The organism is Peptoniphilus vaginalis, from assembly GCF_900176605.1.
Classification (GTDB): domain Bacteria; phylum Bacillota; class Clostridia; order Tissierellales; family Peptoniphilaceae; genus Peptoniphilus_A; species Peptoniphilus_A vaginalis.
Genome location: NZ_FXLP01000005.1, coordinates 57,672 through 115,342, shown reverse-complemented (window position 1 = coordinate 115,342; position 57,671 = coordinate 57,672). Strand labels below are relative to the sequence as shown.

Annotated in this window: 61 protein-coding genes and 1 pseudogene (2 of these 62 cut by a window edge); 14 read left to right on the top strand and 48 right to left on the bottom strand. The window is 33.0% G+C overall.

Annotation, left to right across the window (positions count from 1 at the left end; genetic code table 11):
* The 10 genes from CAN42_RS05365 to CAN42_RS05325 all read right to left on the bottom strand — a co-directional run.
* Positions 1-357 carry the beginning of a recombinase family protein gene (locus tag CAN42_RS05365; protein WP_085875844.1) on the bottom strand. 1,134 nt of this gene lie to the left of the window's left edge, so 357 of the gene's 1,491 nt are visible here — the first part of the coding sequence; it begins with the start codon at positions 355-357; the stop codon falls past the left edge of the window.
* 43 nt (positions 358-400) lie between these two features.
* Positions 401-565: an SHOCT domain-containing protein gene (locus tag CAN42_RS09005; protein WP_167627561.1), complete on the bottom strand. Its 165-nt coding sequence runs from the start codon at positions 563-565 to the stop codon at positions 401-403.
* Positions 555-947 carry a sigma factor-like helix-turn-helix DNA-binding protein gene (locus tag CAN42_RS05360; protein ID WP_085875843.1) on the bottom strand — a complete coding sequence of 131 codons (393 nt, stop codon included), beginning with the start codon at positions 945-947 and terminating at the stop codon, positions 555-557. The genes CAN42_RS09005 and CAN42_RS05360 overlap by 11 nt, the downstream gene beginning before the upstream one ends.
* Positions 948-1,085: 138 nt before the next feature.
* Entirely contained in the window at positions 1,086-1,724 is a 639-nt protein-coding gene (locus tag CAN42_RS05355; protein WP_085875842.1) for a hypothetical protein, read from the bottom strand.
* A gap of 50 nt (positions 1,725-1,774) precedes the next feature.
* Positions 1,775-2,584, bottom strand: coding sequence for an N-acetylmuramoyl-L-alanine amidase (locus tag CAN42_RS05350; protein WP_085875841.1), 810 nt, complete (start codon positions 2,582-2,584; stop codon positions 1,775-1,777).
* Positions 2,585-2,986 (bottom strand): phage holin family protein, encoded by a 402-nt coding sequence (locus CAN42_RS05345; RefSeq protein ID WP_019125117.1) that lies wholly within the window; start codon positions 2,984-2,986, stop codon positions 2,585-2,587.
* 1 nt (position 2,987) lies between these two features.
* A complete protein-coding gene (locus CAN42_RS05340) occupies positions 2,988-4,370 on the bottom strand; it encodes a hypothetical protein (protein WP_085875840.1) in 1,383 nt (460 codons plus the stop codon).
* Positions 4,363-6,246 carry a hypothetical protein gene (locus CAN42_RS05335; protein ID WP_085875839.1) on the bottom strand — a complete coding sequence of 628 codons (1,884 nt, stop codon included), beginning with the start codon at positions 6,244-6,246 and terminating at the stop codon, positions 4,363-4,365. Before CAN42_RS05335 ends, CAN42_RS05340 begins: the two co-directional genes overlap by 8 nt.
* Complete coding sequence (locus CAN42_RS05330) at positions 6,246-6,608, bottom strand: hypothetical protein (protein WP_085875838.1); 363 nt, start codon at positions 6,606-6,608, stop codon at positions 6,246-6,248. Before CAN42_RS05330 ends, CAN42_RS05335 begins: the two co-directional genes overlap by 1 nt.
* A gap of 101 nt (positions 6,609-6,709) precedes the next feature.
* Positions 6,710-9,775 carry a phage tail tape measure protein gene (locus CAN42_RS05325; RefSeq protein ID WP_085875837.1) on the bottom strand — a complete coding sequence of 1,022 codons (3,066 nt, stop codon included), beginning with the start codon at positions 9,773-9,775 and terminating at the stop codon, positions 6,710-6,712.
* A gap of 89 nt (positions 9,776-9,864) precedes the next feature.
* Between CAN42_RS05325 and CAN42_RS05320 the strand changes: the two genes are divergently transcribed.
* Positions 9,865-10,188, top strand: coding sequence for a type II toxin-antitoxin system Phd/YefM family antitoxin (locus CAN42_RS05320; RefSeq protein ID WP_019131811.1), 324 nt, complete (start codon positions 9,865-9,867; stop codon positions 10,186-10,188).
* Positions 10,189-10,282: 94 nt separating this feature from the next.
* A complete protein-coding gene (locus tag CAN42_RS05315; RefSeq protein WP_019131813.1) occupies positions 10,283-10,513 on the top strand; it encodes a hypothetical protein in 231 nt (76 codons plus the stop codon).
* Here the strand turns inward: CAN42_RS05315 and CAN42_RS09000 are convergent.
* The 18 genes from CAN42_RS09000 to CAN42_RS05225 all read right to left on the bottom strand — a co-directional run bounded on the left by CAN42_RS09000 (position 10,510) and on the right by CAN42_RS05225 (position 22,192).
* The gene (locus CAN42_RS09000) at positions 10,510-10,674 is read right to left on the bottom strand and encodes a hypothetical protein (RefSeq protein WP_004816339.1); all 165 of its coding nucleotides are present in this window, start codon (positions 10,672-10,674) and stop codon (positions 10,510-10,512) included. The genes CAN42_RS05315 and CAN42_RS09000 overlap by 4 nt on opposite strands.
* A 17-nt stretch (positions 10,675-10,691) precedes the next feature.
* Positions 10,692-11,048, bottom strand: coding sequence for a hypothetical protein (locus tag CAN42_RS05310; RefSeq protein ID WP_019117844.1), 357 nt, complete (start codon positions 11,046-11,048; stop codon positions 10,692-10,694).
* Between the two features lie 2 nt (positions 11,049-11,050).
* Entirely contained in the window at positions 11,051-11,647 is a 597-nt protein-coding gene (locus CAN42_RS05305; protein WP_019131814.1) for a major tail protein, read from the bottom strand.
* A gap of 161 nt (positions 11,648-11,808) precedes the next feature.
* Entirely contained in the window at positions 11,809-12,135 is a 327-nt protein-coding gene (locus CAN42_RS05295; RefSeq protein ID WP_019131816.1) for a hypothetical protein, read from the bottom strand.
* Positions 12,128-12,508, bottom strand: a complete 381-nt coding sequence (locus CAN42_RS05290; protein ID WP_019131817.1) for an HK97 gp10 family phage protein — start codon at positions 12,506-12,508, stop codon at positions 12,128-12,130. The genes CAN42_RS05295 and CAN42_RS05290 overlap by 8 nt, the downstream gene beginning before the upstream one ends.
* Positions 12,505-12,837 carry a phage head closure protein gene (locus CAN42_RS05285; RefSeq protein ID WP_019131818.1) on the bottom strand — a complete coding sequence of 111 codons (333 nt, stop codon included), beginning with the start codon at positions 12,835-12,837 and terminating at the stop codon, positions 12,505-12,507. Before CAN42_RS05285 ends, CAN42_RS05290 begins: the two co-directional genes overlap by 4 nt.
* On the bottom strand, positions 12,837-13,109 hold the full coding sequence (locus CAN42_RS05280; RefSeq protein WP_019131819.1) for a head-tail connector protein: 273 nt from the start codon (positions 13,107-13,109) through the stop codon (positions 12,837-12,839). Before CAN42_RS05280 ends, CAN42_RS05285 begins: the two co-directional genes overlap by 1 nt.
* Positions 13,110-13,119: 10 nt before the next feature.
* Positions 13,120-14,310, bottom strand: a complete 1,191-nt coding sequence (locus tag CAN42_RS05275) for a phage major capsid protein (RefSeq protein WP_085875836.1) — start codon at positions 14,308-14,310, stop codon at positions 13,120-13,122.
* Positions 14,311-14,314: 4 nt separating this feature from the next.
* Positions 14,315-15,037: a head maturation protease, ClpP-related gene (locus tag CAN42_RS05270; RefSeq protein WP_425330836.1), complete on the bottom strand. Its 723-nt coding sequence runs from the start codon at positions 15,035-15,037 to the stop codon at positions 14,315-14,317.
* Positions 14,988-16,289, bottom strand: coding sequence for a phage portal protein (locus CAN42_RS05265; protein ID WP_085875835.1), 1,302 nt, complete (start codon positions 16,287-16,289; stop codon positions 14,988-14,990). Before CAN42_RS05265 ends, CAN42_RS05270 begins: the two co-directional genes overlap by 50 nt.
* A 42-nt stretch (positions 16,290-16,331) precedes the next feature.
* Entirely contained in the window at positions 16,332-16,751 is a 420-nt protein-coding gene (locus CAN42_RS05260; RefSeq protein ID WP_002834879.1) for a nuclear transport factor 2 family protein, read from the bottom strand.
* Positions 16,752-16,795: 44 nt separating this feature from the next.
* A complete protein-coding gene (locus CAN42_RS05255) occupies positions 16,796-18,385 on the bottom strand; it encodes a terminase large subunit (RefSeq protein WP_085875834.1) in 1,590 nt (529 codons plus the stop codon).
* A 98-nt stretch (positions 18,386-18,483) separates the two neighbouring features.
* Positions 18,484-18,771, bottom strand: a complete 288-nt coding sequence (locus tag CAN42_RS05250; protein ID WP_034440587.1) for a hypothetical protein — start codon at positions 18,769-18,771, stop codon at positions 18,484-18,486.
* A 93-nt stretch (positions 18,772-18,864) separates the two neighbouring features.
* Positions 18,865-19,233 (bottom strand): DUF7698 family protein, encoded by a 369-nt coding sequence (locus CAN42_RS05245; RefSeq protein WP_034440586.1) that lies wholly within the window; start codon positions 19,231-19,233, stop codon positions 18,865-18,867.
* Between the two features lie 71 nt (positions 19,234-19,304).
* Positions 19,305-19,520: a DUF4314 domain-containing protein gene (locus tag CAN42_RS05240; RefSeq protein ID WP_085875833.1), complete on the bottom strand. Its 216-nt coding sequence runs from the start codon at positions 19,518-19,520 to the stop codon at positions 19,305-19,307.
* A gap of 43 nt (positions 19,521-19,563) precedes the next feature.
* Positions 19,564-20,799, bottom strand: coding sequence for a site-specific DNA-methyltransferase (locus CAN42_RS05235; RefSeq protein WP_060802109.1), 1,236 nt, complete (start codon positions 20,797-20,799; stop codon positions 19,564-19,566).
* Positions 20,796-21,578, bottom strand: a complete 783-nt coding sequence (locus CAN42_RS05230; RefSeq protein ID WP_085875832.1) for an S-adenosylmethionine synthetase N-terminal domain-containing protein — start codon at positions 21,576-21,578, stop codon at positions 20,796-20,798. Before CAN42_RS05230 ends, CAN42_RS05235 begins: the two co-directional genes overlap by 4 nt.
* A gap of 5 nt (positions 21,579-21,583) precedes the next feature.
* A complete protein-coding gene (locus tag CAN42_RS05225) occupies positions 21,584-22,192 on the bottom strand; it encodes a P27 family phage terminase small subunit (RefSeq protein ID WP_060802392.1) in 609 nt (202 codons plus the stop codon).
* Positions 22,193-22,314: 122 nt separating this feature from the next.
* Between CAN42_RS05225 and CAN42_RS05220 the strand changes: the two genes are divergently transcribed.
* The gene (locus tag CAN42_RS05220) at positions 22,315-23,196 is read left to right on the top strand and encodes an Abi family protein (RefSeq protein ID WP_085875831.1); all 882 of its coding nucleotides are present in this window, start codon (positions 22,315-22,317) and stop codon (positions 23,194-23,196) included.
* Between the two features lie 94 nt (positions 23,197-23,290).
* Here CAN42_RS05220 and CAN42_RS05215 read toward each other — a convergent pair whose 3' ends face one another.
* The 6 genes from CAN42_RS05215 to CAN42_RS05190 form a co-directional block, all read right to left on the bottom strand.
* On the bottom strand, positions 23,291-23,650 hold the full coding sequence (locus CAN42_RS05215; RefSeq protein ID WP_085875830.1) for an HNH endonuclease: 360 nt from the start codon (positions 23,648-23,650) through the stop codon (positions 23,291-23,293).
* A gap of 99 nt (positions 23,651-23,749) precedes the next feature.
* Entirely contained in the window at positions 23,750-24,178 is a 429-nt protein-coding gene (locus CAN42_RS05210) for a DUF1492 domain-containing protein (RefSeq protein ID WP_085875829.1), read from the bottom strand.
* Positions 24,175-25,560, bottom strand: coding sequence for a DEAD/DEAH box helicase (locus tag CAN42_RS05205; protein WP_085875828.1), 1,386 nt, complete (start codon positions 25,558-25,560; stop codon positions 24,175-24,177). Before CAN42_RS05205 ends, CAN42_RS05210 begins: the two co-directional genes overlap by 4 nt.
* Positions 25,541-25,822, bottom strand: coding sequence for a VRR-NUC domain-containing protein (locus CAN42_RS05200; RefSeq protein WP_085875827.1), 282 nt, complete (start codon positions 25,820-25,822; stop codon positions 25,541-25,543). Before CAN42_RS05200 ends, CAN42_RS05205 begins: the two co-directional genes overlap by 20 nt.
* A gap of 323 nt (positions 25,823-26,145) precedes the next feature.
* Complete coding sequence (locus CAN42_RS05195; protein ID WP_085875826.1) at positions 26,146-28,413, bottom strand: phage/plasmid primase, P4 family; 2,268 nt, start codon at positions 28,411-28,413, stop codon at positions 26,146-26,148.
* A gap of 1 nt (position 28,414) precedes the next feature.
* Positions 28,415-28,621: a hypothetical protein gene (locus CAN42_RS05190; RefSeq protein WP_085875825.1), complete on the bottom strand. Its 207-nt coding sequence runs from the start codon at positions 28,619-28,621 to the stop codon at positions 28,415-28,417.
* 332 nt (positions 28,622-28,953) lie between these two features.
* Here CAN42_RS05190 and CAN42_RS08995 point away from each other — a divergent pair, with 332 nt between their 5' ends.
* From CAN42_RS08995 to CAN42_RS05165, 5 genes are all read left to right on the top strand, one after another.
* Positions 28,954-29,118 (top strand): hypothetical protein, encoded by a 165-nt coding sequence (locus CAN42_RS08995; RefSeq protein WP_167627560.1) that lies wholly within the window; start codon positions 28,954-28,956, stop codon positions 29,116-29,118.
* A complete protein-coding gene (locus CAN42_RS05185; protein ID WP_085875824.1) occupies positions 29,090-29,419 on the top strand; it encodes a hypothetical protein in 330 nt (109 codons plus the stop codon). Before CAN42_RS08995 ends, CAN42_RS05185 begins: the two co-directional genes overlap by 29 nt.
* A complete protein-coding gene (locus CAN42_RS05180; RefSeq protein ID WP_085875823.1) occupies positions 29,412-30,539 on the top strand; it encodes a DUF2800 domain-containing protein in 1,128 nt (375 codons plus the stop codon). Before CAN42_RS05185 ends, CAN42_RS05180 begins: the two co-directional genes overlap by 8 nt.
* A complete protein-coding gene (locus CAN42_RS05175) occupies positions 30,536-31,093 on the top strand; it encodes a DUF2815 family protein (RefSeq protein ID WP_085875822.1) in 558 nt (185 codons plus the stop codon). The genes CAN42_RS05180 and CAN42_RS05175 overlap by 4 nt, the downstream gene beginning before the upstream one ends.
* Before the next feature lie 529 nt (positions 31,094-31,622).
* The gene (locus CAN42_RS05165; RefSeq protein WP_245149850.1) at positions 31,623-33,494 is read left to right on the top strand and encodes a DNA polymerase; all 1,872 of its coding nucleotides are present in this window, start codon (positions 31,623-31,625) and stop codon (positions 33,492-33,494) included.
* A 40-nt stretch (positions 33,495-33,534) separates the two neighbouring features.
* On the opposite strand, the gene CAN42_RS05160 is transcribed toward CAN42_RS05165, so the two are convergent.
* A complete protein-coding gene (locus CAN42_RS05160) occupies positions 33,535-34,125 on the bottom strand; it encodes a hypothetical protein (RefSeq protein ID WP_085875819.1) in 591 nt (196 codons plus the stop codon).
* Between the two features lie 525 nt (positions 34,126-34,650).
* Between CAN42_RS05160 and CAN42_RS05155 the strand changes: the two genes are divergently transcribed.
* Positions 34,651-35,490 carry a hypothetical protein gene (locus tag CAN42_RS05155; RefSeq protein WP_085875818.1) on the top strand — a complete coding sequence of 280 codons (840 nt, stop codon included), beginning with the start codon at positions 34,651-34,653 and terminating at the stop codon, positions 35,488-35,490.
* Positions 35,491-35,508: 18 nt separating this feature from the next.
* Entirely contained in the window at positions 35,509-38,268 is a 2,760-nt protein-coding gene (locus tag CAN42_RS05150; RefSeq protein WP_085875817.1) for an ATP-dependent DNA helicase, read from the top strand.
* Between the two features lie 540 nt (positions 38,269-38,808).
* Here CAN42_RS05150 and CAN42_RS05145 read toward each other — a convergent pair.
* From CAN42_RS05145 to CAN42_RS05115, 8 genes and pseudogenes are all read right to left on the bottom strand, one after another.
* A complete protein-coding gene (locus CAN42_RS05145; RefSeq protein ID WP_085875816.1) occupies positions 38,809-40,383 on the bottom strand; it encodes an ATP-binding cassette domain-containing protein in 1,575 nt (524 codons plus the stop codon).
* Between the two features lie 14 nt (positions 40,384-40,397).
* Positions 40,398-42,344, bottom strand: a complete 1,947-nt coding sequence (locus CAN42_RS05140) for an ABC transporter permease family protein (RefSeq protein WP_085875815.1) — start codon at positions 42,342-42,344, stop codon at positions 40,398-40,400.
* The gene (locus CAN42_RS05135) at positions 42,341-43,072 is read right to left on the bottom strand and encodes an ABC transporter ATP-binding protein (protein ID WP_085875814.1); all 732 of its coding nucleotides are present in this window, start codon (positions 43,070-43,072) and stop codon (positions 42,341-42,343) included. Before CAN42_RS05135 ends, CAN42_RS05140 begins: the two co-directional genes overlap by 4 nt.
* A 167-nt stretch (positions 43,073-43,239) precedes the next feature.
* Positions 43,240-43,362, bottom strand: coding sequence for a class III lanthipeptide (locus tag CAN42_RS09220; protein WP_209019207.1), 123 nt, complete (start codon positions 43,360-43,362; stop codon positions 43,240-43,242).
* Positions 43,363-43,572: 210 nt separating this feature from the next.
* Positions 43,573-46,122 carry a class III lanthionine synthetase LanKC gene (gene lanKC, locus CAN42_RS05130; RefSeq protein WP_245149863.1) on the bottom strand — a complete coding sequence of 850 codons (2,550 nt, stop codon included), beginning with the start codon at positions 46,120-46,122 and terminating at the stop codon, positions 43,573-43,575.
* 340 nt (positions 46,123-46,462) lie between these two features.
* Positions 46,463-46,939, bottom strand: a pseudogene (tnpA, locus tag CAN42_RS05125) (IS200/IS605 family transposase).
* A 397-nt stretch (positions 46,940-47,336) separates the two neighbouring features.
* A complete protein-coding gene (locus tag CAN42_RS05120) occupies positions 47,337-48,428 on the bottom strand; it encodes a YifB family Mg chelatase-like AAA ATPase (protein WP_245149849.1) in 1,092 nt (363 codons plus the stop codon).
* Between the two features lie 121 nt (positions 48,429-48,549).
* Positions 48,550-49,797, bottom strand: a complete 1,248-nt coding sequence (locus CAN42_RS05115; RefSeq protein WP_085875812.1) for an aminopeptidase — start codon at positions 49,795-49,797, stop codon at positions 48,550-48,552.
* A 133-nt stretch (positions 49,798-49,930) separates the two neighbouring features.
* Between CAN42_RS05115 and CAN42_RS05110 the strand changes: the two genes are divergently transcribed.
* Both CAN42_RS05110 and CAN42_RS05105 read left to right on the top strand, forming a co-directional pair.
* Entirely contained in the window at positions 49,931-50,497 is a 567-nt protein-coding gene (locus CAN42_RS05110) for a helix-turn-helix domain-containing protein (RefSeq protein WP_085875244.1), read from the top strand.
* The gene (locus CAN42_RS05105; protein ID WP_135100538.1) at positions 50,461-51,315 is read left to right on the top strand and encodes an IS3 family transposase; all 855 of its coding nucleotides are present in this window, start codon (positions 50,461-50,463) and stop codon (positions 51,313-51,315) included. Before CAN42_RS05110 ends, CAN42_RS05105 begins: the two co-directional genes overlap by 37 nt.
* A gap of 62 nt (positions 51,316-51,377) precedes the next feature.
* Here the strand turns inward: CAN42_RS05105 and CAN42_RS05100 are convergent, their stop codons facing one another.
* Positions 51,378-52,721, bottom strand: a complete 1,344-nt coding sequence (locus CAN42_RS05100) for an oxaloacetate decarboxylase subunit alpha (RefSeq protein ID WP_085875811.1) — start codon at positions 52,719-52,721, stop codon at positions 51,378-51,380.
* A gap of 228 nt (positions 52,722-52,949) precedes the next feature.
* Here CAN42_RS05100 and rpsD point away from each other — a divergent pair, with 228 nt between their 5' ends.
* Entirely contained in the window at positions 52,950-53,546 is a 597-nt protein-coding gene (gene rpsD / locus CAN42_RS05095; RefSeq protein ID WP_062571678.1) for a 30S ribosomal protein S4, read from the top strand.
* 224 nt (positions 53,547-53,770) lie between these two features.
* Here the strand turns inward: rpsD and CAN42_RS05090 are convergent, their stop codons facing one another.
* Entirely contained in the window at positions 53,771-55,075 is a 1,305-nt protein-coding gene (locus CAN42_RS05090) for a sodium-dependent transporter (protein ID WP_085875810.1), read from the bottom strand.
* Between the two features lie 165 nt (positions 55,076-55,240).
* Here CAN42_RS05090 and CAN42_RS05085 point away from each other — a divergent pair, with 165 nt between their 5' ends.
* Positions 55,241-55,498: a putative signal transducing protein gene (locus CAN42_RS05085; protein ID WP_062571680.1), complete on the top strand. Its 258-nt coding sequence runs from the start codon at positions 55,241-55,243 to the stop codon at positions 55,496-55,498.
* A gap of 50 nt (positions 55,499-55,548) precedes the next feature.
* Here CAN42_RS05085 and CAN42_RS05080 read toward each other — a convergent pair whose 3' ends face one another.
* The 3 genes from CAN42_RS05080 to CAN42_RS05070 all read right to left on the bottom strand — a co-directional run.
* Positions 55,549-55,842 carry a YciI family protein gene (locus CAN42_RS05080; protein ID WP_085875809.1) on the bottom strand — a complete coding sequence of 98 codons (294 nt, stop codon included), beginning with the start codon at positions 55,840-55,842 and terminating at the stop codon, positions 55,549-55,551.
* A gap of 1 nt (position 55,843) precedes the next feature.
* On the bottom strand, positions 55,844-56,908 hold the full coding sequence (locus CAN42_RS05075; protein WP_085875808.1) for an alpha/beta fold hydrolase: 1,065 nt from the start codon (positions 56,906-56,908) through the stop codon (positions 55,844-55,846).
* A gap of 113 nt (positions 56,909-57,021) precedes the next feature.
* Positions 57,022-57,671, bottom strand: partial view of a Rib/alpha-like domain-containing protein gene (locus CAN42_RS05070; protein ID WP_085875807.1) — the final stretch only. Its footprint extends 2,056 nt past the window's final position; 650 of the gene's 2,706 nt are visible here — the last part of the coding sequence; its start codon lies off the right edge, out of view — the gene reads right to left on this strand; its stop codon occupies positions 57,022-57,024.

The window sequence follows — 57,671 nt, the reverse complement described above, 5'->3', positions numbered from 1 at the left end:
AGCTATATTTAAGTCTTTCAGTTCTCTAACTGTATTCAAGCAATCTACTGTATCTCTTGCAAAACGACTGATACTTTTGACCAATACCATGTTAATTTTTCCCGCCTTACAATCTTCTAAAAGTCGATTAAATTCTGCCCTATTTTTCGTTGTTCTTCCTGTGATTCCTTCGTCTGCATAAACCCCTGCATAATCCCATTCTGGATTGCTCTTAATAAGTTTCTTATAGTTGTTAACTTGAGCTGATAGTGATTTATGTGTCATATCAGTTGCTTCGGATACACGAGCATATGCAGCAACTTTTATTTTGGCATTTAACTTAAGATTTTGGTTCTTAATTTTTGTAATTTTAGCCATTTTTTCCTCCTTTCTTTCATTACATATTCCCGTACTATCCGCACTATATCAAGTCTATATCTGCTATTAAGTCACCTATTTCAGGATTATATTTATCAAGCATTTTTTTATTGAATTCATGGTATTCCTCTTCAGTTATTAAGTTTCTACGTAATAACTGTCTTACATAACTCATGGTAACTTGGTAGATAATTTCTCTATTGTGCATTTTCGTCACCACAAAAACTAGCTGATATATAACAACTGTGAGAGCAGTACTTTCTGTTTTTATTTCCATAAGAAATAAAGTTTTTGCCACAATGGTTACAAGTTAAGGTGTAATTTGCTCTTTTATTTATTTTATCTTGATGAGAATTCCACCATGTTAATCTACATTTATCTGAGCAAAACTTCTTCTTTTTTCTCTTCGGATTTTGCTTGACTAAAACGCCGCAATTTTTGCACCTATCGTTACCTGTGCCGCTTAATCCATTTCTCTGACAATAAGACTTTACTGTATTAACACTTATACTTAGTTCGGACGCTATCTTTTTATATCCAAACCCCTTAATCCTCAATTCTATTATTTTCTCTTTATCTGTTAGATTCATAAAATAACCTCCTAACTGTCTAAGTGTTTTTAAGAGGCCTTTTTCCGGTCTAAAATAAAAAAAAGTCCTGACAAATTTTCTTTTACGAAAACCGTCAGGACTTATCCTTAAATATTAAGTTAACTTTATATGCATATTTTAAAAGTTTATTCTACTTCTGGTACTTCTATATATATATCTATAGTTAATATTTTTTTCATCATCTTTATATCTCTCTTTGTATTTATTCTCCGTTAAATCCATCATAACTTTACCAGATTTATTAATATAAACCAGGAGATCATCTTTGCCTTCTCTGTGGGAACTAATTAAACCTGATGCAAAAAGTTTTCTCAGTTCCTTCTGAAATGATTCAGACACTACATTAAATTCTTTATTGTTTCTCCCAAATTCTCTACTTTGATAAAATACAAGTCCACCTAATGAATGGTCAAAAATACCCATCGTATTATCAATATAGAATTGTATTCTTTCAAATGGAATGTTGGATAGTGTTTTTAAACAAAAGTAGTCTTCATATTTAAAAGTGTACCAGTCTGTCTTATCCAAATAATTTCTTATTTCTTCCAGTAATTGATTTAAGTCCTTTTTATTATTAAAGGTCCTATTTGAATAAAAAGAGTTCGTCGGATGATTACTTATTCTAAAGGTAATATATTCACTATCACCTTTTATTATTATAAAATAGGCTGACTTAGTTTTCTTGGCAAAAGAAAAGTTTAGAATTCTTTCGTCAGCGTTCAAAATATTTATAACTTCTAATTCTAAATTATTCATAGCATTAACTCCTATGGATATTATAAGACATTTGATTTTTTAATGCTATTTTATAACATACTATTCACTCTTCTCTGAACTGCATAATAGTCGTATCCAGCTTGAGTTAACCTTCTTTTTCTCTCTTCTCCATTACCCCATTTCCCACTTATAACTTCTCTCGCTAATTGGTCGATTGTCTTTCCAACTGGATATACTATCTTGCCATTAGCATCGAAAACTTTTAATCCAAATCTATCGGCACATCTTTTGGCATTTTCTAAATTCTTAAATGCACCTTTCTGGCTTTTTATATCAGACCAAGATTTTCTAACTCTATATATCCCACCTGTTGGATTACTAACATTCTTATTTTCTCTTAGTCTTTTATTGACTTCACTTGCTATATATGGGAACTTACTTCCTAGATATGGGCCAGGACAATTTGTATTTTTATACCACTCGTGTTTTTGAAGAACGCCATCCTTGCCCCCAGTATAGGTGCAAGGATAGATTCCATTTCTCCTGCAGATGTCTGTCACTAAATCAATTAGTCTATTTAAAACGTAATCAGAAACTAACCACTGAGGTCCTCTCGTAGAGTTCCCTACTTCAATTGTGACTGCTCGATTGTCACACCAGGAAGATGAGGTTGTCCAGGCTCTGTTAGATTCATCTACTCCTAAAACAATGACTCCATCGGATCCTAAATTGTAGTTAGCTGATGCACGTCTTGACCTTGGCACAAATATCCCAGCAAGATTTCTACCATTTATAACTCCAGCTGCATGGTGAATTGCTATTTTAGTTATCTCTTGATTTCTTCTTCCACTATGGTTAGGTGAAAGAATTCTTGCTTGTACTAATGGACTATTACTCATTTATTTCTCCTCCTTGAATTGTTCTAATACTCTTTTTAATTTTTCTGGTACTGGCAATCCTAAAGCTACAGAGTTTTCTAAGATAGAAAGCCCTTCATTTGCTATATAAAAAAAGATGATGGCTGTTCTTATCATTGTCCCATCACCTTTGATTAAATTTACATCACATAGGTTTGCGATACCTACAACTATAAAAATCATTATCTTTTTAGCTATCCCTTTAAATCCTATGGATGAAGACAGTTTTCTTTCGACCCCTGCTCTCAAAACTCCTGTCAAATAGTCAGCTATTACAAAAGCAAGTAGTGTGTAAATAAAAGCATCTACACTTCCAAGATAAAATCCCAACCATCCTCCAATGGCTGTAAAACATACTTTTAGTATTTCTAAAAACTTATTCATTTTATTCCTCCTCTGTTAAGGTATATGTTATTTTCATTGTCTTATCTGCCGTTTTTAATATTGGACTTGATAAGTTATTAATTGTTCCTAGATATGGAGTATGAAGAAATAAAAGTTTATAAAAAGTATCTTCATATCCCCCATATCCTAAAATTAATGGACCTAGATTTACTGTTGCAGACATTAAATTTTGTAGACCTCTTCCTTGATAATTAGAATTATCTTTGTTCGAGAAAATTTGGTCATTTTTACTAATCGCAAATTTATAACCTAATACAAAATCCCCCCAATTAGTTAAATATGAGTATTCCCCTGAATAGAATACTCTAATAATATCGTAGCCAAGGTCAAACTTATTGATATCTACAGGATTTTCAATATTAATTTTATATAAAAAATTGCTATTGTTATAATCTAGTGCATATAAATAACCATCTTTTATACAACTAAATGTTTTTCTTTCACAATAACTGCTTGATTGTGTTTTATACTCCCCAGTTTTATAAAGCCTAACATTGTTCAATGACCAATTATCAACAGTTGTAGAATAATCAATTTTTGAAATCTTCATTCTTATAAGGTTGCTTCTATTAACGGCAAATCCATACCAATATCCATTTTTCCCATCATAAAAACAAGACTCATACCATGTGCTGCACTTGTTAAAAAATTCGGTAGCATCTACTACGGTTTTATCTTCTTTATTAAAACCTTTTGTAAGTATTGGATCGTTTAGACCAATACTGGTAATTGATTCTTTTAACTTAACTATGTCTATAGATTTATTATTTTTAGGCCATATTGATACCAATGTGTTACTTTCCAAATCATACTCAACACATCCTTGATAAATATCTGTGATATTCCTATCAGAACTCATTTTTGTTCTATTTAAAAGGAGAAATGGGTCCCTACCATTTTCATCTCCATAATAAAATTTACCTCCTCTATAATGGGTCAACGCTAGTGACGATATTCTTCCATTTCCTTGTGATGTAGAAAAGTCCCATACAAATTTATATCCATTATCTATGGGAGAAGATTCAGTTAAGTTTGCCGACCCCCTTTTAGATGCATCCGTTGAATTAACATCATTTGAAGCATATCCAATAATCTTATTATCAGATGGTGGATATATTTTTTTAGGATCTTCATCAAGAGGATTTTCAAATAACAAGATTCCACCATAGCATTTATTGGCAATTGGAAAAATCTCTTCGTGAAATTTTGTTACAAGTTCCTCTCCGACTGGATACATTAGTCCTGATGGATTGAGTCTTAATAAATCTGGGACTGCATTAGTTATTAAGTTTTCATCTTCATATATCTCCTTCGTATTTGTTCTCACATCAGTTAGCTCAATTACTGATTTACCCTTAAGCATTTCCTTCCTCCTTATCTTTAAATTCTGTAGCGATTTCTTCTTTATATTTTCCAAGCACCAACCCCCGATATTTAAATCTTCCTACCTTTTCATTAAATGCTAGTGGTCTTGGGACTTGACTTTCTACTTTGTATTCAGCATTGAATTTCCTAAGCAGGAATGAATGACTAAGTTCTATTCTCTTCCAAGATTCATCAATCTTAAGCTTTCCATCCCAAGCCTCTGTAGAACCTAGAGATTGACCAGATATAGCCGCAATAGCATTATCTTTACCTATCATAGCTTGTCCTGATTCAAGTCTAATAAGCACTGAGAAGTTGTTCATCGTCTTTTCCTGAAGTTTAGTTAATGGATAAAAAAGATTTAAAATATGGTCACCACTTAGGTAGGTTTCCTTTGGAATGTGATGTTCTATTTTCGTATCATTAAAAACATAGGTAACAATAATCCTTGTTGGTATTTCTATGTTTTCAATAAAGTCTAATTCTTCTACTTCCTCTTTTTCGCTTGTGCCCTCTTGGGTATCAAACTTTGGAGGATCATAGGACTTTACTTCTTCATTTAATACCTCAACTTGTTTCTTGACCTTTCTAGATATCTTTCTTATTTTTTCTTCAGTATCACAAATTATATTTAACAAGATAGATGCATTAAAAATTGCCTCCGTTTCTTTATTGGATGCAAATTCTATACGAATTATTGGTGTATCTGTTGTGGAAATATTAAAGGCAGAATAATTTGAATATGAATGAACAACTAATTTTTCAGATTCAATCTGGTTTAAAAGTCCTGCTATATTCTTATCATTCTTGCTTTTAGCCCTAGATAAGTATGGGTTCTTCCCTACACCAAGAATTCTATGCTTACCATTTATCTTGTATTCAATATCAGTGATAAGTCCTTCTATCTTTTCTTCTTCGTAAGAAATAGCTATCCTATCTCCAACATCAAGGCTTGGGTCTCCTATAGTCACCATGTCAAAAGGTGTGTGATGAATCTTACAAATTTCAGTAAGAAGTACCTCACACATTCTTTTCCTTTTTTCTGGAAGTCCTAACTGCATCAGTGGATTTATTCCAAGATTCATAGTTAGACCATCATCATTTTCTAAAGAGTAGTATTCAGCTATTTTAGTCTTTGCATTTGTTGAGTTGATGGCTGTATATCTTGTCTTAAAATCTGATATTGATGAAGAAAATCTTTCTCTCGTTTTAATTTCAGTTGATATACTTTCTGCATACTTTCTTAAAACCAATTTCCCATCACGAGAAACCCCAGCAAAAGCACCAAGGGTTGATGCTATATAGTGAATAAAGTCCCTGTAAGTCTCTATATCATGGTCTTGATAAATTGCCAAAACTTCCTCACCATTTACAAAAGCTTTTACCTCATCTTCCGTCATTCCTAGTTCTACCTTGCACTTCTCACATGAAAGACTTAGTAGTTCAAAGGCTGTACCAAAGGTATCTGTTACTGGGAAATTCTTATCAAATCTAAGCATATAGTCATATCCTTTTAGTTCTAAAATTTTCTTAGACCTATTTGCTTCAGTGACATCAAAAATTCCCATTGGTATGGTTTCTATCTTTTTATTCTCTAATTCTTGATGATAAAAAAGTTCTAGCTTTGAATCTTCTAGAGAATACCTATCTATATCTGAAAAAAGACTGATTCCAAGTTCTCCAGCATAAACTGTACCTATTTCAAGCTCAGATGATCCAGAGCAGGATCGATGGATGTATCCAGACCCTTTAAGAATATCTTTATTGGTAAATGGAATGATTGTTTCATCTTTTAAGATGATATTTCCCGTCCAGTAAAATTTACGAGAGTTCTTTTTTATAACTGTTTTATATTCATTGCTTGTTAGATACATCAATATTCCTCCAATGAAAAAGATACTTCCCACAATCCTTTATAAGAAGTATCTTTTATTAGTTTGACTTGAAACTTGTCTATATACATTTGTGTCTCTTTTAGTTCCAATGTTTCTGTATCTAAGAATTTAACTTTAAGATTAGACTTGTTAGCAAAATTGCTTAAGGTCTTTACAAGTTTAGGACTACAAGAAAAACTTACAGAAATACTTGCTACTTTATTTCTAACAATATCCCTTTGAATAGTGCCTGCTTCTGTTTCTCCTCCAGTATCTGCTTCTATATCTCTAAACTCCAAATCATAAGAATTTGGTAGAGGTAGGTCTACTCCTTCAATAATTAAATATGATTGATATTTCATTATACGACTACACCTCCATTCACTGCGTCGCTTTGCTCCTTGTTCATGGGGTGAGACTGCATCTGACCTACCAACAAAATCATAGATTTTGGGTTAGGTCATTATCTACCTCCACTTCTTAAATTCTTACGCATAGATGCATTGACAATAACTTCATCAAGGAGAGTTCCACCAAGATAAACTGGTATGACTATATCTCCAGAATTTTCAGATTTTAAATTTATGTTTGCAAGTGCATCAGATATTTGTCTTCCTATATCAATCCCATTTATATTGGATTCTTTATCATGTCCTCCAATACCTAGAGATGATATATTGGGGCTTAAAACCATATCGCTTGCCACATTTTTCATTGAAGATTGTACTAATCTCCTGCTCTTTTCAATTCCTTTAGATAAACCTTCCATAAAATCAGGCATCCATGATTCATAGTCGGTAAGCGGACCAACATCTGGAACAGAGAAGTGCAGGTAAGACCTAATAGTTGATGCTACATTCGATACAGCCGATGTAACATTGCTAATTGCACTTCTAATCCCTCTAGCAATTCCGTTAATCATATCGGCTCCCCATGTATAAGCTTGAAATGCTAAATTCTTAATGTGATTAACTGCATTATTAAATCCATTTCTAATAGTGGACTGAATATTTGACATGGTCGATGAAATGCTTGATCTCATAGAATTAAAGGCAGACGATACTGCTGACTTCGCGGTATTTACTGCAGATGAAATAGTCGACTTTATGGAATTCCAACCAGATGAAACAAAGGATTTAATATTATTCATTGTTGATGAGATAAAGGTCTTTATCCCATTCCAGATTGATTCAAGGACTGTCTTAATAGAAGTCAAGATAGTCTCAATTGTAGTTTTTATGTTTGTCCAGGATGTAGAAATAAATTCTCCAATAGCAGTAATAACTGTTGTTAAAAATTCTTTTAGTCCATTCCAAATAGTCTCTACTTTTACTTTGATTGCATCAAGAACGGTTGAAATTAAAGTCTTAATACCTTCCCAAGTAGTTCTGATAAACTCTCCAACTGCAGTAAATACTTCTGTAGTTGTAGTTGAAATAGCTGTCCATATATTGGTAAAAGTTGTTTGAATTCCCGTCCAGAGGCTCGTAAAGAACTCTCCTAAACTTTGCCATAGACTCTTTGCTCCCTCAATAAAGGTATTCCAAGATTCAGTTAGAAAAGTTGTTATAGATGTCCAGGTAGTATTCCATCCTTCAGAAAGTCCATTCCATAGGTTGGCAAAGAAGTCCTTGATGCCTTTCCAAGTAGTCTTAACACCTTCAATAAATCCAGACCAGAAGTCTGATAGAAAACTTGTGATTTCAGTCCAGGTATTTGTCCATGAATCAGATATCCCTTGCCATAGGTTTACGAAGAATTCTTTTATTCCATTCCAAATAGCAACAGTTGATTCCTTAATAGTTTCCCATATGGAGATGACCCCTTCTCTAAACCAGTCGCACTTCTTCCATAAAAGAACAAGACCAGCTATTACTGCACCAATAGCAATAGGAACAATACCAATGGCTGATACTACTGCAGTGATTGCTGGTATAAGTGTACCTGTAAAGATTCCAACTATCTTAGTTATTCCTCCTACTATTAGAGGTCCTTTGGTCATAATAGTTCCGATTGACCAAATAAGTTTTCCTACAATCATAAGTACAGGACCAAGAGCAGCTATAAAAAGACCGATACCTGCAATAATACCTTTTACTGGACCTGGAAGTGCATTAAGTCCATTTACCAGTTTTGTTAATATATCTACTGCTTTTCTAACAGCAGGCATCAAAAGTTCTCCAAAGGATATAGCTAATTCTTCTAAGGCAGATTGTAAAATCTTTAATTGGCCAGCTAGGTTATCCTGCATAGTAGCAGCCATTTTTTCTGCTGTTCCATCTGCATTATAGATGGCATCACTCAAACTATTATAGTCTTTCTCACTGGCATTTATAATTGCCAACATTCCAGACATGGCATTTTTACCAAATATCATGGATGCTGCTTGTGCTTTTTGAGTTCCATCTAAATTAGCAAAGGCTACCCTAAAGGTGCTTAGAGTTTCATCAAGTGAAAGGCCCTGTACATCTTCAATAGATAATCCCAACATGGACATTCCATTAATAACTTCTTTAGTTGGTGATGCGAGTCTTGTTAGTCCAGACCTTAAAGCGGTCCCTGCTTGTGAGCCTTTTATTCCTGCGTTAGCCATTAAACCTATAGCTACTGCTGTATCTTCAACTGAATAGCCAAGTGTCCCAGCAATAGGTGCAGCATATTTGAAGGTTTCACCCATTAATGAAACATTGGTATTGGCATTAGATGATGCAGCAGCAAGAACATCAGCAAAGTGAGAAGAGTCTTCAGCTTTTAAACCAAAGGCTGTAAGGGCATCTGTAACGATATCTGAAGTAGTAGCTAGATCCTCACCACTAGCTGCAGCAAGGTTCATGACTCCTTCAATACCACTAATCATATCTTTACTTTTCCAACCAGCCATAGCCATGTAGTTCATAGCCTCTGCCGCTTCAGATGCTGAGAACTTGGTCTTGGCCCCCATTTCACGAGCCTTTTCCCTTAGGGCATCAAAGTCGGAGCCTGTTGCACCAGATACTGCTTTTACCTTTGACATACCTGAATCAAAATCTGATGCAGTCTTTACAGCCGCTACCCCAAGACCTGCTACTGCAAGAGATACTGGCATCATTTTTCTTCCTACATTTTCTATATTTTGCCCTGTGTTTTGCCATTTTTCTCCAGTAATAGCTATGTTTTGCAGGGTTTGATTAGTGGTTGCACCTTGCCTTTCTAAAGATTTAAGGGCTTGTTCTGTTTCAATAATCTCTCGTTTAAGTGCATCATATTGCTCTTGGGAAATCTTTCCTTCTGCAAGAGCCTGTTCAGCTTGTTTTTGTGCCTCTTTCAAAGAAGTTAATTTGTTCTTTGTTTCTTCTAAGGTCTGTCCTAATAGCTTATGCTTTTGGGAGATAAGTTCTGTATTTCCAGGATCAAGTTTTAGAAGTTTATTGACATCACGAAGTTCTGATTGGGTATGTTTTATCTCCGTATTAACTTGTTTTAGTGCGGTCTGTAATTTGGTAGTATCTCCACCAATCTCAACAGTTATCCCTTTTATTCTATTTGCCAATATCTCACCTCCTCTTTAGAGATATATTTATCAGTGTTTTTGTTGATGTTTTTATCAATTTTTGCTATACTTATCTTGAGGTGATAAGTATGAATTTTGTAAAAGAATTATCCAATAAGACTGTATCCATTTCTGAATTCAATCGAGGTCTAGCTGGACGTATTTTCGATGATGTTAAAGTAAATGGTTCTAAAGTTGTATTAAAAAATAACGCCCCTGAGTGCATTCTTCTTTCCCCAGATGAATATATGAAACTTATTGATGAACTCGAAGATGCAAGAGATCTTATGCTTGCCAATACAAGGATGTCATCAATGGATAAATCCGATTTAATTTCTCAAGATGAATTTGAAGAAGCCTTTCATATCAATTTAAATGAAGTCTCTCCTCTTGATGAGGACGAAATTGAATGAACTATAAACTATCCTTTATAAAAGAAGCCATCCAAGACTATAAAGCCTTAGATGGATCTCAAAGAAAATTGTCGATAAAGCACTTAAGAGGATCTTGATAAATCCTCTTCCTAATACTGAAGGTGGGTATGGCAAGCCTCTTTCTAACCTTTCTGATTCTAAGCTTGCTGGTCTTATGAAAATTAAACTTAAGAGTTCAGGTCTTAGGATCGTTTATAAATTGGAAAAATCAGATGACGAAGTTCTTGTCATTATTATCGGTGCAAGAGCGGAATCCAAAGTCTATAAAGACGCTGAAAAAAGAGTAGCTAAGCTTGAAGATTAAAATTTATCAAAGTCTTCTTGCGTAGCTACTTCTTTATATTTATAGTCGTCATTATTCTTTTCTGTAAACATATCATTTACAAGTCCAATTGTTAGTAGAGATAAATCAGAAACAGAAAGACCAAGTTCCACTGCCCTTAATAGAAACAAGGGTGTAGTCATTGGTCTTTCTGTTGGCCTTACTTTTTTTTAGGAACTTCTTCCGATTTTATATTAAGTCCCCATAATTCAATTAGCTGAGGTAGAATTTGATAAATTGAAAAGGTTGAGAAATTATCCAACCATTCTTCTGGACTATCTGGTACAGATTTATCTCCATGCTTTGCCATTACATAGGCTATATTTTCAAATAGTTCTAATGAGCCTATATCTAGATTGGATTTATCTTCATCATTTTTCTTCATGGATTTTTCAAGTTCCATTAAGTCTTTGAAGATATCTCTTCCAAATTTAAGTCTATAGATTCTTGGGATTGCTGCTGATGCACGGAAAACAACTTCTTTCCCATCGATTTGAATTTTCTTGGTTAGTGCCATATTTATTTACCTCCAACACTTGCTCTTGAAGGTGTTACTGTATTTTCTGTTGGCATATAGACTGACTTGTACCAACCATCATAAGTTTCCTTTGTAGTCTCTTCGCCTGTTCTAGCCTTTACATTTCCATTTGGAAGTGGTCTTGCTTGAATAGACAAGGTTTCTGGTTGGACTTCTCTTGATTCCTCGTTGGTTTCTCCTTCAAGAGTAGGTCTTGCTGCTGAGCAGTTATACATGACGTGACGGATTTTCTTTTGGTCACCATCAAACTCAAATAACAGTGCAAAGTTTGCAGTTTCGGAATTTGAAGACTCAATAAGAACTTTATTTGAATCTGATCTTTCCATCAAAACATCCGTCCTAAAGGATTCTGGAATAAGGGCGATTTCTAAATCTCCATCATATCCCATATTGTTTGAAATAGTGTAGTATTCAATTCCATCTGCATAAAAGCTTTCAGGCTCTCCATTAGGATCCAATGAAATTGAAACAGCACCAGGCATTGGCACTGGTGTTTTATATTTAATAACGCCCTCTTCAGCTTTATCGAATAATGCATAATGCACATTGCAAATATTAAACTTTACCTTATTTGCCATAATTGTTACCTCCCATAAATTGTAGTGAGTCAGCTCCATCACAATTCTCTTCGCTCCTTATCAGTCGCAGAGAATTGGATTGCGTGACATCTGACCTACCTTCCACTCGCAAGGCTCGTGGGGTTAGGTCATTAACATTACAAATATTAAATTTAACTTTATTAGCCATTTTTTACCTCCATAGTAAATTCATAGAGAACTTCATAGAGTCTTTCTGATTCAATCCAAACTTCAGACTTTTCATAATAGATCTTTTCTCTATCAAGTATCTCTTCTATTTTTTCTTCTAATTTTAAATCTTTCTTATCGGTATAAAGTTCTAAGTCTATCTGGGTGTTTTTATAGAAAACTACTCCATCTGCACCAAAGTGTTTATTCTTTGGAAATAGATAGACTATAAATGGTGGAGAAGGGCTTTCTCCTTCAGCAAAGTGCGAGTATGCAAATGGGAGTCCTATCTTTTCAATTATTTTTAATAGCCTATCCATCTTGTAATTTCCTCATTATATTTTCTTCCAATTCTCTTACTCCTTTCTCTTCAGCTGGTCCAATGTGTGGCTTAGCAGATACTCTTCCTCCCTGCCTAAGAACATGACCTTTTTCAAGTAGATGAGCCAGCTGGTATCTATTTCTTGAGTGAACCACAAGTTCTATTGAATTTGAAGTTTCTTTCATAGTTTTTACAGACCAGGACTTAGAATATTTCCTTGTTTCTCCTACAGGTGCATTTTCTTGTATGTCTTTTCTAATATTACTACCAGTCTTTTTAACTTCCTTTTTGACTTCGTCTGTTGCCATATCAGAATATTCTTCTAAGCCTTTCATTATTTCACTGGCGAGGTTTTCAATTTTTACATTCATCTACTCACCTTCCTACTTCTAAACTTTATAAGTCTATTTTTATAGTTCATAAAGTCAATTGATATGATATTGTACATTTCATCATCAAATAGAATTCTGTATTCTGAAGTGTTAATATTCTTTAACCTATTTTGAAATCTTACAGTAAAAGAAATGTCTGACCTGTCTACTTCCATTCCTAAAAAAACCTCTTCACCTTTTCCTTGAAAGGAAATATAGGCTGATGTTGTTAGATAGTCCATCCATACTGATTTATGGTTACCAATTCCATCCACCTCAACATTTTTATTTTGAAAGATTATTTTTCTATTTAAATCCGATATCTTCATTAGAACTCAGCCTTTCTCATTCCAAATAATAAAGCCCTTAGAGTTAAGTTTAGTTCAGAATAATCTGCCTCTTCTCTGTGTTCATAAAGATAAGCGGTCATATAGAGGACAGCTATCTTTCCATTTGGATTTTTAGAAAGTTCTTCTTCACTATCAACCCTGGCTACATCCATGGAGTGCTTTATTGATGATTGGATGAAAGAATTAATCATCTCATCCTCATCATCAAAATCCACCCTTAAATAGGACTTTGCCTCCTCAAGAGTAATCATAATTTACTCCTTAGGCAGTAGCACCGATTTTTAATAGTTTAACTGCTTCTCTTAAAACTAAGATTCCATCAACTCTTTCCTTACCTAAGAAACCAACCATACCATTTCCAGCAAATAGTTCCTTTAAGTCTTGAAAAGACCTATTTCCTCTATCTCCAATCTTGTAGTATGAAAAATCGCCAAAGGCTACTGCAAGCTTTCCTTTTTCAGCTTTTGGAGCAAAGGCTGATGTGTAGGCAGGATATCCTAAAAGTCTATCTGGTTCTCCATCTTTAAGTGATGGTTGCCAAATATATGCACCATTAACATCTTTAAGCTTTCTAATTTGAGCAACTGTTGCATCATTTAAAATGAAGGCGGCTTTCTTCCTATAAGGCCTATCTAAGGAGTAAACTAAATCAATTAATTCATCTGCAGTGATTGTTTGAGCTTTTGTTGTTCCTCCAAGTTCTCCACCCTTTTTAGAGTCAAAAATTCCTGTAGGCTTATTTACTCCATCGCCATTTAAGAAGGCATCCTCTTCAGCATTTGCTAACGCTCTAGTAAATTCTTCAGTAATGTATTTTTCTAAATTAAAGGCTGCATCATATAGAAGTTCTTCAGTTACTTTAATACCAACATGGAGTTTGTGTGCATCTAGAGATACTTGATCGAATGTGCCATCTCCAAAGGTTAGTTGACCACCTTCTTCTACCCATAGGGCTGCTGGTTTCGTAGCAGCAATGTTAATTTTATGAAGTCCAGAAGTTTGAACTTTTGTAGCTAGTTTTCTTACAATATTTTCATCTTCAAGTCCATTTACAATATCTACTTCCATTTCTTCTGGAACTAAATATCCACCACTTTCATCTGTACCAACTTTTAATTCATTGGAAATATCTCTAAAGTTAGTTCTTAATGCCTTCATCATAGACTTCTTATAAACATTTCTTGCTCTCATTGGTTTTTCTTCTTCATTAAAAGTAGCAGGTTCATTTGTTAATGCTTGAGTAGTAGGTTTTTCTAAAGTTTTATCCATTTCTTCTTCCCTCTTCTTTCTTTCAATTTCACGAGTGTAATTCTCGATAGTTCTCTCCATCTCTTCATATGTCTTGAAGTCTTCATCAGACATTAGACCCTTTTCATCTTTCTTAGATTCAGCAAATGCCTTTGCCTCATCCCAAGCTTTAGTTCTCTTTTCCATTAGTTCTTTTAAGTTCATATAATTACCTCCAAGTATTTTTAATTTTGTTTAATCTTTCTTCTACCTCACTCATTGAGTGAGTCTTTACTTCTTTATTTATCTTTGTTAAAAGTGAGTTTGTAACTGCTCGTCTTGAAAAGACCATGTTTGTAGCTTTTTCATCTTTTCTTTTGTCAGTGAGAGTTCCATCACAAAAACCCATCTCGATGGCCTTATTCTTATCAAACCAAGTCTCTCCATCCATTAGATTAGAAATCTCTTCTCTGGATAAACCTGTCTTAATCTCATAGGCATTGATGATTGATTCCTTAACTTCCTTTAACATATCTATGGCTTTTTGCATTTCTTTTGAGTCCCCAATTGCCACAGTTAAGGGGTTGTGAATCATCATTAATGATGTAGGACTCATCAATACTTCAGTTCCTGCCATAGCAATGACCGATGCTGCTGATGCTGCAAGTCCATCAATCTTAATGGTCACATTTCCCTTGTGTTCTAAAAGCATGGTGTAAATTCTCGATGCTGCGATACAATCTCCACCAGGGGAGTTGATCCACACAGTTATGTCTCCACTTTTATTTTTTAATTCTTCAAAAAAGAGCCTTGGCGTGATTTCATCATCAAACCAAGACTCTTCTGCTATAACTCCATCTATATAGAGTTCATTTGAATCCTTTTTCCAGTTCCAAAATATTTTATTTTGATTCATCTTTTGTATCATTATCTCCATTTCTTTTACTTTCATAGAATGAACCTGCCTTATCAAGTGGTAGCATATTTCCATTTACAAGATATAAGTCACCACCTTCTTCAGCTGAAATCCTATCAAGGTTTTCTAATTCTCTTATGTCATTTGCACTCATCCACCCATTCTGTCTTCCTACGGCATATCCATTCATTCTTGACTCATAGTCTCCTCTTAGAAGTCCATCAAGGTTGAATTTAATAAAGTAGGATTCCTTTTCTTTCTTTGTTAATAGTGCTCTTTCTAAGGATTGCTCCCAACGAACAATCCAAGGATCGAGAGTGTATTTAACAAACTCAAGTGACTGCTGTTCTATATTTGAAAATGATGACTTCTCCAAGTCACCAATCATATGAGGTGGTATTCTGAATATCCTTGCTATCTCATTTAACTGAAACTTTCTAGTTTCCAAAAACTGGGCCTCACTTGGTGCTATGGCTATAGGTTGGTATTTCATCCCTTCTTCAAGTACAGCCACTTTGTTGGCGTTCTTAGGCCCCTGAAAGGCTGCATTCCATGACTCCCTTACTCTTTCTGGGTCTTTAATAATTCCTGGATGTTCTAAAACTCCACCTGGTTGTGCTCCATTTTGGAAGAATGACGCTCCGTAATCTTCACAAGCCATAGCCATACCAATGGCATTTTTAGCCATGGTAATTGGCGAGTATCCAATAAGTCCATCAAAACCAAGTCCAGGTATGTGAAGGACATCTTCTTTTAAAAGATAAACTTCTTCAGATTTATGATTGTATTTATAGAAGATTTCTCCATCTTCACTTCTCATTACAGTCATCTTGTTTGGCATTAAGGGATAAAGTCCTATGACCTCATTTCTTCCATTTCGAATTATCTGAGCATAGGCATTCCCCCAAAGTAATAGATGGGTCATTAGTGTTTCTCTAAATACAAATGAAGTCATTTCATCATTAGGTTCGTCATGTAATAAGAAGTATATGGCATGGTCTTTTGCTTTTTCCTTTGAATTAGAATCTCCTCTTTTATATAGATGAAGAGGAAGTCCTGCTAAGGTTTCAGCAAGAACCCTTACGCACGAATAAACTGCTGTCATTTGCATAGCAGTAAATTCATTTACATTCCTTCCTGCTGTTGTTCTTCCAAATAAAAAAAACGATGAAGATATCCTCTCCCCGTCTTTAGGTTTGTCTCTCGACTTGCCTGTGCCCTTTCGGGTGAATATTAAATTTAAAATGTTTATATTACCACCTCCTAAAAGTTGGTATGAAAAAAGCACCTACTAATGTAGATGCTAAAAAATATCATGAATAAATATATGTTAAAACCACTTTGACTTTTCTTTTCTAAATTTAGGAATCTCTCCATAAGCATATGGATTATAATTATCTATATTACATCCAAACTCTTTTAATTCTATTATTTTATTATCAAAATCCCATTTAACCAAAGAAATTCCATTAAATTCATCAATTTTCCCATTATTCATCACTGATTTAAAATGCCATTCCACAATTGATTGGTCTTTAAAGTCTAAAAATTGTACAATATCCCATGTTTCAACTTTTGCACGACTGTTCCATTCTTTAAACCATAACTCGAGTGTACTGCGATTATTATACTTTGGCCCCCAACTTTCTGTATACACAATATCATTAGCAAAAATATCTTTAATTCCCAAGTCTTGTTTTTTTATCCACATATCAAACCATAAACGAATAATATCTTCTCTATTCCTCATGAATATCACCTCAAAAATGTTTCTATTTTATCTATATACCCATATTAAAAAACAATCAACCCCCTATCATCATAGACCGATTCACTTGTATCATTGCCACATCTTATCGCTCTATCAAGGGCCATGATTGTAGCAATTACTCCATCTATTTTTTCTGTAGATTTTTCTTTATCTGCTTTAATGTTTCCAGCAGGATCAGTTCGTATGAAAATATTATCCATCATCCACCTTAGAACTGGATGACCTCCATGGGCTATTTTTCTTTCGAGAGTTAGTTTCATGAGTTCTTTTGTTGGTGGAGACATATCTTTAAATCCTTGACCAAAGGGAACAACTGTAAAACCCATTCCTTCTAAGTTTTGGATCATCTGAACTGCTCCCCATCTGTCAAAGGCAATTTCTCTAATGTTATATACCTCACCTAAGTCCTCTATAAATTTTTCTATAAAACCATAGTGGACTACATTACCTTCTGTTGTCATAATATAGCCTTGTTTTTTCCAAAGGTCATAGTTTACATGGTCTCTTTTTACTCTTAGGTCGAGGTTATCTTCTGGCAACCAAAAATAGGGTAATATTTGATATTTATCATCTTCATCTACTGGAGGAAAGACTAAAACAAAAGCTGTAATATCCGTTGTGCTTGATAGGTCAAGACCACCATAACAAACTCTACCTTTTAATTCTTCTTCATTAATAGCAAAATTACATAGGTCCCATTTTTCCATAGGCATCCACCTAATTGATTGTTTGACCCATTGATTAAGTCTTAGTTGTCTAAAGGCATTCTCTTCAGTTGGATTTTGCTTAGCCGATTCACAAGCTTGCCTTACTTTTTCTATAGGAACTGTAATTCCAAGAGACGGATTTGCCTTATGCCATACTTTTTCATCTGTCCAGTCATCATCCCTGTCTGCTCCATAGATTACAGGATAAAAAGTTGGATCAGTTTTTCTTCCTTCAAGTATGTCGACTGCCTTTTGATGAGTCTCATAGCAGATTGATTTCGTATCCGTTCCAGCAGTTGTTATAAGAAAATATAAGGGCTGGGTTCTTGCATCACCAGACCCTTTGGTCATAACGTCAAAAAGCTTTCTATTAGGCTGAGTATGAAGTTCGTCAAAAACCACACCATGAATATTAAATCCGTGTTTAGAATAAGCCTCTGCAGATAAGACTTGATAAAAAGAATTGGTCGGCTTATATATCATCCTCTTTTGAGATGCTAGAATTTTTACTCTTTTAGATAGGGCTGGGCTCATCCTTACCATATCAGCTGCAACATCGAAGACAATAGTTGCTTGTTGTCTATCAGCAGCACATCCATAAACCTCTGCTCTTTCTTCTCCATCACCACAAGTTAAAAGAAGTGCTACAGCAGCTGCAAGTTCAGACTTTCCCATCTTCTTTGGTATTTCAATATATGCTGTATTAAATTGTCTATATCCTGTATCTTTTACAATTCCAAATAAGTCTCTTATGATTTCTTCTTGCCAGTCAATAAGCTTGAAGTCTTTGCCTGCCCATCGACCTTTTGTATGCTTCAGACATTCTATAAAGGCGACGGCATAGTCTGCTTTGTTTTTATCATATCGGGATGTTTCAAGCAAAAATCTACTTGGTTTATATTTCATTTGACCTCCTTCCTCTAAAAATAGGCATAAAAAATAGCCACATGATTGTGACTTCTACTACGACAAATAGAGCCTAAACTCTATTTAGAATTTTATTTTTATCTTTGTCTTGCTATGCTTAATTCTTTGTATGCTTTCTTTAGTTCTCTTTCTAGTGTTTCTGATTCTGCAAAAAGTTGAAATTCTTCATCTGTTAAATTTCCTTTTGATACCTCCCAAAGTTCTTCATGAACTTGGTCTGCACATTTCTTTGCTGTTCCCGCTATGTCTAAAAGGTTAATGGCTGCTCCAGTCTTGCCTTCTTTTGATTTTTTTATTGAGCTTTCAGCGTATCTTTTGCAAGCTTTAACTTCTGCTTCTAATCTTTCTAAAAGGTCTTTTTTCATGGTAATGTTCTCCTTTTCTTTTGTTGTACACATATTCCCGTACAACGAGAGATAAGTCAAGCAATTATCTTGCTTAACTCTCTATTTCTATTCTTAATTTCTCTTAAAAAGAAGTGCAGGTGTATATTCTTTTTCTTCTTTGCTTTCTTTGAAATTCCAATTAGTCCTTCCTGTATCTATTTCAATTAAGTCTATAGGAAAGTAACCTTTTCTTTTAAAACTTTTTAACCCTTTCATAAGACCTGTTGACTGGTCTGAAATTGTAAATTCTTTTACCCCAAACCTTTCAAGATTCTCTATCATATCTTCGTGATTGTCTTCGAATCCAATGTCATCAAAGTTTATGATGTCTCGACCTATCCTTTGGGATTCTCTATATGCCCAGTAAAATCTGTAACTGATTTTGTTTTCTTCAAATTCTTCTTTTTCTTTAATGTTTTCTAACAATTCAATCTTTTTCATTTTTGTACCTCCTCTTTTGTTGTACACATATTCCCGTACAATAGAGGAATAGTCAAGCAATGTATGGTTATTTATTTAGATTTTTCAATAATATCCTCCCTAAAAATTACATTTAACATTGAACCATTATCCCATTTTACTAGGATTGATCCAATGGAATCCACTCCATAAACTGTGCCTAAAGTTCCAACTGGTGGAGCCTGTTCATCTTCCATTTGGATTAGTTTTACTCTTGTACCTACTGGATACGTCTCTTTTAATTTTTGTATAATTTCCCTTGAAATCATCTAATCACCTCACATACATATATCACTCAAATACTGATTTATATCAAGTCAGATTAATAACATCTTCATACTTATACTCTTTTCCGTCTCTTAAAAGGCTTACATCTTCATCACTGCCAACTAATTCAATAAATCTATTTACAATGACATCTACAAATTTTTCATCAAGTTCAATCATCCTACAAATCCTATCAGTTTGTTCACAAGCTATTAGTGTACTTCCACTTCCACCAAATGGATCAAGTACAATAGAGTTTGTCATTGATGAGTTTTTAATCGGATAAGATAAAAGTGGAATAGGTTTCATAGTAGGGTGGTCACCATTTTTTCTTGGTTTATCAAATTCCCAAATGGTAGACTCCTTCCTTCCTGTGTACCAGTTGTGTTTTCCTTTTTTCTTCCAACCATATAGGATGGGTTCATGTTGCCATTGATATGGACTTCTTCCAAGTACAAGGGACTGTTTCTTCCAAATACAAGTACCAGATAAATAAAAGCCAGCGTCTTGAAATGCCTTTCTGAAATTAAGTCCTTCTGTATCAGCATGAAAAACATATATCGAACCATCATCTGCGAGGAACTTTTCCATATTTAAAAAGGAGCTTAGTAAAAATTCGTAAAATTTACCTTGCTCCATATTGTCATTTTTAATTTTACCAGCTGATCCTTCATAGTTTACATTGTATGGAGGGTCTGTGATGATAAGATTTGCTTTTGATTCTCCCATTAATTTCTCGTAGTTTGTCTCATCTTTAGAATCTCCACAAACAAGTTTGTGCTTACCTAATGTCCATATATCTCCAGCTTTAGAAAAAGTAGGTTTTTCCAATTCTTCCTCTACGTCAAAGTCATCATCTTGTGTATCATTTCCTAAATCAAAAAGAGTAGATAGTTCATCGGGTGAAAAGCCAGTTAGTTCTACATTAAAACCATAATCTTCTAATGATTCAATTTCTACTCTTAGTAGTTCTTCATCCCAACCAGCATCAAGAGCCATTCTGTTATCAGCTAGGATATAAGCTTTCTTTTGTGCCTCATTTAGGTGGTCTGCAAAGACACAAGGTACTTCTTTTATTCCTTCTTCCTTTGCTGCCATAATTCTTCCATGACCTGCAATAACTCCATAGTCTTTATCAATAATTACAGGATTAATAAAACCAAATTCTCGAATTGATGAACGCAGTTTGTTAATCTGGTCTTGTGAGTGAGTTCTTGCATTATTTACATAGGGTACAAGTTTTTCAATGTCAACTAATTTCATTTCTTTTGTTGTAATCATATTAGCCCCCACTTAGCAAATTCCTCAAAACCACCAATAGAATTAATGTAGTTTCTAGCAATTTCTACAATTTTTGAATATGGTATACCATCAACAGTCTCATCTCCGATTGCACAGGATAATTCAATCTCTCTATTTTCCTCTTGTGCCTTTAGATGGGCATAAATATTAACTGATACATCAGCTTTAGATAGGTCTTTACCATGAAGACCCCCACCAGTTACTGCTTGTCCCATATCAGAACCGAGTTTTCTATTAGTTGCTCCAGTATCAACATTATATCCTCCAGTCCAATCTCCTAATGGATTTACGATTGCTTTAGGATAAATCGATTTTAAAATTTCTGTTGGTACATTTGACTGACAGATGATGAGTTTATCTCCATCAAGGATGTATTTACCATCGTAAGGATAATTAGAATAGATTTCACGAGCAATTAAAGATAGTTTCTTTTCTTCATCTGATGTAGATACTCCCTTAAAAATTCCATTGTCCCCACATCTTATCTTTTCTTTTTGATTATTTGATAGGTGGATATCCTGCTCTACAATTTTAATATCTACTATGACATCTCCTGCTATCCTCCTAATCGCTTTTTCAATTTCTTTTTTATTTAACTTGCAGTCCGTTTCTATAATCACATGACAGTCTCCATGCCCTAGCAACACTTCAACTGCTATTTTAGGATTATATTTTTCTTTATATGCTAAATCTACAATTGCACCAGCAATACAATCTGCTATTTTATCTGGATGCTTTAGATTTACTTTTTCAAACAAATTTATTACCTCCTCTGCCTTAGTAATTTTTCCATCATATCTTCTCCATAGTCTTCATATACTTCCGTGCAGTTTTCTTTAACTATGTCATAAATCTCGTACCATAGAAGATTGGCCGTCTTTTGAAACTGGCTAGACATCTGTACAAATGGAGATGCAATAACTCCACCAGTTGTAGGATGCTTTCCTAAAAGTCCAAATTGACTTATTGCCTCTTCACATTGAATGTATCTTGCAAAAGCCTGGGAGTAGGATTCTAATAATCTTGGATTTACTAAGTTTTCACAGTTTCTCTGTTTTAACCAAGACCATGTCTCTTTATATATTTCATCAGCACCAAGTGGTATTCCATTCTTTTGCTTTGCTGATAGATAGTCACTTGGTGTAGGCATATCGGTTCCATCAAGAACTGATCCATCTGGTAAGTCAACTGCATCTATTTCTTCTGGAGTGAATGTTGGAATATCATTCATTAAAATTTCTACCTTTTTACCTTTTTCTATTTTTTCAACAGCAGGCTGTGGTTTGCCACCTGCTTTTACTCTTCTTCCACCTCTGTATGTTCCATCTTTAGCGATAGTATCACCTCCTAGTTGTTTTGTTTCTTTTCTCATGTATGTTATTGACTTTGACTAGTTCTATGTTATAATTAATTTAACAGAACCTCTCCACGCTTAATGTAGATTCTCTACATGCGGACCACGGAGAGGGCTTTTTTATATTGAGGAGAAATTATATGACATTAAAACCTGCTTTAAACTACGAAGATCAAATTACCAAATTAAAAATTGACCATAACTTAAAAATCAAAGATGAAGTTTATGCAACAAAAATTTTGAAAAAAGTAAATTATTACAGACTTTCAGGTTATGGTATTGGTCTTAAAAAATATAATAATAAAGAGCATTATAAGGACCATATTACTATCGAGCATCTCTTTAACCTTTATTGCTTTGATAGCCAATTTAAAAACAACCTCATTAGAACTATTGAGCAAATTGAAATAGAGCTTAGAACTCAAATTGCTTACCACCTAGCTATTACATATGGTTCCGATGTACTTATGCACGAAGATAATTTCATTCATAAAACGAATAAAAAAGGTCAAACCATATATTCCATCATAAATGAGAATCTTAGCAACGAAGTTGACAGGCAAAAGAATAAACCATTTGTTAAACACCACCTAAGAAAATATGATGGTAAGTTTCCAATCTGGGTATCCGTTGAGCTCATGTCTTTTGGAAATTTATCTTCTTTGTTTAGTATTCTTAAGGATGAAGATCAAAAGGTAATTTCTGATTATTACAACACAGACCCTAAATATTTAAAAAATTGGATTTTATGTCTTGTTGAAGTTAGAAACATTTGTGCCCATTACACTCGACTTTATAATATGCCTTTAAAAGAGACTCCCCGTCTTTATTCTGAAAACAAACAATATAAGGGCAAGCAAAATAAAATATTCCCCATTCTTTTAATCATAAAGAGAATTTTAAACTCAAACGACCAATGGGAATCCCTTTTAAAAGATTTAGAAAATACCTTTAATAAATACCAAGGCTACTTCAACTATAAATTTATGGGTTTTCCTCCTAATTGGAAAGATATTCTTTAATACCCCCTTTGAACCCGTTTTTTTGTTCGTGAGAGGGCGGCACCGTTGGTAGGGAAATCAGTCGTAGAGATTAAGACTCCCCCTCCCCTCAAAACTATTCTCGTCCGAATCTATCTCCACGCTCGGCATGAATCTTTGAATGACATGATTTACAAAGACCCATAAGATTGTCTTCGTTATTAGTTCCACCACGAGAAAGAGGAAGTATGTGATGTACTTCCTCTACCTTTGTCATTCTATTTTCTTTTAAGCACATCTCACAAAGCGGATGCTCTGCTACATATCTTTTTCTTATAAGTCTCCATGCTTTTCCATAACGCTTATGAGTTTTAGGATCTCGTTTATATTTTTCATAGTTTTTGTTGTATTCTTTCTCATGTTTCTTACAGAATCGTCCATCAACTAATTCAGGACAACCTGGATGAGAACATGGTCTCTTAGGTTTTCTTGGCACTTTATCACCCCATAAAGAAAGCCTCGAAGATTAAATCTTCAAGGCTCTATTAATTATTCTTTTGCTATTCTAACTATACTACATTTGCTTAGTGACATTCTATGACATTTTGTGACTACTTAATTTCAGAGAAGATATATCTTTCAATCCTCGATTATGAAGTCTATGAATATGTCTAATATCGTAATTCATCTCAAAAGCTATCTTCTCCCAAGAATCAAAACAAAGATATCTTTTTTCAAGAATAGCTTGAAGTTCTTTGTTTTCTACTTTTTTAATTAGTCTAACAATTTCAGCTTTAAGGTCCACTAGTTTATCTATATCCTTATTTATTTCTTCTTGTAGGTCTATAATTTTTACAATGGTTTCTTCAAGTCTAGATGTCCCTCTATTAGGACTTTTCGGCATATCTGATAAAGTAGCATTTGCTTTTGTAGCTAATGTATTTAGGTTTTCTACTTGTTCTAACTTTGAATTTATCCTCTTATCTAAATAAAAAGCTTGCTTTAAATATTCTTTTGTGTTCATTTTAAGCCTCCATTTTTAGGTTGTAATTTTGCTTTGACAGCATCAATCAAGGCATTCTGTGTATTTTCTTTATGGGTTAAGGCTTTAAGGATATCTTCATCAATGGTATCAGCATTTACGATGTGTTGTACCACAACAGTTTGTTCCTCTTGACCTTGCCTATATAATCTAGCTACCGTTTGTTGATAGAGTTCCAAGGACCAAGTAAGACCAAACCAAACGAGATGATTTCCTCCCTTTTGTAAATTTAAACCATGACCCGCACTTGCAGGATGGATTAAACCTACAGGAACATCTCCTGCATTCCATCTTCTAATACTTTCATTTGACTTAAGACGTTCATAAGGAATCTTTTCTTTATTGAGTCTTTCTTCTATTCTTTCAAGGTCATGGGCGAACCAATAAGCTACAAGGACTGGTTTACCATTTGCTGATTCAATAATATCTTCTAAGGCATCCAGCTTTTTGTCATGGATTTTAATAATTTCTTTATCCTCTGTATAAATTGCACCATTACTTAATTGACATAATTTACCTGAAAGGACTGCTGCATTTGAAGCTGTAACTTCTCTTCCATCAATGTATTTTAAGACAAAGCCTTCTTTCATTTCTTCGTAGAGTTCATCTTCTAATCCGTCCATATATACTGGGTATCTTGTATTTATTAGCTTTGGCATCTTTAAATGATCCATTGCTCTCATGGAAATGGTAATATCTGAAATCTTATCGTAGATTCTTCTTTCAGCATCTTTAAGTGGAATATACTCATAGACAATTGGTCCATTCATTCTTCCAGGTCTAAAGTAGTTAATTCGGTACTGACTTATAAAGCGACCTAACCTTTCTCCCATATCAAGGCATTTTATTTGTGAAAATAAGTCCATTAATCCGTTGGGAGATGGTGTACCAGTTAGTCCAACTACTCTTTTTACCTTTGGTCTAACTTTCATAAAGGCCTTAACTCTTTTACTATTCCAATTTTTAAAGCTAGATAATTCATCAAGGACTACCATGTCATAGTCAAAGGCCTTTCCACTTTTCTCAATAAGCCACTGTAGGTTTTCACGATTGATAATATAAATATCTGCTTCTTTTTCCAGTGCTTCTTTCCTTGCTTTAAGACCACCTACAACAAGTGAGTAACTTAAATTTTTAAAATCATCAAACTTTTCTATTTCATCAGGCCAACTAAGTTTCGCTACCCTGAGTGGTGCAACGACTAAAACTTTACTGATTTCAAACCTGTTATACATCAGCTCATTAATTGCTGATAGGGTAATGCTTGTTTTACCAAGTCCACAATCTAAAAAGATTGCAGCTATCTTATTTTTTAAAATGTAGTTAATGCAGTATTCTTGATATTCATGTGCGTTGTATTTCATTTAAAATCCCTCCGATTTGCTCTATTTCATCTAATACATAAACTTGAAAGCCTAAGTCTTTTAAACGCTTGTGCCTTGATATTTGTATAGGTCTTGGCTTTTTGCCAGTGGACTTTACTTCCACCATGGCGAATTTCCCATCAGGTAAAAATACCAGTCTATCGGGAACACCCACAAAACCAGGTGAGACCCATTTAGGACAAATGCCTCCACGCTTTTTAACTTCAGCTATTAATTTTTCTTCTATAAATTTTTCTTCCAATTTGACCTCCATCAATTAAGGGTGATGGTCTCGATACTCGTTACATAAACTCCCCTATAGGTATTTTTTAATTTTTATCTATATATAGAACTTTTTAAAATAGACTATCGAGACTATCACCTATAGCTATAAATTCTTGTTTTTAGCCATCTTTATGATGACAGTCGGTGCAGGTCGTTGACAGTCGATTTCCCTCAAGGCGCAGGTCGTTGACGGTCAAATGAAAAAACTTTTCAAATTAAAATGACATAGTTCTTGAAATTGACCTGCACTTTGTCAAAAAAGGTGACAGTCGATGACAGTCGATTCCAATCGACCATCACCTAATCTAAGAAGTCTTGACCTGTTTTTAATGAAAGTCCATATACCTTCATACCGTCTTTTTTCTTCTGACGTTTAAACCCTGCCTTGTCTAATGCTTGATAGAAGTCTGTTGTTGAACGTGTATATTCTCCATTCTGAAAACAATAGGCTCTATATGCTTGATATAGTTCTCCTGATTTTTCTAAGTTATTTTCATCAACATCACAGCACTCGTCTATAAACTGACCCATCCAGTCATTATCTTCGTGGTATCTTTCAACAGCGTCTTTTACAACTTTTGGTAATGGAGTCTTAAAGTTGGCTTTAATGGCTTTATAGGCGCCTTCAATAATCCAAGTAAGAATAGCTCCACCTGCTTTTTCATAAAGGTAGTCAGCATAGTTCTTAATATCGCTACGTCCTGTAATCTTGGCATTAAAAGGAATGACGACAAGTCTTCTCCATATTCCATCATCATTTGCCCCTACCTTCGGAAGATGGTTGGTGTATAAAACCAAAGTGTGTGATGGGGTAAAGGAAAATGGATCCTTGTACTTTTTTTCTGCTTGAATTTCATCAGTAGAACAAAGCTGTTTCACTGTTGCAGTATTAAGCCTCATCCCTTCTTCCATTTCAGATGCAATAATAAGTCTTTTTCCTTTAAGCTCAGCCATTTCTGGTTTGAAGTTTCTTTTGTTATTCACGGCCAAAGCTTCAGCTGAGATTTTTCCTGCATAATGGCCTAGAACCCTAAAAATTGTGTTCCAGAAGGTTGACTTACCATTTGCACCATCACCATAGGCGATAATCATGTGCTCTTGATAAACTTTTCCTATGGCTGAAAGACCAACGGTCATTTGCACATATTCAATAAGTTCTTTGTCTCCACAAAAGAAGGTATCTAAAGCCTCAATCCAGATATCTATTCCTTTTTCATTGGGAGAAAGACTTGTAATTTTAGTAATTAAATCCTCAGGCTCTTGATTTCTTAGACTTCCTATTCCCTTATTCATATCAATAGTCCCTGAAGGTGTATTTAGGAAAAATGGGTTTTTATCCAATTCAGCTACATCGATGGCAAGCATAGGTTTTGCTGCATTTTGTGTATTTACGATGTTTTTGTAGTTCCTATATTTCATGACAAACTTCAGGTAGTTTTGTGCAGCAACCAACAAATAGTAGAGTTTGATTTGCTCCTTTGTAGTTAAAAGCTTTAAAAGAGCACTACCACCACTTCTTGCTAGATCTTCTTGCACTCCTGTTTGAACCAAGGCCTTTACAACTACATCTACATCATCTCTTGCATCAGCCAGCTGCAAATCCAAGAATTCTTCAACAGCACCAAGGGCGAGTTCCTTATCTTCCACCCATCTAAGGCCGTCATGCCTTAAGTAATCCGTTGCCTTTGTATATTTCAGCTCATTTCCATATTCACGAACTAAAACCTTAGCCTCACCAATATCTGAGAAGTCATCTGGTCTTAAGGAATCTTTGTCAAAATCTGCATTGAACTCTTCAGGTGGAATGTATCCATCTGAAGAGGCAATCTTCTTTTTAAAAAACTTAACTGCACTTGACCAAATCCTATTTAACTCATCTTCATCAAGTGGTGGGTCACATTTTTTAGAATGCTCTGTAAATGCTTCTTTTGCTTTTTCGCTTATGCCATATCTTTTTAAAATTCTGCCAGCAAAATGGCTCATGACATTATTTCTACTACCTTGAAGAATTGGTCCACTAAAAGAATCATCAAAATCCTTCTGCTCTTCTTCTACAACATCACAAATACTCATCCAGCCTTCTTGCCAGTAAACTTCATCACAGTCAGAACCAAAGAAAAACCTTGCTGCATCTAGGGCATTATCATCAAAGAATGGATACTTTTTTAAAATCCTTCTTTTTAAAGATGCATATTCGTCTTTGTCTCTAATGGTTTCAATTGGAAAATGAGCGTGCCACTTTGGCCTTGGCGTTTTTCCCTCTTTACTAATCATGTTGTGCCTTGAAGGAGTTGCTACAAAATCAATGTCGGACTCCATCTCTGAGAACATATCTGGGGTTATCCAATCTTTAGGATTGTCTGAGTGGTCATTATCACAATCCATAACAACATCATTTGATTCTATGAAATTATCATTAGATCTATAGTTGTTCTTAAATCTCGCACAAACATGGTCAACTGAAACTGCCGTTTTCATTTCTTCCTTATTCGTAACCTTTACTTCATTAGGATAGTTGCAGTTTCCCTGAACTCCTTTTGAATTTGATGTGAAAATAGTAAATTCCATATCATTCATCCTTTCGTAAGATGTACTTCGAGCAAGTACCACATAGTACAGATGTTGCAAATAAATCTGCATCGCCATCAGAAAACACGTCTGTTAAATCCACTGCTATTTCCTTACCACACACTGGGCAGGTGTTATATACGTTCTCGTCTGTTATTTCGATGTGGATTTCTACACCATCTTTTAGTTCTTCTTTTACATAAAACATGATTTTGTCCTCCTATTTTTTATTGGAGTTTTACCTCCTACCTCTCTAAGTCTTTTTGAGATAGGTTTTTCCGGTTATTTTTCAAATTTTTTCAAAAAAATATGCCAGCTCATTTTTCTTCCTTATATAGGAGATTTTTGAGCTGGCTTTTTTTAATTTTTTTAAACTTTTTTTATTTTTAACCGGAAAAAGGTCTTTCATTTTTACTTAGGTAATTAGAGAGGCAAATAAAAGACCTGAAAATATTTTTAAAAATAACCGGAAAATGGTCTTCCAATTCTACTTATAGAGGTAGAGGGGCAAAAAGCCACTCTAGAAAGAGAGGTACACAAATGGAAAAGACAGATGTCTATGGCCAGAAAGAAACAAAAGATGATGAGCTCGTAATAACACTACTCGCTATTAGTCTTGTTTCTAAAAAGCTGGCTGAAAGTTTAAAGGTAAAAAGAATGACAAAGGAGAAAGAAAATGCAAAACGAATTATTGTCTATTGTTGATGGCGTTATCGGTGAAACACAGGCTTTTATAGCTCTAGCAAAAGAACTGGCAACCTATGGAGAAAGCCTAGAAGAATGTTTTAAAGAGTTAAAAGTAAGCCTTGAAACTCAAGAAGAAACTCCTAAGAAAACCTACACTATGGTAAATGTTCGAGAAGCCCTTGCTGAAAAATCAGCTAAAGGCTATTCAAAAGAAGTTAAGGCCATACTTGAAAAATATGGAGCAGATAAGCTTTCAACCTTATCCCCTGACTTTTATGAAAAAGTTATTGAAGATTCCAAGGATATTGGAAATGAGTAATCACGCATTTCTATCAGCCTCTTCAAGCCGTAGGTGGCTTGCTTGTCCTCCAAGTGCAAAACTGTGTGAACTATTTAATGATTCAAGCTCTACCTACGCACAAGAAGGAACAGACTGCCATGCATTATGTGCCTATCTTGTTGAAAAGGAACTTGGCATTAATACAAGAGACCCGACAGAAAACTTGACCTACTACTCTATGGAAATGCAGGATTGTGCTGAGGAATATAGAAACTATATCCTTGAAAGGTACGAAGAAGTAAAAAAGTTGTGCAAGGATCCTAAAGTTTATGTAGAGCAAAGACTGGACTTTTCAAAATGGGTCAAGGATGGGTTTGGAACTGGGGACTGCATTATTGTTGCAGATAACCTACTACAAATAATTGACTATAAACATGGAGTCGGGATTTTAGTTGAAGCTGAACATAATACACAGCTTATGTGTTACGGACTAGGGGCATTAGAAAGCTTTGGAAGTCTCTATGACATTAACGAAATCCAAATGACTATCTTCCAACCTAGACGAAGTAATATAAGTAGTTTTTCAATGACAAAAGATGAACTTTTATCTTGGGCAGAGGACACTTTAAAACCTACTGCAAAACTTGCCTATGAAGGTCATGGAGATTATTCAGCTGGAGACCACTGCAGGTTTTGCAAAGCAAAGGGCGTATGTAGAGAAAGAGCAAACTATAACTTAGAGCTAGCAAAGTACGATTTTAAACAACCACCTACTTTAGATGAGTTAGAAATCGCATCACTTCTATCACAAATTGATGAGCTAACTTCTTGGGCCAATGACGTTAAAGATTATGCCATTAAAAAAGCTATGGAAGGTACTCATTTTGAAGGTTTTAAGTTAGTTGAAGGAAAGAGTAACCGTAAATATGTAAACGAAGAAAATGTCGCAGATGTTGTAAGTCGTGCAGGCTTTGACCCTTACGAAAAAAAGGTCTTAGGTATTACTGCTATGACAAAGTTATTAGGTAAGAAGAAATTTGAAGAACTCTTGGGATCACTTGTCTATAAGCCACAGGGTAAACCTACTCTCGTGCCAGAAAGTGATAAAAGAGAGGAAATGAATGCAATGAATGATTTTAAAAAGGAGAAAATACTATGAGTAAAATGAATAACCCTACAAAAGTAATTACTGGAATTAATACAAGATGGAGCTACGCCAATGTTTGGGATCCTAAGTCAATCAACGGAGGTACACCTAAATATAGCGTGTCCCTTATTATCCCAAAATCAGATGCTGTAACTATAAATAAAATTAAAGCAGCTATTCAAGCAGCCTATGAAGAAGGTCAATCTAAACTTAAAGGAAATGGAAAATCTGTACCTGCCCTTTCTGTTATTAAAACACCTCTAAGAGACGGCGACCTTGAAAGACCAGACGATGAGGCTTATAAAGATAGCTTTTTCGTCAATGCAAATAGTCCAACTAAACCTGGTATTGTTGATTCTGACCTTCAACAAATCATTGAACGCTCTGAAGTATATTCAGGTGTTTATGGTAGAGCCTCTATTAATTTCTATGCTTTCAATAGCAATGGAAACAAAGGCATCGCTTGTGGCCTCAACAATCTTCAAAAAATTAGAGATGGAGAGCCTCTTGGTGGAAAATCTCGTGCTGAGGACGACTTTTCAGAACATGATGACTTTTTAAGTTAAATCTATGGAGGGTAGAACTTCTACCCTCTTCATAGATATGAGGAGAAAAATATGACAAATATAATGGAATTTATGTCTCTCGTGACAAATGGGATCTTGGAGTTTATTTTATTTTCACTTTGGGCCTTTACTCTATTATCCTTAATTAAATGGTTTCTTATCAGAGCAAAAGCTGGACTTCATTATCTGTTTCCAAGATGTATATGGTTTAAAAAGAGAAAAGAGGAAAAATAATGATTAATACAATGGTAGGTGTTCTTTTAGTTACATTTATGTCTCTTGGTGTTGTTTTTGTAAGCTATGTTTTATATACACTAATTAGAGACGATCGTAGGCGAGAAAAAGAACGTAAAAATAAAGATTGAATTCAGGTGGTGGCATTTGCCACTGCCTTATTTTATAGAAAGGAAATAGTATGAAAATAAATGAAATGTCCATCGACTTAGAAACTTATTCTGAGGTAGACCTTAGTAAATCTGGTGTCTATAAATATGCTGAATCTAATACGTTTGAAATACTTTTATTTGCTGTGTCGATCAATAACGAACCTGTTGCTGTTTATGACATTGCCTCTGGAGATATACTCCCCGATGAAATCATTGATGCCTTAGTAAATAATGATGTGATTAAATGGGCTTTCAACGCTACCTTTGAAAGAATTTGTTTGTCCTATTGGCTTCAGAAACATTATCCCAATAATTTTAAGTCCTACAAAAATGGAGACGAGTGTATAAACTACCTATCTCCTGTTTCTTGGAGATGTACTATGATTTGGTCTGCTTATATGGGACTTCCTCTTAGCCTTGAAAGTGTTGGTGCAGTTCTTAAATTAGATGAGCAAAAGTTAAAAGAAGGTAAGGATCTTATAAGGTATTTCTGTGTGCCCTGTAAACCTACTAAAACAAATAACCATAGAAGAAGGAATCTTCCTATCCACTCTCCTTATAAATGGGGCTTATTTAAGATGTATAATAAGCGTGATGTGGAAGTTGAAATGAAGATAAAAGAAAAACTTAGAAACTATCCTGTTCCCGATTTTCTATGGTCTGAATATCATCTAGACCAGATGATAAACGATAGAGGAATTGGACTGGATATGGATTTTGTTAGAAAAGCTATTCTATTTAATGACCTATCAAAAGCAGAAATTACAAACGAATTAAAAGAAATGACGGGCCTTGAAAATCCCAACTCAGTACTGCAAATGAAAGACTGGCTAAAAGATAAAGGAATAGAAACTGAAAGTCTTGATAAAAAAGCTGTTAAAAATTTAATTGACGTTGTCCCAGATAATATCGCCGATGTTCTTATACTTCGTCAGAAACTTGCTAAATCAAGTGTTAGAAAGTATCAAGCAATGGAAAATGCTGTATGTAAAGATATGAGAGCTAGAGGTATGTTTCAGTTTTATGGCGGTAATAGAACTGGTCGCTGGGCAGGAAGACTCATCCAATTACAAAACCTACCTCAAAACCATATTTACGACCTTGAGTATGCAAGGTGCATGGTTCAAGACAGTGACTATGAAGATTTCAAAGTTTTATATGATGATATCCCCGACACCCTGTCCCAACTTATCCGCACTGCCTTTGTTCCAAAAGAAAGTTATAAGTTTATTGTCAGTGACTTCTCTGCCATTGAAGCTAGGGTTATAGCCCATATTGCTAATGAAACTTGGCGTGAAGATGTCTTTGCATCAGGAGGCGATATCTACTGTGCATCAGCTTCTAAGATGTTTAATGTCCCTGTAGAAAAACATGGGATTAATGGTCATCTCCGTCAAAAGGGTAAAATCGCAGAACTGGCCCTTGGATATGGTGGCTCTGTTGGAGCCTTAAAAGCAATGGGTGCTCTTGATATGGGTTTATCTGAAAATGAACTACAGCCTCTGGTTGATGCCTGGAGGTCATCTAATCTAAATATAGTTAAGCTATGGTGGGATGTAGATTTAGCTATTAAGGCAACTATTAAAACAAGAAAATCGACTGAAACCCACGGCATTAAATTTATTTATAAGTCTGCTATGCTTTTTATTGAACTTCCTTCTGGTCGTAAGCTCTGCTATGTAAAACCTCGTATTGGAGAGAATATGTTCGGAGGTGAGTCCGTAACCTATGAAGGAATTGGGACTGGTAAAAAGTGGGAACGCATTGAAAGCTATGGTCCAAAATTTGTAGAGAATATTGTACAGGCCATCAGTCGTGATATTTTAGCCTCTTCCATGCATTCACTATCTGATTACTCTATCTGTGGCCATGTCCATGACGAATTGATTATTGAATGTAAAAAAGAGATTCCTATTGATACAATTTGTAATACAATGTCTAAGTCTCCTTCTTGGATGCCAGATATTAAACTAAATGCTGATGGATATGAGACTGTGTTCTATAGAAAGGATTAAAAATAGCCTTATTCCATAATTGGAATAAGGTTATTTTCATTTAAAGTTCATCAATTATTTCATAGGTCTTCTTTTCAATTTTCTTGATAATATCATAGGCTTGAGATTTCTTCACATCTAAATTCAAAATTTCAAGAACCTCTTTTTTATTGTATCCTTTTTCCTTCCAAAATATATAATCTGCATATGTTGGGTCTATTTCTTCTAATCTTTTCAAAAGATATGCTAGTACGCATTTATATCTTTCTGTTGCATCATATTTTTCAGTGCCTGTTGGGTCTATAGAAAATTTATCTTCATCCGTTATGCTATCTAAAATTTCATCAAGTGAAACTACATTTTTATCATAGTTAAACCTTTTTAGATAATCATTTACTTGCTTATTAAAGTCTTTCATATATTCATCTTTGAAACCTTCGTCACATTCCACAAAAGCTATTGGCACCTGCTCTGATGCACCTTTGAATTTCCACATCTCCATATACTTTTTGTTGAATCCATAGCTTAGCATTGTCTTTTGCATTTCTTTATCAGCTACAACAGGTACTAAAACCTTACCTATTTCACATTGCTTGCCATTAAAAGCTGTTCTGTTACTAAAATCATTGTAATTTTTGTCTTTAATTTTCATTGATTGTCCTTTCTGCCTTGGCTAACGCCATTTGGCAAGGACAATCAAAAAAGACGCACGACAATAAAGCGAGCTATCCTATTTCAAAAAAATCTAAATAAATTAGTTTATTTTTGAAATATAGATATCCTCGCCAAACGTCGCGCGCCGTAAGGCTTAATATAATTTTTAACCTTGGGTCTAAACCCACTTACTACTTATATGTCAGAAAATTTTCTTGTACTTTTGAAATCTCTTCTTCGAATAAAGGAAACTATTTTTGTAACTCATAAAAATATCTTTAGTATAACTTCCATGACTAAATACTTTAGTTATATTCAAAATATGATACTCTTCCTAAAATCTAAGGGTCTATGATTGCACCATATTCTTTGATATAATATATACAAAGATAAATTTACTTGAGTCTACGAACCAAAATACAAAACACTTTCTGTCCACAGTTTTAATTATAGAAGGTCATGTGGGTAGAACTTGGTAGCCTTCGGTGCTCTTCGGTACTGAGGAAATTTAGGAAGTGAAATTTTGCAATTTAGTACATTTATAAATAGATTAAAATCTGTGATTGGCAATACAGATAATACCGTTAGATTTACAAAAACTATTTTCGACCTTATGATGAACGAAGAAGGTCCAGACCTTATAAGCGATAAAAGTGATAATACTTTTAAGTCCTATTACAATGGAAAAACAAATATTTCAAGATTTGCGCCTATTGTTTTATCAAATTTAGACGATAATCAAGCCTTTGTTTCTTATCTAGATAGTTACGGTGATACAACATCACAGCTACTTGCAGATAGTTTTATAGACGAAATCAATAATATAAATGCTTCTAATGCTTCTTTAAAAATTTATGATTTATTTTTAGATATTCTTAAAGAAGCTTCTAATAAAAAAAACACTCTAAAGAGTGCTAAAGAAAATAATGGAGAAGATATAGCTAATTTACCAGAAGTCCAGCCTTCTGATAAATTTCCATTCTATGAAGATGACAAACCTTTATTAAGCGAGTTCACTGAAGACTATGATAAAATAATAATCACACTAATTAGTGAAAACTGTGCTAACTTATTGCTCGATATGTCTTTTAGAAATAAAATTAATAACTTGTACGAGTCAAAATGGATTAAACTATCCGAAAACTTTAGTGACCCAATATTAAAATCTTATATATATGGTTTGCTTGGAGAACTAAACGACTTAAAGAACTCTTTTGAATCGTCTGGTTCAAGGGGGATTTATTTTGATACTTTAAGAAAACGATTTAGAAATCTATATGTTAAGCTTCATCCAGAGCTATTTGCTGGTTGCTTCCCTTACGAAGCTTTCGTTGACGACTGGAATGATGGGGAATTTTATTAGAATATAAGGAGGAAAAACGTGCCAAATATAGATGATTCAATAAGAAAAATAGACCATGTAATATGTAGACACTTAGACAACATAAACGGCTCATCTCGTGGTACTATTTCTCAAGACATATTAGAGCAATTAATGAAATTTATTAACCACATCATGCTTAAATTTTATGGAAACGGTCAAGACATTCCAATGAATGAAGAAAATTTGGTGAAAGCAATTGAGTTTGCTCAGGTTGATAGCAGAATAAACACCTTATATAAATTTCGGAACTTTTTGCAAGTTGTTACTACTCAATTTACGCTTGATGAGGATGGCTCTGAAAGATTAATGCTAAAATATTATAAATATTTATTAGAAGCTAAAACCTTACTCAGCAAGTACTATGGTATACAAATACTTCACAACCTGAATAAATTTCCTTTACAGCTTGATTCTACGCTTCAAGAATACTATACAAAGATTTCAAAAAAAATCGATCAATACCCAGTAAGTTTTAGTGTGAAGGAAAAAAATAGATATTATATCCAAAAAATAAAACCTCTATTTGTTAATGGTAAAATATATAATGAAGTTACTTTTATTCCTACTGATGATAGAAAAAATAAATCTAAATCAAGTCGAGTTATTGCTTTTACAAGTTTAGATATTAGAAGTAACTATGCATGTAAATTTCATCTTATTCAAGAATCCATTGAAATACTAGGAAAAACTATGCCTATCACAATAATAGATGGTTGGGAAATTTCCATTCGTGATTGTGAGTTCCAAAATTTTATGTCTTTAATAAAGGGAAAAAGATGGAAGGTTCCATATAAGGAACAGCGAATGATCTGTGATTATTTAACCAGAAGTAGGTTTTCATTAAATGAATTAATTGATTTTCCAGACACTGCTTATAATAAGATAACTAAAGATTGGAAGAACAACCTAGGATCCTGTACTTTTATACCTGTTATGGATTACTGCAGAAATTTAATCCGTAGTGAAAAACCAGGTCAAAATATCTTACGTTATCTTCTCTATAACATGAATAATGTAATAATAAAAAATCAACGTGATAGTGAACCTAATGTACATCTTTCCTATTTATATTTAAAAAATGGTTGCATACAATTTGATTCACTTCCTTTTAATAGATCCCCTATGGGGCATAATCCAAAACTAAGTGCTGTGTTTAGTTGCATTCCTCATGCAAATAGGCAATCTGAAATATTCGCAAGATTTATAAGAAATAATACAGAGTCAAAAGGGAAATTATTTACTAGTATCAATGATTTAACTGGATTTTCTGATATTTTTAACCATATTCTAAATTACAATAATAGCTTATGGCATGGGCATAAACCACAGAGCAACCTAATGATTGAAAATAATTATGTGTTTATAAATGGCTACAAAATAGACACCTGCCATATCATAGAAAAGCTGAAAGAATTGTCCTCATCAGGAATCGAAAATTATAGTGATGATGTTAAAATGTGGTTACTTATCTATGGATATAATATCGACTGTAATGAAAAAAGAGAGATTTTGCATAAAATATTTTCACAATCAAGGGTTGGTGTGATATATGGATCTGCTGGCGTTGGAAAATCTACATTCATTAACCATGTTTCTCACTTTTTGAATGATGAGAAAAAACTATACTTAACACAAACTAATCCAGCCAAAGAAAACTTGATAAGAAAAATCGATGCTGAAAATAAGGATTTTTCAACTATTGCTAGTTTTTTGCTCCAAGAGTCTAGTAATACAGAATACGAACTTTTAGTGATTGATGAGTGCAGTACCGTAAGTAATCGAGATATGATAAGAGTATTAGAAAAAGCAAATTTTAAAAGGTTACTTTTAGTTGGAGATACATACCAAATTGACGCCATTCAATTTGGGAACTGGTTCTCAGCATTAAAAGACTTCTTACCAAAAACTGCTGTTTTTGAACTTACAAAACCGCATAGGACAAACGATAAATATTTACTTGAACTTTGGCGCAAGGTTAGATATATGGATGAAAATGTTAAAGAGGTTATAGAAAGAGAAAGTTATTCTTTAAATGTAGATGAATCTCTTCTATCTTATCTAGATAAAGATGAGGCTATACTATGCCTAAACTATGACGGATTGTATGGAATTAACAATATTAATAGATTTCTACAAAAAAGTAACCCTAATCCAGCCATTCAATGGGGTGTCCAATTTTATAAGGTAGGTGACCCTATTCTATTTCTGGATTCAGAAAGATTTCATCCTATCATACACAACAATATGAAGGGGACAATAAAAGGTATAGAAATCATTGATCAGGGAGAGCTTGAAGAACGTATTCAATTTGATATTGAAGTGCCAAAGGTTATAGATATATTTGAGGCAAAATGGTACGACTTTGATGTGATTGAATCTTCTATAGAAAAAGAAATGTCTATAATTAGATTCTATGTATATAAATTAAAAAGTGAAGATGAAGACAATGAGGATGAAGCATCTAAGACTATAGTTCCCTTTCAAATTGCGTATGCTGTTTCAATTCACAAAGCACAAGGCTTAGAATATGACTCAGTAAAGATTGTGATTACAGATGAAGTTGAGGAACTTGTGACTCATAATATTTTTTATACCGCGATAACTAGAGCTAGAAAAAGATTAAAGATATATTGGACACCTGAGGTCGAAGAAAAAATAATTAGTAGAATTAAACCAAAAGATATATCTAAAGATGTCGAAATATTAAAAACATATTTAATCACTAGTATAAATAGATATATTAACCATAAGTTGTGATAATTAATAAAAACTATATATGTTTTTGTACATAATTAAAATTTATAATGCCATGAATTTCGCTTTTGAGAAGTAAAATTTATGAAAGTATTTAAATATTTGACCTTATCTTAATGTACGACGCGCTTATCTATGACCTTGAAACACTTATTAAAAAAAACATATATATTTTAATGAAAGCATCCATAAATTAATATTCCTAATGCCGTAAGTTAACAAATAACACAATCTAAATATCAAATGAAAAGCATTTTACAATTATAATAAAAAACGGTATATTTAGACTCTATAATATATGCTGGTAATTTTAATACCCAACAGATATTATAGAGTCTAAATATTAGGAAAAAGAATATTACAAAAATATCTGCAAATTTTAATCAAAATTTGACAGTTTATTAAAGTTGTGTAAAATTAAGACAAGCTCCATTTCTATAGAAATGAACAGATACCGATACATAAAAAAGGTACCAACGCTTGCCCTTTATCAGGATTTAGGTTGATACATACCTGTTTTAAAATATAATCATTTTATAAAAACTACTTTAATTCAATAATTTTGGATACAACCTTTTCCGTTTCTTTACTTAAATTATGCGTTATCATAAGCACCGTTAATTCTTGGTTTCCAAATAGATATTCTTCTATATATTTTGCATTATATTTATCTATATTAGATAAACCTTCGTCTATAATTAATACTGTCTCTTTGTGATATAAGGCTCTTGCGATTGCTATCCTTTGAATTTCTCCCTTTGAAAATATTATATTATCACTATCGACTTCTGTATTTTCTCTATGTGGCAATGATTCTATGACAGTATGTAATCTACTTATCTTTATAATCTCATCAAATAAGTTTACATCATATTCTTTGTCTAAAATAATATTATCTCTAATAGTTCCTAAAAACATATAAGGATCTTGGGATATATATGAAATGCCCTTATCCAAAGTTAAATCTTTATACTCTATATTATCCCAAAATATACATCCTTTATAGTTCTCTAAAGAACCAAAAATTATATTTAGTAAAGTTGTTTTCCCAACCCCACTTTTTCCTGAGATTATATATTTTCCACCTGCTTTAAATGTAATGTCTGGATATTGGATTTTTTCATTACCATAATTATACGATAAGTTTTCCAGTTTTATAGATTCTTTTAAAATAATCTTACCTCTTGGATTTGTTTTTTCTGTTAGACTATATTTCTTTAACAAAAAATTAGAAGAAATAGCTTCAACATAACTTTCTCCAAACTCATCTAATGAATTAAACAACTGTCCAGAGAGACTTACAACCGAAATAATTGCTCCTAACGACACTTGTCCCTGGTAAGATAAAATCCCTGTTATTACTAATATAGTAATCTGGCTAAATATATTCATAATACTTACAATAAAATTAGATCTTGTTATGCATTTCGTCTGTTCAACTTTTGCTTTTTTAATTAAATCCGAATATTTTTCACTAATATTATAAAGCATATCTTGTGCTCTAAAATGTTTTAGTACTTTGCTTCCTTTTATCCAAACTGTTATATTTCTTTGTAATGATTCATTAGCAAAAGAAACTTCATCAGTAGTTATTTTTATGCTACTCTCAAATAGTTTAGGAATTTTTATCATAACAACACCTAAAATTGTCGCTACTATAAATATAATATAATGAAACTTTATAAGTGCAAGTGTCACAAATATAATTGTGCTTAATATAGAAAAAAGTTTTAACAACGAATCTAAACTTTTCTCTATTAATAATATGTCGTTAGTCATCATATTTATATATTTAGAGAAATCAACATTACCTTCATTGTTATTCAAGTCATCACAAACTCTCCCTATGCTTATATTTCGTAAGTTTTTAGAAAGTAATTGCAGTAAAATTTGTTCCTTTATATTAGCATAATTCCTGCAAAAAATTGATATTGACCAAAAAAACATAGCTATTATTAAATAGTTAATAAAGGAGAATACATTGCCTACAATAAGCATATCTACACTTGTAGCCAGCTGCAATGCTGCTAGTATATCCATAGCTGGATAAAAAATATATATAATAACTAAAAAAATAAATTTTCTTATCTCTAATTGTATTAAACCAGTAATTTTCATAACACTTAATCCGCTTATATTTGTCTATCCAACATTTTGGTTCTTTCTGTCTTAAATAAACAAACTATAATAGTGATAACAAGACATATCAAAACAAAAAACATATTTAAGTATAAACACACTTTAATGGGAAGATTTGCACCAATTGTTATTTCATTTATACTAAATTCTTTAATGAATTTAACCAACATTATAGAGAGTACCATAATAATCATAAAATTTGCAGAAAGAATAATAGCCAAGATTTCTACCAAATTTTCTAAAATTATTTCCCCTCTAGTAAAACCCATTCTAAATAATAATTTAAAATCATCTTCTTTAAAAGAAATTAAAGATATTATGTTTTGAGCAATAATTACTAATGCTAAAATCATGCAAGGAAAATAAAGAAATTTTATTGTTTCAAATTCATGATTAGAAAAATTTTTCAAATATTCATTTACATCTTCTGAACCTTTTAAAACTCTCGCATTAGGTAAAATTTTTAGAACTTCCTTTTCCAATTCGAGTTTTCCAAGACTTAAGTTATTTATGTAAATCTTATTGTTTATCTTGTTGAGACCTGGCAAAAATTCATTAGAATTGTAGTCAAGATATATTTTAGGCAATAGAAGATACGGTACGGATCCAAAAACTGCAACTACCTCATATGTCTTCTCTTCTCCATTATAATAGGTTATTTTTATTTTATCTCCAAGTTCATAATCATTACTTGCACCAATCTTGTTTTTAGATATATCATCTATACTTCCTGCCTCCAAATCTAAATTAAACATAAGACTCTTATCATTAATATAATTTACTCCCACATAATGATCCCCTTCTGCAGCATCATAATAACTTAAGGTGTTTGTAATTATTAAATCTTGTGTCCCCTTAATCTCTAATAGCTTTTCTTGAATATCGGTATTTATACTAGTTGGGTTTATAATGGCGTATACTCCTTCTCCCATTTTCTTGTTTTGAGCATTATACTCTCTATTCATCCTTACTACACTTGCCTCTGAAAAAAGAGCAAATATAGAAGGTATTACTATTGCCAAAAGAATGGGTATAGCGACTGATAGATTTTTGTGTGCATTCATTAGAACCTGACCTCTACCATAAGAAGCTAATGCTGAGTTTTTTAAGATCAGGATTCTTGTTATTAAACTAGAAACCTTTGGAATCAATAGCGGCGATACAACTATAACAAGGGCTATTGTTAAAACTCCAACTCCTTGAATATCTATTATAGTTCCTGTCTCTACTGGTTTAATTAAAGTGTGGTATAGAAATAAAAAAAATAGAACTAGACTAATAATAGATCTTAGAATAATGTTTCTCTTGCTAAGAGTTGTTATTTCATTTGATTTAATAAATAGATCTAATGGTCTTGCTTTTATAATATTTATACTCGCTACTAAACTTGCTATAATAACCATAATAAAAATAGCTATTAAACTTAATGTGCTAGATTGTAACCCCGGCTTTAAGTTAACTTTTAAAAGACTCTCATATCCTGGCTTGAAAATAAAATAAAAGAAAAACTTTACATAAGGCTCCATAAAAAATCTAGATAAAAATATTCCAAAAATTGAAGCCATTATACTTAATAATAAAGTTCTAAATACAAGAATTCCAACAATTTCCTTATTGTTTAAGCTATTAAGTTTTAAAAGAGCCCAATCTTTATCTTCCTGTTTTATTGAAAAATAAATTGTGCCTAATAAAAGAAGAAAACCAAAAAATAAAATCATTAAAATTTGAAGTTTAGAGCCATTTACTACATCTCCAAGTATAAGATTATTTTTTTGTCCACCAAATATAGAAAAAATCAAGTCATCATTGGGCTTTATTGTAGCCAAATACCAAGCAGATGTTACACTTAGAGATATGGAAATTAAAGTCATGGCTATAAACATCCATAAGTTAACTATTTTATTTTTCCAAATCATCCTTATAGCGATTTTCGTTTTCATCCCAATCTTACCCCCTTGTTTTTTTCAAGATTGGTAAATATTTCTAAAATTTCGTTGATAGTTGGCTTATTAATAATTTGACGAAGTTGGCCGTCAAGCAAAAATAATACTCTATCCATTTGAATGGCTACATTAGGGTCATGAGTTACAACTATAGTACTTGTGCCTATATCCTTTAGTTTTCTCATTTCCTCCAAAACACTATAAGATGAATTAGTATCTAATGATCCTGTAGGTTCGTCTGCAAAAATAAGATCTGGTTTTAATAAAAGAGCCCTAGCTATGGCAACTTTTTGTCGTTGACCACCAGATAATTTTGTTGGATAAGATTTCTCTTTACCACTTAAATTTAATAGTTGTAAAATTTCTTTTATTTTTTCTGTATCTAATTTTTTTTTGTTAAGACTACTTTTAAGCTTAATATTTTCTTCTACATTCAAAACAGGAATTAAGTTAATATCTTGAAAGATAAAGTCAAAATTTTTTCTGTACAATTCATTTAGCTTTTTCGAGGAAAGTGTTCTAATATCTTTGTTTAAAAATAAAATCTCTCCCTTACTAGCCCTTATCATTCCACATAAACAATAAAGAAGAGTAGACTTTCCTGAACCAGAAGGCCCCATAATTGCAATTGACTCGGCTTTTTTTAATGATAAAGATATGTCTTTTAAAGTATAATTTTTTCCATCAAAAGAATGAAAAAGATTTTTTACATTAATAACATCCATATAATCATCTCCATTTGTAATAAAAGACCTCCTAAAATTATATTTCACTTAAAGGAGGTCTTACTGTTTAATAGTTTCTTTCGTAATTCAAGGCTAATCACAAGCAGTAACTATTAACTTTTAGCCTTTTAAGTAATAGTATACACTATCGTTTCTATCAGTAATAATTATTTGCACAATATGCTTATTGAACTTCTAGTATTGCAACTATTGCTTTGACTAGATTTTCTAGAAACTACTTTACTTTCGTTGGCCTTCATTTCTTGTAGTTTTAGTATTTTAGCTGACATTATATTTCACCTCCTATTAATACTACTCCAACTCAAAAACCTTCTGCGTATAAACTTCATATAATTATGAAGAATAATCTAACAATCCTATGAATTTAAACAATACTTTTAAAATATATGATGTTAGAATCTATATCAAAACTCCAACTCTTCATAAAAACGCATATTATTTTATTGAAGTTGCAGTTTTAATAAACTTTATTACCTTAATTAAATAATCTCCAACCAAGAATTATGTTCTTCAGCCAAAATATCATGAATTGTCAACAATAATCCTGCTCTTCCAGAAAATACATCTTCTGATAATTTGTAACAAAACTCTCCTGGTACCCATATATCTTCATCTCGTTCTATTAAATAAATGTTAAGCATATCTATAAATCTGCTCAAATACAACTCTTTATCTTTTTCTTGCATATTAGCTATTAATTGCAATATCCCATTTGCTCCTCTAAATAGCCCAATATTATAAAAACTTTTTGATGTTGCTATCTTTTCAATTTCTTTTAATTGTTTTTCATAATCAAAGCATCCTATATCTCTAAACTTTTGTATACAGATTCCAATTCCTATACTTCCACCTAGTAAATAAGGTGATAATATATTATCAAAATCAACATATAACCCGTTTTCATTATCTTGCTTACATTTACTCAAATCTTCTTCTAAACACATTTTTGCAAAAATTAGTGTATCTGGTAGCTTTTCTATTTCATATAGTTCCAGAAGCAAATATGATAACCCAGTCCAACCCGTAATTAAACCTATCGGAGAAAAATCTTCATTTAATATAGCCTTATGTTTTTTTTCATGAAATTTTTCTAACAAATTATTTATTATATTTTTCGATAACTTAAGATACTTTTTATTTCTAGTTTTCTTATACATTCTTAAAAAAGAATATCCTATTCCTGATAATCCTGAAATAATTGATATATCATTACCTTCAATATAATTATAAACTTGTTGTTCAACCTCTTTTAACACATTTATAGCTTCTTTATAATATCCTAAAGAATATAAAACAAGTGCAATACCTGATTTTCCAGTAAAAAGACCGCAATCATCATAGTTACTAAAATCCGAATTGGCTATAATCCATTTTTCAAACACTGGTCTAATGTCTATATACTTAGAAAGAGCGTATATACAACCGTATGCTCCTGTTAAAATATTGTACATTCCAAGTTCATATTCAAATTGACGTATATCACCCTTAAAAATCCTTTGTGAATTTAAGTCAACATTATTAATCATAGTGTCTACAATTTTTTTAACATCATTTTTAAGATTTTTCAGTCCAATTTCATATGAATTTTTATGAAAGATATTCTCTTTGTAAGATATTAAAGCAGGACACCTTAAAATTATTTCATCTATACTATTAATTATGTAATCAGATACCATTTTGCCATAATGGTTTTCTATATATGAAATTTGTTTTCCAATATTCGACTTTTCTATAGCATTAACAGGACCAATAGGTAAAAAACAATGTAAAATTATACTTATAAGCGAAATATAATCGCTTTCTTCTATGTTTTCAATTGATGTATCCAAAAACCCTGGTGTTCCCATACTAATAATCCCTTTATAATCAAGTGTTTTTGCTGCCTCAAGATCTATTAATACTACGTTATTGTCTTTCTTTAATATTATGTTATTTGGTTGCAAATCTCCAAACCCTACTCCTTTAGAGTGAATCTCATATAATATACTTTTAAGCTTATTGCAAATTTCCATTATATTTTCAACAAACTGCTTATTTTCATCGGCATTTGCTACAAAAGGATAATTATTAGTAAGCCAATCTGTTAGTGGAACCCCATCAACAAACTCCTCAACTAAAAACGCATTCTCCCATTCATCAAAAACTTCAATAGGGTTAACTACTCCTTCAACATCTTTTAGTATGTTTAAGTACTTATATTCATTGTGAACTCTATTAAAAGCATCAACATCGTTTCTATCAAGACCAGCTTCATGTCGTCCTTCTTTTAAAATAACCTTTTTACCACTATCTAATTCTAAAGCTTTATATAATCCACCACCGTTGCTAAAATGAATTGCCTCAGTAATATCATATTTATTTAGATTATTTAATTGGCTATCATCAATAATATAGCCTTTCTCAATGTCAACTATATAGTTAGGCTCTTTTATAAAATCTGGAATTTTATAGTACGGGCTTCTATCGTCCTCAATTAAATTACCTTGATCATTGTATATATATAGTTTTGATTTATCATCATCTTTTGAAATAGCTTTAAAACCGCCATATCTAAAATAAACATTTCCATCTCTCCATCGTTTATCAGTGAGAATATATGGTCCCTTTTCAAAATTTTTAGTTGCATCATGTATACTTTCTAAAGTTTCAATAAATAATTCTTCAGTACAAGGATATACTGTAATAAATTTCCCAGATGAACTTCTATCAGCATATTTAGTATTTTTTAGTTTTAACTCAAATCTATCTTTCACATACTTAAATGAAAGGTTTTTTTCATAACAAATCTTAGATACTTCATTCAATATGTCCTGTGCATCATTAAGGTTGCTAGACACATGTATTTTCCAACCCTGGTCAATCATTGCTTCATTCTTTATAAGTTTTATCATCCAGTGATAGTCAAAACTCATGTATGTATCCCATTTATCTACATCATATTTAGGCAAAACAAAAGGTTCTCCTGCCTTTTGCACTTTTATGAAAAAATCGCTAATATCGTGCATATATTCCAAATATTTAAAGTCCATAATATCCACGGCTAAACCCCTATCTTGTAAACTTTTTCATTAATATCTTTCATATTGAGAATACTACCTTATTTAATTTATGTCAAGTATTATTTTAAATCTATATTAAATTTTATGTAGAGGCTATAATTGTTGAGAGATCAAATACAAAAAATAGAGAGATATCCTATATAATTAAATTAACCAAAAATAAAAAGAAAGGATACTGTCTATGAATACAGTTATAGCAAAAAGCCAAAAATATTTGCTAAATACTTTAGATACAAAATTTCTAAAGCATCTTTAATGAGGTTGAATCATAACTACCCATAAAACGAGCGGTATGTTCATTGGCCTATATTCATCTTTTCTTAAGTGGATTTTCGTATTCTTTTACACTCAGTTTATCAATAGCTATATCATATTGCTCTTGTTTCCGAATATATTTTGCTATTGTTTTTTCATTTAATCCTACTGTACTTACATAATATCCTTCTGCCCAAAATGTCTATTTCCAAATTTATATTTTAGATTTGCGTGTTTATCAAACATCATTAATGCACTTTTCTCTTTTAAATATCCCATGAAGCTTGATCCCGATATTTTTGGTGGTATACTTACCAACATATGAACATGATCTGACATTAAGTGCCCTTCTATTAATTAAGTGCCTTTCTATTATATCCACACCTTTACATTTACAAATAGTTCCTAATATCTCACCTAAACTTTCTCGGTATTGATTGAAAACGATTTTTTATCTATACTTTTATGTAAAGACAATATGGTATTTACACATCCACTTTGTATGTGATAATGAATTTGCCTGTCGTGTCATTTTAATCACCTCTTATTATTTTAGGTCTGAACAACTCTATTATAATACTATGGTTATTTTTTGGTATAACCAGTGTCGCCTACCCGCTATGTGGGTAGTTTTTTTTCACGTTTCGCGTGTTCAACTGACTAAAGTCATCAAAATAAAAGATTTGATGGTACAAATAAGTCTTATGGATAAATCTAATGGACCTTTAAGTAAACTCTCTAATGCCAAGGCGATTCACCTATATGCCTTACACCCATATTAAATCCTCACTATATGCTTTATTGCTGAATAGTTATCGTTAAATTATGCACCCCTTATATTACTTGGATAACAAGTATTTAAAAGTTTACTTTAAAAAATTATTAAACATTCTCACTTTAATAATAAAAAAAGCTTAAACCCTTAGTATTTAAGCGACTTTGAAATTATTCAAATCGTTAGATTGTATCAAATGTGTTGTTGCTACATTTAAAGCTACAAGGAGTTGGAAGTCTGCAGGGTACTTAACATTTGCGTTAGCACGTGATATTATTATGTCCTTTGATTCCATTGGCTGACGCAAAACTTCTAAGACTGACTTGGAGAATTCTGGCAACTCGTCTAGGAACAAGACGCCCTTGTGGGCAAGGGAAATTTCTCCAGGCTTTGGTATCCTTCCCCCACCTATTAAAGAAACTGCTGATGCTGTGTGGTGGGGTGCCCTAAAGGGTGGCTTTGTTATTAATGAGTTGTCATCTAAGAGTCCTGATATTGAATAAATTTTTGTAACTTCAATTGCCTCTTCAAAGTCAAGCTCTGGTAAGATTGTTGGAAATCTTTTTGCCGCCATAGTCTTACCTGAACCTGGCGAACCTAAAATTAAAATATTGGACTTTGCTGATGCAGAAATTTCTAAAGCCCTCTTTAAATTTTCTTGACCCTTAATGTCAGAAAAATCCATGTCATAAGAAACCTTTTCCCTCTTTAGACTACCCATGCATCTTTCAATTTGAATTTCACCCCTTATAAAAGAAACAACTTCTTCAAGTGTCTTTACAGGATAAATTTCAACATCAGATACTATGGCACATTCCTTACGGTTCTCATAGGGAACGATGAATTTTCTATAACCCTTCTCCCTCATTGATATTACCATAGGAAGGGCACCTTGAATTTTATTTATCTTACCATCAAGAGCAAGTTCTCCCATATAGACATAGGGTGAATAGTCCATCTCAAGACTCTCATCGCAGCTTAAGAGGCTCACTGCAATGGCAAGTTCTAATTGTGTTCCATCCTTTCTAAGGTTGGCAGGAGCTAAATTTATTGTAATTCTCTTCTTGGGAAAGTCGAAGCCAGAATTTTTTATTGCTGACTTAACCCTCTCTGTTGATTCTTTAACAGCTGTGTCAGCGAGTCCAACTAAAATAATTTTTGGCATTCCATTTGATAAGTCTACTTCAACGTCAACTGGATAACCATTAAGTCCAGTTAAGGTGCAAGTTTTTGTGCAAGAATACATAAGGCCTCCTTATCTATGTAAATTAAAATTTTTTCTTAATTATATTTTATCAGAAAACCTTTACAAATTCTAAAATAATTAAAAGAAAGCCAGGCAAATTTACCTGGCTTAAAAATTTTTATTAAATTACAAAATTTCCTTCTTTAAAAATTTGAACTTGATCACCATTTTCTTTGACTCCAATGATTTCTGTTGTTTCGTCGCCCACCATGAAGTCAACGTGAGTTAGGGAGTCGTTCATTCCCCTTTCCTTCAATTCTTCTATTGAAAGTTTTTCTCCTCCTTCAATGCAAGTTGGGTAGGACTTACCTAGGGCAAAGTGACAAGATGCATTTTCATCGTAAAGTGTGTTGTAGAAAAGAACCTTCCTCATGGAAATTGGTGTCTTGTAAGAAACTAGGGCAACTTCTCCAAGTCTTTTGGCTCCTTCATCTGTGTCTAAAATATTTTTTAAATATTCCTTGCCAGCTTTGGCATCATAATCAACTACTTCCCCGTCTTTGAAAACTAAATAGAAGTCTTCTATTAGGTTGCCGTTGTAATTAAGTGGCAAGGTTGAATAAACTTTTCCATTTACTCCATCAAGTCTTGGGGCAGAGAATACTTCTTCACTTGGCATGTTGGCAATAAATTCTTCCCCATCAGAGTTTACATCTCCAGCTCCTGCAAAAATATAACCCTTTGGAAGTCCAACTTCAAGGTCAGTTCCCCTTTGAGATTTATAAATTAATTTTTCAAACTTAGCTTCATTTAAAAACTTGCTGTATCTGTTTAAGTTTGCCACGTGATCTTCTAAGGCTTTTATTGGATCTTCTTCAAAAAGTCTAACTGAGTTAAAGATTTCAAACCAAAGTCTTCTAACAGCTTCGTCTTCCTCTAGGTCTGGAAAAACTTTTGTAGCCCAAGATGGAATACTAGCTCCAACAACAATCCAAGAAACGTAGTTTGCCATCATCTTTGCAGAAAAGTCTCTCAAGGCTTTGGAGTTTGCAAGATTAGACTTAAATAATTTTTCAGCATCTATTCCCTTAAAGGCATCTGGGTCTGAACCTGTAACTGAAAGGTACTTTGCCTTCTTCTCCATGTAGTAGTTTTCCTTGCCTACCTTGTGCTTTGGTATATCTGTCAAGACATCAAGACTTTCATTTTCATACTTAAGCCTTGATATGACTTGGTCCCTATAATCAACTACTACTTCGCCAGCACCAAGTTCATAAGCCTTCCTTGTACACTCTACTGCAAAGTCTCTTGCTTCAATGGGACATCTAACAACAAGCTTGTCCCCCTCTTTAATTTTCAAACCAACTTTTAAAATTAGTTCAGCATATTTTTCTATATAGTCTTCGACTTTAAAATTTTTATAGTCCATTTAATCATCCCTTCGATTTTATTTATTTTTCTCAAAGTTAATATACAACAAATTAAAATAAGATGCAAAAAAGATACTACCCAAGTGATATGTACCCTCTTTACTGGACAAACCAGTAAGGAGGGTATTTTTTATGAAATATAGTTATGAATTCAAAAAAGAATGTGTACAGTTGTATAGAGAAGGTAAATGGCCCAATACACCTGAAGGAACAAAAGAAAAAATCTTTCATAATTCAATTAGAATATGGTTTAAGTTAGAAGAACTTCATGGACCAGAAATTTTAAAACATGGAAATAATATCAATTGGACACCTGATGAGAAATTAGAAATGGTATCTAAAGTGTTAGCTGGAAATTCAATAAAGTCCATAGCAATTGAATATGGAATTAATGATGGACAACTCTATTCATGGGTTAACAAGTATAAAAATTATGGATATAATGGTCTTGTTAATAAAAAGAAAGGTCGTAAATCCAAAAATCCAAGCATGAAAAGTAAAAATAACCATAAAGCAAAAGAACTTAATGAATCTGAAAGAGAAGAGCTAATAAAACTTAGAGCAGAAAATGAATATATAAAGGCAGAAAATGAAATAATAAAAAAAGAGATCGCCTTGAGAGAAGAACGCTACGCTGCGCAACTCAAGGCGAAAAAGCAGCGATTGTCAAAGAACTCAAAGAAAAAGGATACAGACTAAAATATCTTTTAATAGCTATTGATATGCCAAGGTCAACATACTATTTTGAAATAAATAAAATTGATAAAATAAAAATTAAGAATAGTCATGTGGCAGATAAAATAACTCAAATATTTAACTTACACAAAGGAAGATATGGAGTAAGAAGAGTATATATGGAGTTGCTAAGTCAAGGTTATGTCATAAATCATAAAAGAGTTCAAAGGATAATGCATGAGTTAAAACTATTCGGAAAAAGATCTAAGGAAAAATATCACTCATATAAGGGTAAGATAGGGAAAGTAGCTGATAATATAATAAATAGAGATTTCAAGGCAGATAGACCTCTGCAAAAATGGACCACTGATGTATCAGAGTTTAAATTTTCTTGGGGTAAATGCTACATATCTCCAATACTTGATATGTATACAAATGAGATAATCTCTTATGACTTATCCTTACACCCTAATTTAAAACAAATATCCAATATGCTAGAAAAAGCATTTAACAAATTTCCAAAACTAAATAATCTAATACTGCATTCAGATCAAGGATGGCAATACCAACATAAATATTATGTGAATGAGCTTAAAAAACATGGTATAAGACAATCAATGTCAAGGAAGGGAAATTGTTATGATAACTCCATTATGGAGACATTCTTTGGAAGATTAAAAAATGAAATTTATTATGGTTATGAAAAGAGCTATAGCTCTTTTGAAGAATTTTCGAGAGCAATAGAGGAATATATTGATTATTACAATAATGAAAGAATTCAATCCAAAACAAAATGGATGCCACCTACAAAGTATAGGTTAGCATCCACTACAATTAGTTAATTGAATATTGTGTCCAGTTTTATGGGTACACATCAAAGTTGAGTAGCATCTTTATAGCAAATTTATTTAGAATATTTTTTTGTTAAGAAGTCCTTAGCAACTTGTGGGAAAAGTGCGTAAGTCAATACGTCTTCGTCACATCTTGCTAAGTCACCAATTTCTGTCTTGTACTTAGCAAAAGCTGGCTCTAAGTGGTTAGCAGGTCTATCAGTAATAACTTCTGCATCACCAATTATAGATTCTCTAAAGGCTTCGTCAACTTCAACTGGAGTCTTACCGTAAAGTCCCTTTAGGTAGTCTTTGATTTCATTTGGAACCATCTTGTATCTCTTACCTGTCATAACGTTAAAGGAAGCTTGAGTACCAACCATTTGACTCATTGGAGTAACAAGTGGTGGGAATCCCATATCCCTTCTAACATTTGGAACTTCTGCAAGAACCTTGTCGAATAAGTGGTCTTGCTTAGCTGCAGAAAGTTGTGAGCTTAAGTTTGAAAGCATTCCACCAGGCACTTGATAAATTAGTCCCTTAGGATCAACTGTAAGCATTTTAACTCTCATTGTTCCATTGTTTAGATATTTATTTTTAACTTCTTGGAAGTAAGGTGCAAGTTCATTAAGAATGTCTAGGTTAAGATCAACATCATAGCCTGCTTCCTTTAAAACAATAGCAAGTGTTTCTGTTGGTGGTTGACTTGTTCCACCAGAGAAAGGAGAAATTGCTGTGTCAATAATGTCTGCTCCTTCTTCAATTCCCTTTAGGTAAGTCATAGATCCACAACCAGTAGTTTCGTGAGTGTGAAGTTCTATTGGAATGTCAATTACCTTTCTCATTGACCTAACTAGATCTCTTGAAACAGGTGGAGTTAAAATTCCAGCCATGTCCTTGATGGCAATGGAGTCTGCTCCCATCTCTTGGGTCTTTGCAGCAAGATCAGTAAAGTATTCAATAGTGTGAACTTCTGAAGTCGTATAACAAATTGCAACTTGAGCTTCAGCTCCAGCCTTCTTTGTTGCCTTAAGTGAAGTTTCAATATTTCTTAAATCATTAAGGGCATCAAAAATTCTTATAACGTCAATTCCATTTTTAACAGAAAGCTCTACAAATTTTTCTACAATGTCATCGGGATAATTTTTGTAGCCCAAAAGATTTTGACCTCTTAGAAGCATTTGTGTCTTTGTATTTTTAAAGTGAGACTTAATCTTTCTAAGTCTTTCCCATGGATCTTCATCTAAGAATCTAATGCAGGAGTCAAAAGTAGCTCCTCCCCAACATTCGATTGCCTTGTAGCCAACCTCATCAAGTCTATCAAGTGCAGGTTCCATATCCTTGTAAGTCATTCGTGTTGCCATAAGTGATTGGTGGGCATCACGAAGAATAGTATCAACAAATTCTATTTTTTTCATAAGTCCTCCTAGGTATTTCATAGGTTCAGATTATTCTTGTTAACATAAGTATAACACATATATTTCAAATTTTTTAATACGATAACTTGTTTTCTGACAAATAATTTTTGTCATCTCATAAAATTTTTATTATCTTTTAGTATTCTCTTTACAAAGCCTTCCTCATTTAGTATAATGCTATCGGCTTATAAATTATCGCGGCGAAGATTTATAAGGAGTTTGATAAAAATGGCAAAAATGATGGATCCAAAGTTCAAGCAATCAAGAAGACTTGGACTAAATGTATGCGGTCACCCAAAGGCAATGAAAAGAGCTACAAGAGGTACTGCAAGAAGCGATAAAAAACTTACTGAATATGGTAAGCAACTTTTAGAAAAACAAAGATTAAGAGCATACTACGGTGTACTTGAAAAACAATTTGTTAATCTATTCAAAGAAGCTCAAAGAACTCAAGGCCAAACTGGTCCTAACCTTATAACATTCCTAGAAACTAGATTAGATTCTTTATGTTATAGAATGGGCTTCGCATCTTCAATTAGACAAGCAAGACAAATGGTTAGCCACTGTCACCTAACTGTAAATGGAAAGAAAGTAAACATTCCATCTTACAGATGTCAAGCTGGCGATGTTATTGCATTATCTGCTAAAGGAAGAAAAGTTGACCTATTTAAAGAAAACTACAACACTAACATCGTTGTAAACTATCCTTACATTTCTAAGGACGAAGACTTTAAAGCAACTTTAGTTTCTCTACCAAATAGAGAAGATGTTCCAATAGAAATTGAAGATCAATTAATCGTTGAATTCTATTCAAAGAATATGTAATGAAAATGGAAAAGACCCTGCCAGGGTCTTTTTTATTATGTAAAAGTAAAGGCTCGTCACCACTTTATTTATTTCAAAGTTTAGCTTCGTCCCCACTTTCTTATTTCAATTTTTTGCTTACTTTATTACTATTCACTTAATAAGATTTTAAATTTTGCATTTAACAAGCAAGATAAAACTTCAAATTTCTCATAAAAAAATCGCATGACCAGCATGCGACTTTTTTATTTTATAAATTGACTTAAGAATATAATCACTATAACGATTGGTGAAATATATTTAATACTAATATTCATCCAAGCCCTAACAAAAGGACTTTTAATATTTGCTGCTTCAAGTAAATTTTCCATCTTCCAAGCTCTTGCTGAGAAAAGGGCAATTAATAGACAACCAATTACTAAGATGTAATTACTTTCAACATTATCTAAGAAGGCAAAGGCTGGATCATAAAAAATTGATACAGCAGCTATGACAACTATTATTGCACTTGCAAGCATAAGGGCCTTTATTCTTTCTAACTTAAATCTTTCCATAAATTGTCCTACAATTGCTTCTAGAACTCCAACTGATGAAGTAAAGGCTGCAATGTAAAAGCCGAAGTAGAATAGGATTGAAAGAATTCTACCAAAGGGCACAACGTTAAAGGCAAGTGGAAGAGTTAAGAATGTAAGTCCAACTCCTTCGCCTGGTGTTAGTCCTGTTGCAAAAACTATTGGAAGAATCATAAATCCAGATAAGATTCCTGCAAAGACAAGGGCAAGGCAAATAACTGTTGAGTCCTTAAAGATGTTTTCGTCCTTCTCTTTGATGTAAGATCCAAATACCATTGAGCCAAGCATTGCAAGTCCCAAGGCAAAGAAGGCTTGTCCCAAACAAGTTATAATTGAGTTAAAGGAAAATTTGGAAAAGTCTGGTTTAAATAGGAAGGTAATACCTTCTTTTGCACCAGGTAGTCTAAGTCCAAAGAAAATTATAACTATCATAATTACAAATAAAACTGGAATTAAAATCTTTGAAACTCTTTCGATTCCCTTTTGAACTCCAAGTATAATAACTGCATTGTTAAGGGCAAAGTTAATTAAGAAAAATATAAAAACTGTTGTCTTGTTAGCATTAAAGGCATCAAAGTAAGTTTGAATTCCTTGGCTATCAAGTCCAACAAAGTCACCCATAAAGGCTCCTGCAATATATTTTATTATCCAAGCATAGATAACTGAAGTGTAGCCAACAATTATCAAGGCAGCAAGTGTGTGTAAGTAACCTGCTAGGTACCACTTTGTGTTTGGTTTTAAAGTCTTATAGGCATCTATGGCGGCATTACCCGTTGCATAACCTATGGTAACTTCACAAGTCATTAGGGGAATTCCTATGACCAAGATAATTAAAATATATAAAAATATAAAAATTGCTCCACCGTTTTTGCCAACTACATAGGGGAATCTCCAAAGAGTTCCTATCCCAAGGGCAAGGCCAATGGCAACCATAATAAATCCTAGGATTGATGAAAATCCTTCATTTTGTTTTGACATACGCTCTCTCCTTTTTTATATACTAGAAATACTAACACAAAAATAGTTTTTTTTAAATAGATTTAGTATATATTCCCCTTTAAAGCAACAAATTTTTTAATTTTATTAAGCTTTCTTAAATTCATTATAAAACTTATTCGTGGTATAATCTTTTTAGGTGATAATATGAAAAAAGACATTGAGTATGTAAAACTTGTTACTTCAACTAATAAACTTATCTTTGATGAAATTTGTGCCTTCTTAGAAGACAACTCCATTCCCTACTTCGTCAAGGATGAGGGCGACTACATGCGACTTATCTCTGGCTTCTCTCTTTATGAAAAGGGAATCTATGTATCAGAAGATGATTTTGATGCTGCCAACGAACTTTTAGTTTACTTTATGAATGACAATGACACAAGCGGCGACTTATCCTTTGACTAATCTTAAATAATAAAAATCAAAGCTGAGAAATTTTTCTTCCTCAGCTTCTTTTATTGGATAAATAATTCTATTAAGTTTTTGTTTATTGAGTTGGGATAAAATTTTATGATTTCGTAGTCAAGATATCCCTCTAGGACTAGGGGATCATTGTGGCAAAAATCTTTTACTTCATCTCCAAAATAAATTCCAATACATCCACCATCTTCTTTGGGACCAGAAATAATTAAATTTCCCAAGTCAACTTCATTCTCCTGGTAGTTTAAATGCTCTTCAAGAATTTTTTCAAAATCTTTATCAGGCTCTTTATCCTTCTTTAAATTTCCAATTATTAAATAAGTATTCATTTTATTTTTCTAAGAAGTCCACTATGTCTTTAAAGACTTCTTCCCTCTCTTCTTCTCTAAAAATTTCATGTTTCATCTTCTTGTAAAGTTTTGATTTTATATTTTTATAGCCCACATCTCCTAATAGATTAATCGAAGAATTAAATCCCTTTTCGCCACCAATTACTAAATCATCCTCTCCAGCTATGAAAAATATATCAAGGTCCGGATTCCTAAACTTATAATTTTTTGTGTTTTTTAATTCCCTTACGCCTTCAAAGACAGCGAGATAACCCCTGTTTTTGAAAACCGGAGGCATATGAGGGTCCTTCTCTGCATCTCTAATGTTTTCTTTAGAGTAAGACAACCAATCAAAATGTTTCTTATCGCCAGTGTAGAGCATCTTTAATATAAAAATTGTCCTCTGCTCTCCAAAATAAAAGTTAATAAAGTTTCCAATAAAAATTGCTAAAGCAACCTCAGGAACATAATTTGGTGGACCTGATAGGACTATTTTTTTAATTAAGTCATCGCCTTCTTCAAGATAAATTCTTCCAAAGACAGTCCCCAGTGAATGGCCAATTAAATAAATATCAATTTCTGGGAATTTCTTTTTCAGCTCTCTTGTTATTGCAAGGTTGTCATCAACAACTTTTTCAACTCCGTCAATGTAGCCAATTGTGTACTTATCTCCAAGGGACCTACCGTGACCTCTGTTGTCAGATATGAAACAAGAGTAACCCCTCTCGTTTAAATACTTAATTAAATAATAATACCTTTCCTTGTGCTCAAGAGCTCCGTGAATAATTTGCACTAGAGCCTTTGGCTCTTCCACTGGAAAATATCCACCATCAAGAAGAAATCCCTCATAAGATTTAATTTTAACTCTCTCAAAGTTTGGAAGCTCATAAAAATCTCTGTCGTTGCCTAAGTCTAAAAAGTCCTCACTCTTTGCAACTTCATTAATAAATTCTAAGTCACAAGTTAAATCCACTCCATCATTTTGCATGAGTTTATTGGACTTTCTGTAATAAATTTGTGGTATCAATAAAATAATAAGAACAAGTAAAATTATAAGATATACCATAAGTCACCTCTCAGTCATTATAACAAAATATATGTATTCTTTGCTTCTTTAATATTTTTATTCACTTATGTTTGCATTGAAAAAAGGAAGGTCTCCCTTCCCCTTTAAAATTTTTATTTAATATTAATTGTCACTGTCTTGCTTTCTTCCTTCCACTCAATGTCATCTTCTTTGCCATCCGCTGTCTTGCCACTAGTTAGACCAAAGACTTGACCAACATATACAAGTGGAAGATAAATTCTTCCATTGATGTTAAGTGGTTTAGCGTCAAGGTCTATTGTCTTTCCATTAGACAAAACTATTTTATTGCCATCGATTTGGATAAGAGCAGTAAGTCCATCTCTTGTAAAGGATGCAGTCCTTGTTGCTTCATTCCAAATAACTTTTGCGTCAAGGATTTCTGCCAAGGCCCTAAGGGGTAGCATAGTCCTATTGTTTTCAATTATTGGTTTTACGTCCAAGGACTTTTCTAAAGTTTTTCCATCTTCTGTTAATGTATAAGTTCCACTCTTCATATCAATTACAAATTTCCTAGGATTGATTTTTGCTTTTGCATGGCTTTCTTTAGAATCAATTTTTACATCTGGCTTATAAGTTGGCGTCTTGTGATCTCTCACATAATATCTTGGGAATTGATTCCATAAGTCTAATTTATTTTCTTCATTCTTCTTATCTACTTCATGGTTATCTTCTTCCTTATTCTCTTCATGATCCTTCTTGTCATCTTCCTTTCCTGGCACCTCTTCAGGATCTTTCTTGTCAT

Excerpts from the sequence above, each read along its gene's own strand:
- CAN42_RS09005 (WP_167627561.1), bottom strand. The coding sequence starts at position 565 with ATGCACAATAGAGAAATTATCTACCAAGTTACCATGAGTTATGTAAGA.
- CAN42_RS05360 (WP_085875843.1), bottom strand. The coding sequence starts at position 947 with ATGAATCTAACAGATAAAGAGAAAATAATAGAATTGAGGATTAAGGGG.
- CAN42_RS05355 (WP_085875842.1), bottom strand. The coding sequence starts at position 1,724 with ATGAATAATTTAGAATTAGAAGTTATAAATATTTTGAACGCTGACGAA.
- CAN42_RS05350 (WP_085875841.1), bottom strand. The coding sequence starts at position 2,584 with ATGAGTAATAGTCCATTAGTACAAGCAAGAATTCTTTCACCTAACCAT.
- CAN42_RS05345 (WP_019125117.1), bottom strand. The coding sequence starts at position 2,986 with ATGAATAAGTTTTTAGAAATACTAAAAGTATGTTTTACAGCCATTGGA.
- CAN42_RS05340 (WP_085875840.1), bottom strand. The coding sequence starts at position 4,370 with ATGCTTAAGGGTAAATCAGTAATTGAGCTAACTGATGTGAGAACAAAT.
- CAN42_RS05335 (WP_085875839.1), bottom strand. The coding sequence starts at position 6,246 with ATGTATCTAACAAGCAATGAATATAAAACAGTTATAAAAAAGAACTCT.
- CAN42_RS05330 (WP_085875838.1), bottom strand. The coding sequence starts at position 6,608 with ATGAAATATCAATCATATTTAATTATTGAAGGAGTAGACCTACCTCTA.
- CAN42_RS05320 (WP_019131811.1), top strand. The coding sequence starts at position 9,865 with ATGAATTTTGTAAAAGAATTATCCAATAAGACTGTATCCATTTCTGAA.
- CAN42_RS09000 (WP_004816339.1), bottom strand. The coding sequence starts at position 10,674 with ATGACTACACCCTTGTTTCTATTAAGGGCAGTGGAACTTGGTCTTTCT.
- CAN42_RS05310 (WP_019117844.1), bottom strand. The coding sequence starts at position 11,048 with ATGGCACTAACCAAGAAAATTCAAATCGATGGGAAAGAAGTTGTTTTC.
- CAN42_RS05305 (WP_019131814.1), bottom strand. The coding sequence starts at position 11,647 with ATGGCAAATAAGGTAAAGTTTAATATTTGCAATGTGCATTATGCATTA.
- CAN42_RS05295 (WP_019131816.1), bottom strand. The coding sequence starts at position 12,135 with ATGGATAGGCTATTAAAAATAATTGAAAAGATAGGACTCCCATTTGCA.
- CAN42_RS05290 (WP_019131817.1), bottom strand. The coding sequence starts at position 12,508 with ATGAATGTAAAAATTGAAAACCTCGCCAGTGAAATAATGAAAGGCTTA.
- CAN42_RS05285 (WP_019131818.1), bottom strand. The coding sequence starts at position 12,837 with ATGAAGATATCGGATTTAAATAGAAAAATAATCTTTCAAAATAAAAAT.
- CAN42_RS05280 (WP_019131819.1), bottom strand. The coding sequence starts at position 13,109 with ATGATTACTCTTGAGGAGGCAAAGTCCTATTTAAGGGTGGATTTTGAT.
- CAN42_RS05275 (WP_085875836.1), bottom strand. The coding sequence starts at position 14,310 with ATGAACTTAAAAGAACTAATGGAAAAGAGAACTAAAGCTTGGGATGAG.
- CAN42_RS05270 (WP_425330836.1), bottom strand. The coding sequence starts at position 15,037 with ATGAAAGTAAAAGAAATGGAGATAATGATACAAAAGATGAATCAAAAT.
- CAN42_RS05260 (WP_002834879.1), bottom strand. The coding sequence starts at position 16,751 with ATGAGGAATAGAGAAGATATTATTCGTTTATGGTTTGATATGTGGATA.
- CAN42_RS05255 (WP_085875834.1), bottom strand. The coding sequence starts at position 18,385 with ATGAAATATAAACCAAGTAGATTTTTGCTTGAAACATCCCGATATGAT.
- CAN42_RS05250 (WP_034440587.1), bottom strand. The coding sequence starts at position 18,771 with ATGAAAAAAGACCTTTTAGAAAGATTAGAAGCAGAAGTTAAAGCTTGC.
- CAN42_RS05245 (WP_034440586.1), bottom strand. The coding sequence starts at position 19,233 with ATGAAAAAGATTGAATTGTTAGAAAACATTAAAGAAAAAGAAGAATTT.
- CAN42_RS05240 (WP_085875833.1), bottom strand. The coding sequence starts at position 19,520 with ATGATTTCAAGGGAAATTATACAAAAATTAAAAGAGACGTATCCAGTA.
- CAN42_RS05235 (WP_060802109.1), bottom strand. The coding sequence starts at position 20,799 with ATGATTACAACAAAAGAAATGAAATTAGTTGACATTGAAAAACTTGTA.
- CAN42_RS05225 (WP_060802392.1), bottom strand. The coding sequence starts at position 22,192 with ATGAGAAAAGAAACAAAACAACTAGGAGGTGATACTATCGCTAAAGAT.
- CAN42_RS05220 (WP_085875831.1), top strand. The coding sequence starts at position 22,315 with ATGACATTAAAACCTGCTTTAAACTACGAAGATCAAATTACCAAATTA.
- CAN42_RS05210 (WP_085875829.1), bottom strand. The coding sequence starts at position 24,178 with ATGAACACAAAAGAATATTTAAAGCAAGCTTTTTATTTAGATAAGAGG.
- CAN42_RS05205 (WP_085875828.1), bottom strand. The coding sequence starts at position 25,560 with ATGAAATACAACGCACATGAATATCAAGAATACTGCATTAACTACATT.
- CAN42_RS05195 (WP_085875826.1), bottom strand. The coding sequence starts at position 28,413 with ATGGAATTTACTATTTTCACATCAAATTCAAAAGGAGTTCAGGGAAAC.
- CAN42_RS05190 (WP_085875825.1), bottom strand. The coding sequence starts at position 28,621 with ATGTTTTATGTAAAAGAAGAACTAAAAGATGGTGTAGAAATCCACATC.
- CAN42_RS08995 (WP_167627560.1), top strand. The coding sequence starts at position 28,954 with ATGGAAAAGACAGATGTCTATGGCCAGAAAGAAACAAAAGATGATGAG.
- CAN42_RS05185 (WP_085875824.1), top strand. The coding sequence starts at position 29,090 with ATGCAAAACGAATTATTGTCTATTGTTGATGGCGTTATCGGTGAAACA.
- CAN42_RS05180 (WP_085875823.1), top strand. The coding sequence starts at position 29,412 with ATGAGTAATCACGCATTTCTATCAGCCTCTTCAAGCCGTAGGTGGCTT.
- CAN42_RS05175 (WP_085875822.1), top strand. The coding sequence starts at position 30,536 with ATGAGTAAAATGAATAACCCTACAAAAGTAATTACTGGAATTAATACA.
- CAN42_RS05160 (WP_085875819.1), bottom strand. The coding sequence starts at position 34,125 with ATGAAAATTAAAGACAAAAATTACAATGATTTTAGTAACAGAACAGCT.
- CAN42_RS05145 (WP_085875816.1), bottom strand. The coding sequence starts at position 40,383 with ATGAAAATTACTGGTTTAATACAATTAGAGATAAGAAAATTTATTTTT.
- CAN42_RS05140 (WP_085875815.1), bottom strand. The coding sequence starts at position 42,344 with ATGAAAACGAAAATCGCTATAAGGATGATTTGGAAAAATAAAATAGTT.
- CAN42_RS05135 (WP_085875814.1), bottom strand. The coding sequence starts at position 43,072 with ATGGATGTTATTAATGTAAAAAATCTTTTTCATTCTTTTGATGGAAAA.
- CAN42_RS09220 (WP_209019207.1), bottom strand. The coding sequence starts at position 43,362 with ATGTCAGCTAAAATACTAAAACTACAAGAAATGAAGGCCAACGAAAGT.
- lanKC (WP_245149863.1), bottom strand. The coding sequence starts at position 46,122 with ATGGACTTTAAATATTTGGAATATATGCACGATATTAGCGATTTTTTC.
- CAN42_RS05120 (WP_245149849.1), bottom strand. The coding sequence starts at position 48,428 with ATGTATTCTTGCACAAAAACTTGCACCTTAACTGGACTTAATGGTTAT.
- CAN42_RS05115 (WP_085875812.1), bottom strand. The coding sequence starts at position 49,797 with ATGGACTATAAAAATTTTAAAGTCGAAGACTATATAGAAAAATATGCT.
- CAN42_RS05110 (WP_085875244.1), top strand. The coding sequence starts at position 49,931 with ATGAAATATAGTTATGAATTCAAAAAAGAATGTGTACAGTTGTATAGA.
- CAN42_RS05100 (WP_085875811.1), bottom strand. The coding sequence starts at position 52,721 with ATGAAAAAAATAGAATTTGTTGATACTATTCTTCGTGATGCCCACCAA.
- rpsD (WP_062571678.1), top strand. The coding sequence starts at position 52,950 with ATGGCAAAAATGATGGATCCAAAGTTCAAGCAATCAAGAAGACTTGGA.
- CAN42_RS05090 (WP_085875810.1), bottom strand. The coding sequence starts at position 55,075 with ATGTCAAAACAAAATGAAGGATTTTCATCAATCCTAGGATTTATTATG.
- CAN42_RS05085 (WP_062571680.1), top strand. The coding sequence starts at position 55,241 with ATGAAAAAAGACATTGAGTATGTAAAACTTGTTACTTCAACTAATAAA.
- CAN42_RS05080 (WP_085875809.1), bottom strand. The coding sequence starts at position 55,842 with ATGAATACTTATTTAATAATTGGAAATTTAAAGAAGGATAAAGAGCCT.
- CAN42_RS05075 (WP_085875808.1), bottom strand. The coding sequence starts at position 56,908 with ATGGTATATCTTATAATTTTACTTGTTCTTATTATTTTATTGATACCA.